39 protein-coding genes are annotated in these 49,319 nt (G+C 69.3%); 11 read left to right on the forward strand and 28 right to left on the reverse strand.

Annotated features, from left to right (window positions below; genetic code table 11):
- Positions 1 to 154 precede the first annotated feature (154 nt).
- Entirely contained in the window at positions 155 to 3,094 is a 2,940-nt protein-coding gene (locus WBA97_RS02960; protein ID WP_424229091.1) for a glycoside hydrolase family 48 protein, read from the forward strand.
- A gap of 149 nt (positions 3,095 to 3,243) precedes the next feature.
- Positions 3,244 to 4,548 (forward strand): cellulase family glycosylhydrolase, encoded by a 1,305-nt coding sequence (locus WBA97_RS02965; protein ID WP_424229092.1) that lies wholly within the window; start codon positions 3,244 to 3,246, stop codon positions 4,546 to 4,548.
- Between the two features lie 73 nt (positions 4,549 to 4,621).
- Here WBA97_RS02965 and WBA97_RS02970 read toward each other — a convergent pair whose 3' ends face one another.
- The 17 genes from WBA97_RS02970 to WBA97_RS03050 all read right to left on the reverse strand — a co-directional run bounded on the left by WBA97_RS02970 (position 4,622) and on the right by WBA97_RS03050 (position 26,908).
- The gene (locus tag WBA97_RS02970; protein WP_424229093.1) at positions 4,622 to 5,641 is read right to left on the reverse strand and encodes a LacI family DNA-binding transcriptional regulator; all 1,020 of its coding nucleotides are present in this window, start codon (positions 5,639 to 5,641) and stop codon (positions 4,622 to 4,624) included.
- Positions 5,638 to 6,546 carry an ABC transporter ATP-binding protein gene (locus WBA97_RS02975; RefSeq protein ID WP_424229094.1) on the reverse strand — a complete coding sequence of 303 codons (909 nt, stop codon included), beginning with the start codon at positions 6,544 to 6,546 and terminating at the stop codon, positions 5,638 to 5,640. Before WBA97_RS02975 ends, WBA97_RS02970 begins: the two co-directional genes overlap by 4 nt.
- Positions 6,546 to 7,496, reverse strand: a complete 951-nt coding sequence (locus tag WBA97_RS02980) for an ABC transporter ATP-binding protein (RefSeq protein WP_424229095.1) — start codon at positions 7,494 to 7,496, stop codon at positions 6,546 to 6,548. The genes WBA97_RS02975 and WBA97_RS02980 overlap by 1 nt, the downstream gene beginning before the upstream one ends.
- Positions 7,496 to 8,458 carry an ABC transporter permease gene (locus WBA97_RS02985; RefSeq protein WP_424229096.1) on the reverse strand — a complete coding sequence of 321 codons (963 nt, stop codon included), beginning with the start codon at positions 8,456 to 8,458 and terminating at the stop codon, positions 7,496 to 7,498. Before WBA97_RS02985 ends, WBA97_RS02980 begins: the two co-directional genes overlap by 1 nt.
- Positions 8,455 to 9,447, reverse strand: a complete 993-nt coding sequence (locus WBA97_RS02990) for an ABC transporter permease (RefSeq protein WP_424229097.1) — start codon at positions 9,445 to 9,447, stop codon at positions 8,455 to 8,457. Before WBA97_RS02990 ends, WBA97_RS02985 begins: the two co-directional genes overlap by 4 nt.
- A 9-nt stretch (positions 9,448 to 9,456) precedes the next feature.
- Positions 9,457 to 11,181, reverse strand: a complete 1,725-nt coding sequence (locus tag WBA97_RS02995; RefSeq protein WP_424229098.1) for an ABC transporter substrate-binding protein — start codon at positions 11,179 to 11,181, stop codon at positions 9,457 to 9,459.
- A 16-nt stretch (positions 11,182 to 11,197) separates the two neighbouring features.
- Positions 11,198 to 13,078, reverse strand: a complete 1,881-nt coding sequence (locus WBA97_RS03000; protein WP_424229099.1) for a glycoside hydrolase 5 family protein — start codon at positions 13,076 to 13,078, stop codon at positions 11,198 to 11,200.
- Between the two features lie 311 nt (positions 13,079 to 13,389).
- Positions 13,390 to 14,613, reverse strand: a complete 1,224-nt coding sequence (gene mmsB, locus WBA97_RS03005; RefSeq protein WP_424229126.1) for a multiple monosaccharide ABC transporter permease — start codon at positions 14,611 to 14,613, stop codon at positions 13,390 to 13,392.
- Between the two features lie 2 nt (positions 14,614 to 14,615).
- Entirely contained in the window at positions 14,616 to 16,169 is a 1,554-nt protein-coding gene (gene mmsA / locus WBA97_RS03010; protein WP_424229127.1) for a multiple monosaccharide ABC transporter ATP-binding protein, read from the reverse strand.
- 26 nt (positions 16,170 to 16,195) lie between these two features.
- Positions 16,196 to 17,317, reverse strand: coding sequence for a multiple monosaccharide ABC transporter substrate-binding protein (gene chvE, locus WBA97_RS03015; RefSeq protein WP_424229100.1), 1,122 nt, complete (start codon positions 17,315 to 17,317; stop codon positions 16,196 to 16,198).
- Positions 17,318 to 17,334: 17 nt separating this feature from the next.
- Positions 17,335 to 18,834: an L-arabinose isomerase gene (araA, locus tag WBA97_RS03020; RefSeq protein WP_424229101.1), complete on the reverse strand. Its 1,500-nt coding sequence runs from the start codon at positions 18,832 to 18,834 to the stop codon at positions 17,335 to 17,337.
- A gap of 22 nt (positions 18,835 to 18,856) precedes the next feature.
- Entirely contained in the window at positions 18,857 to 19,510 is a 654-nt protein-coding gene (locus tag WBA97_RS03025) for an L-ribulose-5-phosphate 4-epimerase (protein WP_424229102.1), read from the reverse strand.
- Complete coding sequence (gene araB / locus WBA97_RS03030) at positions 19,507 to 21,177, reverse strand: ribulokinase (protein ID WP_424229103.1); 1,671 nt, start codon at positions 21,175 to 21,177, stop codon at positions 19,507 to 19,509. Before araB ends, WBA97_RS03025 begins: the two co-directional genes overlap by 4 nt.
- A gap of 288 nt (positions 21,178 to 21,465) precedes the next feature.
- Positions 21,466 to 22,461: a LacI family DNA-binding transcriptional regulator gene (locus WBA97_RS03035; protein ID WP_424229128.1), complete on the reverse strand. Its 996-nt coding sequence runs from the start codon at positions 22,459 to 22,461 to the stop codon at positions 21,466 to 21,468.
- Positions 22,462 to 22,563: 102 nt separating this feature from the next.
- Positions 22,564 to 24,015, reverse strand: coding sequence for a family 43 glycosylhydrolase (locus WBA97_RS03040; protein ID WP_424229104.1), 1,452 nt, complete (start codon positions 24,013 to 24,015; stop codon positions 22,564 to 22,566).
- A complete protein-coding gene (locus WBA97_RS03045) occupies positions 24,015 to 26,504 on the reverse strand; it encodes an alpha-L-arabinofuranosidase C-terminal domain-containing protein (protein WP_424229105.1) in 2,490 nt (829 codons plus the stop codon). The genes WBA97_RS03040 and WBA97_RS03045 overlap by 1 nt, the downstream gene beginning before the upstream one ends.
- A 23-nt stretch (positions 26,505 to 26,527) precedes the next feature.
- Positions 26,528 to 26,908: a hypothetical protein gene (locus WBA97_RS03050; protein ID WP_424229106.1), complete on the reverse strand. Its 381-nt coding sequence runs from the start codon at positions 26,906 to 26,908 to the stop codon at positions 26,528 to 26,530.
- A gap of 176 nt (positions 26,909 to 27,084) precedes the next feature.
- Here WBA97_RS03050 and WBA97_RS03055 point away from each other — a divergent pair, with 176 nt between their 5' ends.
- From WBA97_RS03055 to WBA97_RS03075, 5 genes are all read left to right on the forward strand, one after another.
- Positions 27,085 to 28,056 carry an ABC transporter substrate-binding protein gene (locus tag WBA97_RS03055; RefSeq protein ID WP_424229107.1) on the forward strand — a complete coding sequence of 324 codons (972 nt, stop codon included), beginning with the start codon at positions 27,085 to 27,087 and terminating at the stop codon, positions 28,054 to 28,056.
- A gap of 9 nt (positions 28,057 to 28,065) precedes the next feature.
- Positions 28,066 to 29,583: a sugar ABC transporter ATP-binding protein gene (locus WBA97_RS03060; RefSeq protein WP_424229108.1), complete on the forward strand. Its 1,518-nt coding sequence runs from the start codon at positions 28,066 to 28,068 to the stop codon at positions 29,581 to 29,583.
- Between the two features lie 148 nt (positions 29,584 to 29,731).
- Entirely contained in the window at positions 29,732 to 30,730 is a 999-nt protein-coding gene (locus WBA97_RS03065; RefSeq protein ID WP_424229109.1) for an ABC transporter permease, read from the forward strand.
- Positions 30,727 to 31,746 carry a galactofuranose ABC transporter, permease protein YjfF gene (gene yjfF, locus WBA97_RS03070; protein ID WP_424229110.1) on the forward strand — a complete coding sequence of 340 codons (1,020 nt, stop codon included), beginning with the start codon at positions 30,727 to 30,729 and terminating at the stop codon, positions 31,744 to 31,746. The genes WBA97_RS03065 and yjfF overlap by 4 nt, the downstream gene beginning before the upstream one ends.
- Before the next feature lie 37 nt (positions 31,747 to 31,783).
- The gene (locus WBA97_RS03075; protein ID WP_424229111.1) at positions 31,784 to 32,011 is read left to right on the forward strand and encodes a hypothetical protein; all 228 of its coding nucleotides are present in this window, start codon (positions 31,784 to 31,786) and stop codon (positions 32,009 to 32,011) included.
- Here the strand turns inward: WBA97_RS03075 and WBA97_RS03080 are convergent.
- The 6 genes from WBA97_RS03080 to WBA97_RS03105 all read right to left on the reverse strand — a co-directional run bounded on the left by WBA97_RS03080 (position 32,003) and on the right by WBA97_RS03105 (position 37,455).
- Entirely contained in the window at positions 32,003 to 33,016 is a 1,014-nt protein-coding gene (locus tag WBA97_RS03080) for a branched-chain amino acid ABC transporter permease (protein WP_424229112.1), read from the reverse strand. The two genes, WBA97_RS03075 and WBA97_RS03080, sit on opposite strands and share 9 nt — an antisense overlap.
- Positions 33,013 to 33,885, reverse strand: a complete 873-nt coding sequence (locus tag WBA97_RS03085) for a branched-chain amino acid ABC transporter permease (protein WP_424229113.1) — start codon at positions 33,883 to 33,885, stop codon at positions 33,013 to 33,015. The genes WBA97_RS03080 and WBA97_RS03085 overlap by 4 nt, the downstream gene beginning before the upstream one ends.
- A 6-nt stretch (positions 33,886 to 33,891) precedes the next feature.
- Positions 33,892 to 35,133, reverse strand: coding sequence for an ABC transporter substrate-binding protein (locus WBA97_RS03090; RefSeq protein WP_424229114.1), 1,242 nt, complete (start codon positions 35,131 to 35,133; stop codon positions 33,892 to 33,894).
- 40 nt (positions 35,134 to 35,173) lie between these two features.
- A complete protein-coding gene (locus tag WBA97_RS03095) occupies positions 35,174 to 35,866 on the reverse strand; it encodes an ABC transporter ATP-binding protein (protein WP_424229115.1) in 693 nt (230 codons plus the stop codon).
- Entirely contained in the window at positions 35,859 to 36,599 is a 741-nt protein-coding gene (locus WBA97_RS03100; protein ID WP_424229129.1) for an ABC transporter ATP-binding protein, read from the reverse strand. Before WBA97_RS03100 ends, WBA97_RS03095 begins: the two co-directional genes overlap by 8 nt.
- A 109-nt stretch (positions 36,600 to 36,708) precedes the next feature.
- Positions 36,709 to 37,455 carry a 3-hydroxybutyrate dehydrogenase gene (locus WBA97_RS03105; protein WP_424229116.1) on the reverse strand — a complete coding sequence of 249 codons (747 nt, stop codon included), beginning with the start codon at positions 37,453 to 37,455 and terminating at the stop codon, positions 36,709 to 36,711.
- A 154-nt stretch (positions 37,456 to 37,609) separates the two neighbouring features.
- On the opposite strand from WBA97_RS03105, the gene WBA97_RS03110 reads away from it, so the two are divergent.
- Complete coding sequence (locus WBA97_RS03110) at positions 37,610 to 38,440, forward strand: alpha/beta fold hydrolase (RefSeq protein ID WP_424229117.1); 831 nt, start codon at positions 37,610 to 37,612, stop codon at positions 38,438 to 38,440.
- 151 nt (positions 38,441 to 38,591) lie between these two features.
- On the opposite strand, the gene ilvA is transcribed toward WBA97_RS03110, so the two are convergent.
- Positions 38,592 to 39,821 (reverse strand): threonine ammonia-lyase IlvA, encoded by a 1,230-nt coding sequence (gene ilvA / locus WBA97_RS03115; RefSeq protein ID WP_424229118.1) that lies wholly within the window; start codon positions 39,819 to 39,821, stop codon positions 38,592 to 38,594.
- A 101-nt stretch (positions 39,822 to 39,922) separates the two neighbouring features.
- Between ilvA and hrpB the strand changes: the two genes are divergently transcribed.
- Positions 39,923 to 42,328 (forward strand): ATP-dependent helicase HrpB, encoded by a 2,406-nt coding sequence (hrpB, locus tag WBA97_RS03120; RefSeq protein ID WP_424229119.1) that lies wholly within the window; start codon positions 39,923 to 39,925, stop codon positions 42,326 to 42,328.
- Positions 42,329 to 42,350: 22 nt separating this feature from the next.
- Here hrpB and WBA97_RS03125 read toward each other — a convergent pair whose 3' ends face one another.
- A complete protein-coding gene (locus WBA97_RS03125) occupies positions 42,351 to 43,007 on the reverse strand; it encodes a maleylpyruvate isomerase N-terminal domain-containing protein (RefSeq protein WP_424229120.1) in 657 nt (218 codons plus the stop codon).
- Positions 43,008 to 43,038: 31 nt separating this feature from the next.
- Entirely contained in the window at positions 43,039 to 43,665 is a 627-nt protein-coding gene (locus tag WBA97_RS03130; protein WP_424229121.1) for a nitroreductase family protein, read from the reverse strand.
- Between the two features lie 122 nt (positions 43,666 to 43,787).
- Here WBA97_RS03130 and WBA97_RS03135 point away from each other — a divergent pair, with 122 nt between their 5' ends.
- Positions 43,788 to 45,425 (forward strand): ABC-F family ATP-binding cassette domain-containing protein, encoded by a 1,638-nt coding sequence (locus WBA97_RS03135; protein ID WP_424229122.1) that lies wholly within the window; start codon positions 43,788 to 43,790, stop codon positions 45,423 to 45,425.
- Between the two features lie 37 nt (positions 45,426 to 45,462).
- Here the strand turns inward: WBA97_RS03135 and WBA97_RS03140 are convergent, their stop codons facing one another.
- A complete protein-coding gene (locus WBA97_RS03140) occupies positions 45,463 to 45,939 on the reverse strand; it encodes a hypothetical protein (protein WP_424229123.1) in 477 nt (158 codons plus the stop codon).
- A 227-nt stretch (positions 45,940 to 46,166) separates the two neighbouring features.
- Between WBA97_RS03140 and WBA97_RS03145 the strand changes: the two genes are divergently transcribed.
- Positions 46,167 to 46,964 (forward strand): IclR family transcriptional regulator, encoded by a 798-nt coding sequence (locus WBA97_RS03145; protein ID WP_424229124.1) that lies wholly within the window; start codon positions 46,167 to 46,169, stop codon positions 46,962 to 46,964.
- A gap of 139 nt (positions 46,965 to 47,103) precedes the next feature.
- On the opposite strand, the gene WBA97_RS03150 is transcribed toward WBA97_RS03145, so the two are convergent.
- On the reverse strand, positions 47,104 to 48,903 hold the full coding sequence (locus WBA97_RS03150) for an alkyl/aryl-sulfatase (RefSeq protein ID WP_424229125.1): 1,800 nt from the start codon (positions 48,901 to 48,903) through the stop codon (positions 47,104 to 47,106).
- Positions 48,904 to 49,319: the final 416 nt, after the last annotated feature.

Genomic DNA, 49,319 nt, shown 5'->3' on the forward strand with positions numbered 1-49,319 from the left:
CGGGCGGGTCGCCGGCAGGTGCCAACCGGCGACCCGCCCCCCAGCTTCGTCCCTTGACGAGGCCCAAGCCCCGGCTCGGGGCCGATGTGTGCCCGCGCGACCCCGAGCCGGTTCCACCTGTTCGCTGTTCAACCGCTCGCACGAGGAGGACCCTGTGAGATCACGACTATCGGTGCGCCCGAGCAGAGCGCGCCCCGTCACGGCGTTGGCCGCAGCCGTGGCACTCACGGCAGCGGTCACCAGCGGTGTCGAACCGGTGGCCGCCGTCGCGGACGTGTCCTGCACCGTGGCCTATTCGGTCACGAGCGACTGGACCACCGGTTTCGGCGCTTCTGTATCGATCCGCAACGAGGGCGCCGCCGCCATTCCCGACTGGAACCTGACCTGGACCTATCTCGACGGGCAGCAGATCACCAACCTGTGGAACGGTGCCTACACGCAGTCCGGTGGCGCGGTGAGCGTGCGGGGCGCGGAGTGGCAGCGGTCCATCAACCCCGGCGCGTCCGCCTCGTTCGGCTTCAACGCCAACAGGTCCGGCAGCGCCAACCGGGCGCCAGCCGACTTCAAGGTCAACGGTGTCGCCTGCGTCGGGCCGAACCGGGCACCAACGGTGCAGCTCGTCAAACCGGCCAACAACTCGGCGTTCACCGTCTCCTCGCCGATCGAGCTGGAGGCGACCGCCGCCGATAGCGACGGTTCTGTGGCGTCGGTGGAGTTCTACGCGGGCACCACCCGGCTCGGCGCCGACACCACCGCACCGTTCCAGTACACGTGGACCGGCGCGACGGCGGGCGAGTACTCGGTGACCGCACGGGCGGTCGACAACCTCGGCGCGGCCTCGGTGTCCAGTCCGGTCGCCGTGCGGGTGCTCTCCGCCGCCGCGGTGGTCGCGACCCCGTCGACGGTCCGTGTCCGGCAGGGCGACTCGGCGACCGTGGGCGTGAAGCTCGCGACCCAGCCGACCGGTTCTGTGACGCTCACCGTGGCACGCACGGCGGGCAGCACCGACCTGACCGCCACGCCAACGACGCTGACGTTCGACCAGAGCAGCTGGAACACCGCGAAGAACGTGACGATCGCGTCGGCGGCGAACGGCGGCGGACTCGCCTCCGCCACGTTCTCGATCACCGGCTCCGGGCTCACCTCGGCCACGCTCGACGTGGCGGAGATCGACGCGGCCGCTTCGGACTACCGGGCGGCGTTCCTCGAGCAGTACAACAAGATCAAGGACCCGTCCAGCGGCTACTTCCGCAACTTCGGCGGGGTCCTGGTGCCTTACCACTCGGTGGAGACACTGCTGGTGGAAGCGCCGGACCACGGTCACCAGACCACATCGGAGGCGTTCAGCTACTACCTGTGGCTGGAGGCCGCGTACGGGCAGCTCGAGGGTGACTGGGCGCCGTTCAACGCGGCGTGGGCGTCGATGGAGAAGTACATCATCCCGTCGCACGCCGACCAGCCGACCAACGACAAGTACAACGCCGCCGACCCGGCGACCTACGCGCCGGAGCACCCGAGAATGGACCAGTACCCCGCGGTGCTGGACGGCAACGTCCCGGTCGGGTCCGACCCGATCGCGGGTGAGCTGAAGAACGCGTACGGCACGTCGGACATCTACGGCATGCACTGGCTGCTGGACGTGGACAACACGTACGGCTTCGGCCGGTGTGGCGATGGCACCACCGCGCCCGCGTACATCAACACCTACCAGCGCGGCTCGAGCGAGTCGGTGTGGGAGACCATCCCGCAGCCGTCCTGCGACACGTTCGCGCACGGTGGGCCGAACGGCTACCTGGACCTGTTCACCAAGGACGCCAGCTACGCCAAGCAGTGGAAGTACACCAACGCGCCCGACGCCGACGCGCGTGCCGTCCAGGTGGCGTACCTCGCCAACCAGTGGGCGACCGCTCAGGGCAAGGGCTCGCAGGTGGCCGATGTCGTGAAGAAGGCGTCGAAGATGGGCGACTACCTGCGGTACGCCATGTTCGACAAGTACTTCAAGAAGGTCGGCAACTGCGTCGGCCCCAGCTCCTGCCCGGCAGGCAGCGGCAAGGACAGTTCGCACTACCTCATGTCGTGGTACTACGCGTGGGGTGGCGCGACCGACACATCCGCGGGCTGGGCGTGGCGCATCGGTGACGGTGCGGCACACCAGGGCTACCAGAACCCGCTCGCCGCGTACGCACTCGCCAACGACGCGGCGATGAAGCCGATCTCGGCGACCGGTTCGGCGGACTGGTCGAAGAGCCTGGACCGGCAGCTGGAGTTCCTGCAGTGGCTGCAGTCCGCCGACGGCGGCATCGCCGGTGGCGCGACGAACAGCTGGGAGGGCCAGTACGCCACTCCCCCGTCCGGTGCTTCGACGTTCTACGGCATGTACTACGACTACCAGCCGGTGTGGCACGACCCGCCGTCCAACCGGTGGTTCGGCTTCCAGACGTGGGGTCTGGAGCGGGTCGCCGCGCTGTACCAGCTGACCGGTGACGCGCGGGCCAAGAAGATCCTCGACAAGTGGGTGCCGTGGGCCATCGCGAACACGACCGTCGGCACCGGCGGGAGCTTCCAGATCCCGTCCGACATGGAGTGGACAGGGCAGCCGGACACGTGGAACGCGTCGGCTCCCGGCAGCAACTCGAACCTGCGGGTCCGGGTGCTGAACCACAGCCAGGACGTCGGCGTGGCGGCGTCGTACGCGAAGATCCTGCTCAACTACGCGGCCCGCTCCGGGAACGCGGCGGCGCGGACGACCGGCGAGGGCCTCCTCGACGCGATGCTCGCGCACACCGACTCGATCGGTATCGCGGTCCCGGAGACACGTACGGACTACAACCGGTTCGACGACGAGTACAACTCGTCCTCCGGTGAGGGTGTGTACGTGCCGCCGGGCTGGACGGGCGAGATGCCCAACGGCGACCCCATCGCCGCTGGTGCCGACTTCCTGTCCATCCGGTCGTTCTACGAGGACGACCCACAGTGGCCGAAGGTCGAGGCCTATCTCAACGGTGGGTCCGCGCCGACGTTCACCTACCACCGGTTCTGGGCACAGGCGGAGATCGCGACCGCGTTCTCGCTGCACGTGCAGCTGTTCGGCTAAGTGGCTGACATCGCGCTGAGCCCATGACACGCGGTGCGTGCACACCGTCGTGAGCGCATCGCAGGCCCGGTCCCGCCAGCCGCCGCTGGCGGGGCCGGGCCGCCCACATTGAAAGCGGGAGGATGGAGATGAGGAAAGCACTGGCACTCGTGGCAGTCTTGATAGCCGCGTTGTGCATACCGGTGACCGCGTCCGCGGCACCAGCAGGCTTCTACGTGTCGGGCGGCAAGCTCTACGAGTCGAACGGCAGTGAGTTTGTGATGCGCGGCGTGAACCACGCGCACACCTGGTACCAACAACAGACGAGCTCGTTCGCGAACATCAAGGCACTGGGCGCGAACACCGTCCGGGTGGTGCTGGCATCGGGCCAGCGCTGGACGAAGAACGACACGGCGGATGTGGCCAACGTGGTCTCGCTGTGCAAGCAGAACAAGCTGATCTGTGTACTGGAAGTCCACGACACCACCGGCTACGGCGAACAGTCCGGCGCGGCGACCCTCGCCCAGGCGGTCGACTACTGGCTGTCGGTGAAGAGCGCCCTTGCCGGGCAAGAGAAGTACGTGATCGTCAACATCGGGAACGAACCGTACGGCAACCAGGGCTACCAAACCTGGGCGTCGGACACCTCGACGGCGATCCAGCGCCTGCGCGCGGGCGGCTTCACCCACACGATCATGGTGGACGCCCCGAACTGGGGCCAGGACTGGACGTTCACGATGCGCGACAACGCGGCCTCGGTCTTCCAGGCCGACCCCGACCGCAACACGGTGTTCTCGATCCACATGTACGGCGTCTTCGACACCGCGGCCGAGATCAACGACTACCTGGGCAGGTTCCGCTCGGCAGGCCTGCCGATCGTGGTCGGCGAGTTCGGCCACAACCACTCGGACGGCGACCCCGACGAGGACACCATCCTGGCCACGTCGCAGTCCCAGGGAATCGGCTACCTTGGCTGGAGCTGGAGCGGCAACGGTGGCGGCGTCGAATACCTGGACATGGTGACGAACTTCGACCCGGCCCAGCTGACCTCGTGGGGCCAGCGCCTCTTCAACGGCACCAACGGAATCAAGGCAACCTCCCGCCAGGCAACGGTCTACGGCGGCGGCACCGACCCGGACCCGGACCCCGAGCCGGGCGCCTGCACCGCGGGTTACCGCGTGACAGGCCAGTGGCAGGACGGCTTCCAGGCCGAGATCACGGTGACGAACAACCAAACCACCGCGATCGACGGCTGGCAGGTGCGGTGGACGTTCCCGTCCGGACAGCGCGTCACGAACATGTGGCACGCCATCCCAACCCAGACGGGAGCGGAGGTCGCAGCGGCGAACGCGTCGTACAACGCACGAATCCCGGCGGGCGGCTCGGTGACCATCGGCTTCACCGGCTCCTGGTCAGGAGCCAACACGTCACCGGCAACCTTCGCACTGAACACGACAACCTGCACAACAGCCTGAGCAAACACTGAAGGTGTCCCTTTGGGCCGCTCCGCGACCCAAAGGGACACCTTCATTCATTGGGAACCGGGGCTCAAGCCACGGGCCGAGCGGTGCTCCCCCGGACCACCAGCCGAGGCGGCGTCTCCTCCACCTCGGTGACAACCTCGCCGTTCAACAAACCAAGAAGCTTCGCCGCCACCTGCGCCCCGTACGCGGTGCTGTCGCGACTGACGGCGGTCAACGCGGGATGCGTGATCTCACACAACACCGAGTCATCCCAAGCCATGATCGACACGTCGCGCGGTACCTGCACCCCCATCTCGTGCGCGACCGAAACCCCGGCAACCGCCATCACGTCGTTGTCGTAGACGATCGCGGTCGGCGGAGCGGAGGAACTCAGCAACCGCCGCGTGGCCTGCGCCCCCTGTTCGGGGCTGTAGTCGGTACTGATCGTCAACGACCACTCGAGCCCGAGCCGGGAAGCGACGGTGTCGAACGCCTCGGTGCGCAGTTCCGTGTGCAGCATCCCCGGTACCCCACCGATACGGGCGATCCGCCGATGCCGCAACGCGGCCAGGTACTCCATCACCATCACCATGGCACTGGTGTCGTCGATCCACACCCCGGGCAACGCCCCGTGGTGTCCCGGCCCGCCGACGACCATCGCGGGCAGCCGCAACTCCTCCAGTACCGGCACCCGCACGTCGTCGCGGCAGAGGTCGATCAGGAACACCCCGTCGACCCGCCGCTCGGCCCACCACCGCCGGTAGGTCGCGATCTCCGCCTCGTGGTCGGGTACGACCTGCAACAACAGGGCGGTCTGCGACGAGGCCATGGCGCTCTCCATGCCGGAGATCAGCTTCATGAAGAAAGGCTCGATCCCGAGCGTGCTCGCCGGCCGCGCCAGCACCAGGCCGAACGCGCCGGCCCGCGCGCCGGACAGCGCCTTGGCCGCACTGTTGGGGTGCCAGCCCATCTCCAGCGCGAGCCGCAGCACCCGCTGTCTCGTCGTCTCCGACACGCCCGGCTGGCCGTTGAGGGCGTAGGACACCGCGCCCTTCGACAGTCCCGCCTTCTTGGCGACATCGGCGATCGTCACTCGTCTAGTCACACTGATTCGCTCTTCCGTCCATGATGGACACGGTTCGTGTCGAAGCATGCCACGAAGTGGCCGTCCTCGACCTCTTCCGGGGGCGCATCGCACTCGTGTCCGCCGGACTCCGGCACCGGCAGGTCTTCCCACCGCGTGCCGAGGCGCGGCACGGACGCCAGCAGGGTCCGCGTGTACGGGTGGCGCGGGTCGCCGAACACCTTCTCGGTGTCGCCCCGCTCGACGACCGCGCCGCGGCGCAGGATCACCGTCTGGTCGGACAGGTAGTTGCCCAGGGACAGGTCGTGGGTGATGAACAGGACCGCGAGCCCGCGTTCCTTGAGGTCCGCCAGCAGGTTCAGCACGTCGATCCGCGTTGACGCGTCCAGCATGCTGATGATCTCGTCCGCCACCAGCAGCCTGATGTCCAGCAACAGCGCGCGGGCCACCAGCAGCCGCTGAAGCTGCCCGCCGGAGAGCTGGTGCGGATACTTGCCGAGCACCAGGTCCGGGTTGAGGTTGACCGACGCGATCACCTCCGCCACCCGCTCCCGCCACTCCTTGTCCCGCACCCGGGGGAAGTACGACTGGCGGATCATCGCGAACACCCGGTCCGCGCGGAAGATCGGGTTGTAGGTGCTGAACGGGTCCTGGAACACACCCTGCGCGTGCCGGTAGTACTCCTTGAGCCCAGCACCCCGGAGGCCGGCGACATCCCTGTCCTCGAACGTGATCGTGCCGTCCGTCGGCCGCGTGAGCCGCAGGATCATCCTGCCGATCGTCGACTTGCCGCTGCCGCTCTCACCGATCAGCGACGTCACCTCGCCCGGCCGCAGCTCGAAGCTCACGTCGCGGACCGCGGCCGTCGTGCCGCGGCCGAACGCGCCGGTCCGGTAGGTCTTGGAAACACCCGTCAACCTGAGCATCACACCGCCTTCCAGCAGGCCACGCGGTGGTTCTCCGCGATCTCGACGAACGGCGGCTGCTCGGCGCACCGGTCGAACGCGAGCGGGCAGCGGTCCCGGAACCGGCAGCCCGCGGGCGGGTCGAGCAGGGCGGGCGGGCTGCCCGCGATGCCCGTCAGGCGCTTGCCCGCGTACCGCACGCCCACCTCCGGCAGCGCCGAGATCAGCAGCTGCGTGTACGGGTGACGCGGCGCGGTGACCAGCATGTCCGTCGGCGCCGACTCGGCCAGCCTGCCCGCGTACATGACGGTGATCGTGTCGGCGATCTGGTACACCAGCGACACATCGTGGGTGATCACGACCATGCTGCGCACCAGGTCGTGGTCCCGGAACCCGGCCAGCGCCAGCGCCACCGCGCGCTGCGTGGACACGTCGAGCGCCGAGGTCACCTCGTCGGCGATCAACAGCGACGGGTTCAGCAGCGTGGAGATCACCATCACCATGCGCTGCTTCATCCCGCCGGACAGCTCGATCGGGTACCGGTCGAGCACGGCACGATCGAGCCCGACGAGGTCGAGGCGCCGGTCCAGCTCGTCCCGCACCGAGGAGAACCTGATCTTCCGCGACTCGACCAGCTCGCGGATCATCCTCCCGATCTTCCGCGTCGGGTTCATCGCGCTCATCGCGTACTGCGGCACGATCGAGATGTCGGAGAACCGGAACCTGTTCATCGCCCCGGTGTCGCCGATCGGCAGCTCGACGTCGTCGAGGGTGACCGTGCCGCCGACGTGCCGCATCCGGTTGTCCATGTGGATGAGGCTCTTGCCCAGCGTGGTCTTGCCGGACCCGGACTCGCCGACGAGGCCCATGATCTCCCCGTCTGCCACCGAGAACGTGACCCCGTCGATCGCGTGCACGTCGCCGCGCAGCGTGCGGTAGTAGACCTGGAGGTCCTCGACCCGGAGTGCCATCACGTCTCCCGGAGCTTCGGGTTGAAGACCTCGTCGAGGCCAACGTTCATGATGTACAGCGCACCGACGATCGTCGTGATGCCGAGGCCGGGCGGGATGAACCACCACCACAGGCCGAGGTTCATCGCGCTCCACTGCTTGGCCTGGTTGAGCATCAGGCCGAGCGAGGTCCCGTCGGTCGGGCCGAGGCCGATGAAGTCCAGCGTCGCGGCGAACAGCACCGCGCCGCCGAACAGCAGGATGAACACCATGAACAGGTAGGACGCCATGTTGGGCGCGATCTCGCGGAAGATGATCCTGCGCACTGGCGCGCCCGACAGCTTCGCGAGGTCGACGAACTCCCTCGCCCGCAGGGTGAGCGTCTGCGACCGCACCGCACGCGCCACCCACGGCCAGGAGAACAGGCCGATGATGACCGCCTGGCTCTGGACGTTGCGCACCTCGAGGTAGGCCGCGATGATCATCAGCACCGCGAGCACCGGCAGCACGAGCACGATGTTGGTGATCATGTTGAGGATCTCGTCGACGAGCCCGCCCCGGTAGCCGGACGTGAACCCGACGACCATGCCGAGCACGCCCGCGATGAGCGCCGCGACCACCCCGACGAAGAACGTGGACCGCAACCCGTGCAGGAACTGGGCGAACACGTCCTGCCCGAAGGTGGTCGTGCCGAACCAGTACTCCCCCGACGGCGCCGCGGCCTGCGGACCGACGTACGCGAGCGGGTCGTCGGTCTCGAAGAGCGGCCCGGCCAGCGCGGCGACGAGGAACACCAGCACGACGGCGAACCCGCCGACGAGCTTGCCGTTGCGCACCGCGAAGTGCAGCGCCTCCCGTCGCACGGCCGTGCCGCGCACCGTCGCCACCCCGGGCACGGTGGCCACGTCCTCGGCCGATGCGGCCACCGGCGCCACGGTCACGTCGGTGACCCCGGCGCCGGGACCGCGGTCCGGATGCGTCATGAGCTGCTCCCCATGCCGACTCGCGTGCGCGGATCCACCAGCACGTAGACGACGTCGATGAGAAAGTTCGCCACCAGGGTTCCGATCACGATGAACAGGAAGATGCCCTGCAGCAGGAACAGGTCGTTTGCCTTGATCGACTCCAGCACCAGGTAGCCAAGCCCGCGGTAGTCGAAGACGATCTCGGTGACGACCGCGCCGCCCACGATCACCCCTAGCTGGAGCGCGAGGCCGGTGACCTGCGGCAGCACCGCGTTGCGGAAGGCGTACCGGCGCACCAGCCGTTGCGGCGCGCCGAGCGCGCCGAGGTAGTGCGCGTAGTCCGCCTCCAGCTCGTAGATGACCATGTTGCGCATGCCGATGGCCCAGCCGCCGAACATCACCAGGAACAGTGACAGGAACGGCAGGAACCAGTGGCTGATCAGGTCGGAGATGAACAGCCACGAGAAGGACGGTTCCAGTGACGCGCTGAAGCTGCGGCCGACCGGGAAGAGGCCCGCCACCTTCCCGAACGCCCACGCGAGCAGGATCGCGAGCCACATGTACGGCGTCGCGGTCAGCACGTACCAGATCGGCAGGACCGTGTTGTCCAGTACCTTCTTGCGCGCCGCGTACGCGCCGAACTTGTTGCCCGCCCACCAGCTCAGCAGGATGGCGGGCAACAGCAGCCCGAGCGTGTACGGCACGGCCTCGAGGATGATCGAGCCGACGGACTTGGGGTAGGCCCACAGGCTCACCCCGAAGTTGCCGCGGAGCATCTCACCCCAGAAGTTGAGGTACTGCTGCCACACGGGTAGATCGAAGCCGAACAGGCTCGTGTAGTACTCGCGCATCGCCGCGATCCCGGCCGGGTCCTGCAACCCGGCACGCGCCACCATGGCGCGCACCGGGTCGCCCGGCATGAAACGCGGGATGAGCCAGTTGATCGTCACCGCGACCACGAAGGTCATGGCGTAGATCGCGAGCTTCCTGCCGAAGTACCGTCCCATCCCCGGCGGCTACTTCTCTTCCGGTGCTGGCTTCAGCTCAGCCAGCATCTTGATCGCGCCGCGCTGCAGGTAACCTCGCCACACGGACGGGAGGTACTTGGGTCCGTCACCATCGGCCGACGGCCAGTTGGTCCATACCGCGTTGCTGTACTGCGACCAGAGGCCGTTGTACCACAACGGGATCACCGGCATCTCGGTCAGCTGAAGCCGCTGCAGCCGCGAGGTGATCGCCTTCATCCCGGCCTGGTCGTCGATCTTGGTCGCGTCGAGCTGGTTGGTGAGGTCCCACGCCTGCTGGTTCTCGTACCGGCCGTAGTTGACCGTGGTCTGCGACTCGAGGACCGGCAGCCCGAAGACGTACTCGTAGTACCGGAACGGCGTGTTGTCCATCTGCCGCTGGTTGTCGAGGATGATGTCGAACTCGCCGGACTCGCGCATGTCCTGCACGACCGTGTCGGCCGGTGTCTCGGACGTGAGCTGGATGCCCGCTGCCTTGGCGCTGTCGACGATCACCCGCGCCGCCTCGTTCCAGTCGGTCCAGCCGGACGGGGTGGCGAGCTTCAACGTGAGCGGCGAGCCGTCCTTGTTCTCGACGAGCCCGTCACCGTCGGTGTCGCGGTACCCGGCCTGGCTGAGGATCTGCTTGGCGTCCGAGGTGCTGAACGTCGGGCCGACCTCGCTCACGACCGCCTGGTCGATGTACCTGTCCCAGATCGGCAGCAACCCGGTCGGGCTGGCCTTCTTCACGATCTGCCCGTACACCGAGTTCACGATCTTGTCGATGTCGATGGCGTTCGCCAGCGCACGGCGGAACGCCGCGTCGTTCAACGGTGCCTTCGTGGTGTTCGGCACCAGCCAGGTCGTGTTGGCGGACAGCATGTACGGCGCGTCCTTGTAGTAGGTCTGCAGCTGGTAGCCGCCCTTGACCAGCGATGCGATGCCGGGCAGGAAGTTGTTGGACAGGTCGATGTCACCCTGCAGCAGCTGACCGAGCGCGGCCTCGTTGCTGGAGTTGACGATGTCGACGACGTAGGTGGGTTTGACGTCGAGGTCGAGCTTGCCGCGGCCCCACCACTTGTCGTTCTTCTTCCAGACCATGCGGTCCTGGTCGTGCGTCTCGTACAGGTACGGCCCTGAGCCGACCGGCTTCTCGTTCGCGCCGGAGGTGACGTCCTTCTCGGACTTGTTGCCCCACAGGTGTTCCGGCACGATCGGGTTGAAGTAGATCCAGTTCGCCCACTGCTGGTAGCGGGGTTCCTTGAACGTCACCCTCGTGGTCCGGTCGTCCACGGCCTCGACGGAGGAGATCAGCTCGTACATGGGATGGTAGGGCACCGTCGCCATCTTGCCGAGCTCGATGGTGAACACCACGTCCTGCGCGGTGATCGGCTTGCCGTCCGTCCACTCCAGACCGTCCCGCAACGTCACCTCGTAGGTGTTGTCACTGGTCCAGTCGCCCTTCTCGGCGAGCCATGGCTCGAACTCGTCGGTGAGCGGGTCGTAGAGGAACAGGGTCTCGTAGACGTACCCGACCGTGCCGGTCGCGTACGCCCAGTTCATGACGGGGTTCCAGTTGGCGGGTGGTCCCCACTGCGTGCCGCTGGTGAACAGGGTCTTGTCGCGTGGATACGACCCGGGCGCGCCGCCCGAGTCACCGCCGTCCACCCCGGTGCAGGCGGCGGCGACTAATCCCGCCGTCGCGAGTATGGCCAGCAACCTCAACCGGTTTCGCATGGCGCCTTCTCCTCGTTCAGGAATCCTCGAGTACCAGCACCCGCACGCCGTACGGGCGCAACGTCACTTCATTGACGGGCTCCCCCGACGCGAGGTCGGCCAGCTTTCCCCCGGCCGGCTTGACCTCCAGTTCCCCGTCCGCCTGGCTGACCAGCCAGACGAACCTGCGACCGTCCCGGTGACGCAGCTCGGCCGCGTGCACGAGCGGGTCCGCGATGGTCACCGGCCGCGAAACGCCCGCGATGACGGCCAGCGCGTCGTAGATCCGGTGGGTTGGCTCGGGGTTGACGCCCGGCAGTGCCGCGGCCATCGCCTCGAGCGGATAGGTGCACAGCACGTGCCGGCCCTTTCTGACCAGGAAAGGGTTTCCGTGCTGGTCGACGGCGACGACCTCACCGTCGGTGGCGCGCACGGGCAGGAACACGCGCTCGTGCTCGTTGCCACCCGCGCGGAACGTGAGGGTGGTGCCCGCGCCCAGGGTGCCGAAGTCCGTCACGAACGTGGCGGCCACCTCGTCGTCGACGACCGGGTCGACCATCCCGTACCGGAGCTGGTGCTCGACCCCGAACATGCCGTTCACGTCGGCGTGCCACAGGCCACGCTGGGTGCTGTGGCCGCCAGCACTGTAGGAGACGTAGACGACGGCGCCGCTCTCGGCGAGCCGCCGCCAGGTCGGCGCGGTGAGCTGCTTGGCGGACGGCACGAGGTAGAGCTTCGCGTCGTCCGGGAGCCCGTCCAGTTCCCTGGCCGCCGTAATGGACAGGTCGGCCTCGCGTGCGGCAACGTAGGACTGCCGCAGCACGTCGAACAGGTGCGCGTTGTCCTCCGGTTCCGTGAACGGGTACCGGTGCTCAAGGTAGGACGGCACGACGAGCGCGACCTCTGGTTCCGGGCGCGTGCAGTTCGGAAAGTCCACCTCGGCCAGCACGTCCGCGAAGTCCCGCACCTCCTCGAGCTGCGGCTTGGGTGCGCCGGTCACGTCGGTGAGGCCGAACCGCATCTCGAACGGATGGTGCCGGTAGGGGTCCTGTGTGAACAGGTCGTCGAAGTCGGTGTTGTTCCAGGCGATCCAGCCGGTGGCGCCCGCGAGAAGCGAGTTGTGCAGGATCTGGCGGTAGTACTCGGCGGCGTGCGCGCGTGAGACGAAGCTGTCGGTGACGCCGAACTCCTCGAGCACCACGGGCTTGCCGTCGAACCGGGACAGCTCACAGATGAACGCGGCGGTCAGGTGCTGGCGCACCACGTCGTTCTCCATGCGGTACACGTGCGGGCCAACGAAGTCGGTCATGGCGGCCAGGTCCCGCACGGAGAACCCGTTGTCCCGCCCGGTGACCTCGATCCCCCATGCCCCGTCACCGATGGAGACGGGCTGTGTGCCACCGCCCGCCCGCACGGCCTGCACCATGAGCTGCGCCCAGGCCGTGACGGTCTCCCGGTCGGCTGGCTCCCCGTAGATGGGCATCTCGTTGGAGATCAGCCAGCCCGCCACCGCCGGGTGGGCGTGGAACCGCGCGGTCATCCGCTCGACGAACCACGCCTGGCGGCCGACCATCCACACGTCGCCGTACAGGTCACGACCCTGCCGCCACGCCGGGTCCCAGTTCTCCCCGGACATGTGCCCGACGATGAACGTCGGAATGGTCGCCATGCCCTCCGCCGTGTGCCGGTCGAGGAAGTCGGCGTACCTGGCGACCAGCTCGTCGTCGATCCGGCCGGGTTCGGGGTGGAAGTCGGGCCAGTAGAAGAACGACCGGGTGAGGTTCATGCCGTGCTCGCGCAGGACCCGCAGTTCCTGGGTGACCAGGTCCGGATCGTAGTTCCGCCACATCAGCGGCCCACCCGACCGTGACCAGAAGTTGGCCCCCAGCCACGGCCGCCCGTCGAACAGAAGCATCATCGCCTCCTCGCCTACTGAACCGCGTAAGTTTCGAGCCGCGTTCAGTTGGGGTACGAGGCCGAAGAGTACGGCAGATCCAACGCCCACCGCTAGACCTGAAATGAACCGGTTCAGCTCGCGCTCCCGAATCAGCTCCCGGTGACAGAAACGGGAAGGGCAACCGCGGGCGAGGTGGCGACCACCGAGATCGGGCGGCCGCCACCTCGCCGTGGCGGGCGGAGCCACCACCGCCCGCCGGGTACGGGAACCTGCCCGGGCAGGCGGCGCGGGCAAACCCGACGAATGCCCGCACCACCGGTCCGGTGGTCCCCCTAGCCAACAGTTCCCGCGCGCCGTTTGGTCCACACGTCGTAGGCGACGGCCGCGAGCAGGACCAGTCCCTTCACCAGCATCACGCGTTCAGAAGGCGCGCCGATCAGCGACATGCCGTTGTTGATCACACCCATGATCAGGCCGCCGGTGATGGCGCCGATGACCTTGCCGACGCCACCCTGCACGGCGGCGCCGCCGATGAACGCGGCCGCGATCGCGTCCAGTTCGAAGGCGTTGCCCGCGGTCGGGCCCGCCTGGTTCAGCCTGCCCGCGAAGATCACGCCCGCGAGCGCGGCCAGCACGCCCATGTTCACGAACACCCAGAACGTCACCGGCTTGACCCGCACGCCGGACAGCGTCGCCGCCGCCAGGTTGCCGCCCACCGCGTAGATGTGGCGCCCGAACACCGAGCGGCTCGCCATCAGCGAGTAGGCGAGCACCAGCACCGCGAGCAGCACCAGCACCCACGGCAGGTTGCGGAACCTGGCCAGCTGCACCACCACGAACAGCACGACGACCGCGGCGACGAGGATCTTGACCGCGAACAGCGGCAGCGGGTCGACGGTCTGGCCGTAGCCGAGCCGTGCGCGCCGGGTCCGCCACTGCACGAACGCGAAACCGGCCACGACCAGGACGCCCATCAGCAGTGACACGATGTCCGCGCCACCAAGCGGGCCGAGCCCGACGTTGCCGAGGTAGCCGCCGGTGAAACCGTTGGCCAGCGTGCGGATCTCCTCCGGGAACGGGCCGATGCCCTGGTTGCCGAGGACGGTGAGGGTGAGCGCGCGGAACACCAGCATGCCGCCGAGCGTCACGATGAACGCCGGGATGCCGAAGTACGCGATCCAGTAACCCTGCGCGGCACCGATCAGCGCGCCAGCACCGAGCGTGGCGAGCACCGCGAGCCACCACGGCAGTCCCCACTGGACGGTCAGCACCGCGCAGATGGCGCCCGTCACCGCGACCACCGAGCCGACGGACAGATCGATGTGCCCGCTGATGATCACGAGGATCATGCCGATCGCGAGGATCAGGACGTACGAGTTCTGTACGACGATGTTCGAGATGTTGCCCGGCGCCAGCAGCGCGCCGTCGGTCAGCACGGTGAACAGCAGCACGATCAACGCGAACGCGACGTAGATCCCGCTCTGCCGCAGGTTCAGCCGGAACCGCCGCCGCGGCCCGTCCGTCGGCGCGAGCGCCGACGGCACCTTGACATCCACCGTCACGTCCGCTCCTCCTGCGTCATGTACTCCATCAACAGCTCCTGTGTCGCTTCCTCGCGCGGCACCTCACCGGTGATCCGGCCTGCGGACAGCGTGTAGATCCGGTCGCACAGCCCGAGCAGCTCCGGCAGCTCCGACGAGATCACCAGCACCGCCTTCCCCTGGTCCGCCAACGAGTTCACGATCGTGTAGATCTCGTACTTCGCGCCGACGTCGACGCCGCGGGTCGGCTCGTCGAGGATCAGCACGTCCGGCTCGGTGAACATCCACTTCGCCAGCACGACCTTCTGCTGGTTGCCGCCGGACAGCGTCCGCGCGGGTGCCATCACGTCCGGCGTCTTGATCCGCAACGCGCCGCGGAACCGTTCCGCGACCCGGAACTCCTCGTGCTCGTCGACCCAGCCACGGGTGGACAGCAGCCCGAGCCCGGCCGAGGAGACGTTGCGCTTCACGTCCGTCACCAGGTTCAGTCCGTACCGCTTGCGGTCCTCGCTCACGTACGCGAGCCCGTTCCTGATCGCCGACCGCACGGTCCGCACGTCGATCTCGCGCCCGTCCTTGTACACCCGGCCCGAGATGTCCACGCCGTAGGACCGGCCGAACACCGACATCGCCAGCTCGGTGCGGCCCGCGCCCATCAGCCCCGCGAGGCCGACGATCTCCCCGCGCCGCAACGACAGCGTGGCATGGTCGACCACCACGCGGTCCGGGTTGGTGGCACTGTGGACGGTCCAGTCCTCGATCCGCAGCACCTCGTCGCCGATCTCTTGTTCGCGGAGCGAACCATCAGACTCGGGGCGACCGCGAGGGGTCGTCCGATGGCGGGGCGGGAACCGGTGCTCCAGGTCCCGTCCGACCATGCCCGCGATGATCCGCTCCTCCGTCACGTCGGTCGCGTCGAGCGTCTCGATGGTCCGGCCGTCGCGCAGGATCGTGATGGTGTCGGCGATCTCGGTGACCTCGCCGAGTTTGTGGGAGATCACCACGCACGTGATGCCGTCGTCGCGCAGGCCGCGCAACAGGTCGAGCAGGTGCGCCGAGTCGTCGTCGTTCAGCGCGGCGGTCGGCTCGTCGAGGATCAGCAGCCGGACCTCCTTGGACAGTGCCTTCGCGATCTCGACGAGCTGCTGCTTGCCGACCCCCAGCTCACCGGCGGCGGTGGTCGGGTTCTCGTGCAGGCCGACGCGGCGCAGGTGCCTTTCCGCCTCGTGGTTCGTGCGGTTCCAGTCGATGAGCCCTCGGTGCGCGATCTCGTTGCCGAGGAACAGGTTCTCCGCGATCGACAGCTGGCCGACCAGCGCCAGCTCCTGGTGGATGATCACGACGCCGCGGGCCTCGCTGTCGCGGATGCCCGCGAACCGGCACGCCTCGCCGTCGAAGACCACCTCCCCGGAGTACGACCCGTGCGGGTGCACCCCGGAGAGGATCTTCATCAGCGTGGACTTGCCCGCGCCGTTCTCGCCGCAGATCGCGTGGATCTCCCCGCGTCGCACCGAGAACGCGACGTCCCGCAGCGCGGTCACCCCCGGGAACGACTTGGTGATGCCGCTCATCAGCAGGATGTCATCCGACACGGGGACTACCTCAGCTGGTCTTCTGTGTAGTACCCGGTGCCGATCAGTTCCTTCTCGTAGTTCGTCTTGTCGACGATCACCGGGTCGAGCAGGTAGGCGGGCACGACCTTCTCGCCGTTCTCGTAGTCCTCGGTGTTGTTGACCTCCGGCTTGTCGCCCTTGGCCACCGCGTCGGCCATCGCGACGGCCACCTTCGCCAGCTCGCGGGTGTCCTTGTGGATGGTCGAGTACTGCTCGCCGGCGATGATGGACTTCACCGAGGCGACCTCGGCGTCCTGCCCGGTCACGACCGGATACGGCTGGCCAGGGGTGCCGTAGCCACCGCTCTTGAGCGCCGACAGGATGCCGATCGACAGGCCGTCATAGGGCGAGAGCACGCCGTCGACCCGTGCGCTGCCGTAGGTGGAGGTGATCAGGTCCTCCATGCGCCGCTGCGCGGTCGCCGGGTCCCAGCGCAGGATCGCGATCGTCTTGAAGTCGGTCTGGCCGCTCTTCACCACGAGCGTGCCCTTGTCGATGTGCTCCCGCAGCACCGACATGGCGCCGTCGAAGAAGAACGTGGCGTTGTTGTCGTCCGGCGAGCCCGCGAACAGCTCGATGTTCAACGGGCCCTTGGCGGTGCCGGGGCTGCCGTCCGCGCCCAGCACCTTCAGCCCGGTCAGCAGCGAGGTCGCCTGCTGCACGCCGACCTTGAAGTTGTCGAACGACGCGTAGTAGTCGACGTTCGGGCTGTTGCGGATCAGGCGGTCGTAGGAGATCACCGGGATCTGGCTGTCGGCAGCCAGCTGCAGCTGCGAGGTGAGCGCGGTGCCGTCGATGGACGCGATGATCAGCACCCGCGCGCCCTTGGTGATCTGGTTCTCGATCTGGTTGGCCTGCGTGGGGATGTCGTTCTCCGCGTACTGGAGGTCGACCTTGTACCCCTTGTCCTCCAGCGCCTTCTTGATGTTGTCACCGTCGTGGATCCAGCGTTCCGACGACCGGGTCGGCATGGTCACGCCGACGAGCGCGCCCTCGGCGGACTGGGGTTGCTGGTCGGCGGTCTTCTCGGACGAGCCGCACGCCGTGATGGTCATGGCCAGTACCGGCGCCAGCGCCAGGCCTACCGCGAGCCGTCGAAACCTCATTGTTTCTCCTATCGTGTCTAGCGCAGGCCGTGCGCGAGGCGGTGGTAGGCCTGGTTCCAGCGCAGCCGGTCGGCGAACGCGTCGGTCGTGGTGTCGTCGTCGATGAGGACCAGCTCGGTCTCGGCCATCCGCGCGAAGTCACGCAGCACGGCGGAACCGACCGCGCTGGTCAGCACGGTGTGGTGCGGGCCGCCCGCGGTGAGCCAGCACTCCGCGGAGGTCTGCAGCGACGGCGCGGGCTGCCACACGGCCCGCGCGACGGGCAGGTTCGGCAGCGGCTCGTCGGGCGGCACGACGTCGATCTCGTTGGCCACCAGGCGGAACCGGTCGCCGACGTCCGCGAGGCCGACCACGACGGCCGGGCCGGGGGCGGCGTCGAACACCAGCCGCACCGGGTCCTCGCGGTCACCGATGGACAGCGGGTGGATCTCGCACGACGGTGTGTCCCCGGCGATCGACGGGCACACCTCCAGCATGTGCGCGCCGAGGATCTTCGGGGTGCCGGGGCCGAAGTGGTAGGTGTAGTCCTCCATGAACGACGTGCCGCCCTCGCCCATGGCCTTGACCGCGGCGAGCAGCGCGGAGGTCTTCCAGTCGCCCTCGCCGCCGAAGCCGTAGCCGTCCGCCATCAGCCGCTGCACGGCGAGACCGGGCAGCTGCCGAAGCCCGCCGAGGTCCTGGAAGTTCGTGGTGAACGCGCCGAACCCGCCGTCGGTGAGGAACCGCCGCAGCCCGGCCTCGATGCGTGCGGCGTACCGCAGCGACTCGTGCCGTTCTCCCCCTCTTGCCAGCTCCTGCGCCAGGTGGTAGGCGTCGGCGTAGTCGGCGACGAGCAGGTCCACCTCGTCGTCGGCGACCGCGTCGACGACCGCCACGAGGTCGTTGACGCCGTAGGTGTTGACCGAAACGCCGAACCGCAGCTCGGCCTCCACCTTGTCACCCTCGGTCACGGCGACGTCGCGCATGTTGTCGCCGAACCTGGCCAGCCGCAACGATCTCAGGTGCGCGATGCCGGTGGCGGCGCGGGCCCAGTCGTCGATGCGCCCGACCAGCACGGGGTCGCTCGCGTGACCGGCGACGGTCTTGCGGGCCACGCCGATGCGGGTCTGGATGTAGCCGAACTCGCGGTCGCCGTGCGCGGCCTGGTTGAGGTTCATGAAGTCCATGTCGATGGACGCCCACGGCAGCGCCTCGTTGAGCTGGGTGTGCAGGTGCAGCAACGGTTTCCGCAGCACGTCCAGTCCGGTGATCCACATCTTGGCCGGCGAGAACGTGTGCATCCACGCGATCACGCCGACACAGGCGGGGTCGGTGTTGGCCGCCAGGAGGAGGTCACGGATCGCGACCGAGTCGGTGAGCACCGGTTGCCACACGATCTCGGCGCCGATGGCACCCGAGTCGGTGAGCATCCGCTGGATCTGCTGCGACTGGCCCGCGACCTGGTCGAGGGTCTCCGCGCCGTAGAGGTGCTGGCTGCCGGTGAGGAACCAGACCTGCGGCTTGGCGGCAGACGACATGTGGTGACTCCTTATGCCCGTGTTATTGCCCGTAGACGTTCTGGTACCGGGCGTAGAGCCGGTCCACGTGCTGCTGGTCGATCGAGTCCGGCTTGCCGAGCTGGTGTGCGAAGTGGACGGTTCGGGCGACGTCCTCGAGCATCACGGCGGCCTTCACGGCGGCACGCGCGTCGGCCCCGATGGTGAACGGGCCGTGGCCCTTCATCAGGACCGCGGGGGAACGGCTGTCCCGCAACGTGTCCACGATCCCTCGGCCGATCGAGTCGTCGCCGATCAACGCGAACGGCCCGACCGGGATGTCCCCGCCGAACTCGTCGGCGATCATCGTGAGCACGCACGGGATCGGCTCGCCCCGCGCGGCCCACGCGGTGGCGTACGACGAGTGCGTGTGCACGACACCGCCCACGTCGGGCCGGTGCCGGTACACGTAGGCGTGCGCTGCGGTGTCCGAGGACGGCGCGAGGTCGCCATCGACGAGGTTGCCGTGCAGGTCGGTGACGACCATCGCGTCCGGGCCGAGATCGTCGTAGGAGACCCCGGACGGCTTGATCACCATCAGGTCCTCGCCCGGCACGCGCGCGGACACGTTCCCCGCGGTCCAGATGACGAGCCCGTAGCGAACCAGCTCACGGTGCAGGTCCGCGACTTCCTCGCGCAGCGCGGCGATCGCGGTCATCGCGCGGCCACCGCCGCCCGGCGCAACGCCCGCAGCCGGTGCATGACGTCGTTGCCGCCCCGGCCGAAGTGGTCGTGCAGGTCGGCGTACTCCATGAACAGCTGCTCGTACACCGCCGCGTTCTCCGGGATGGGCCGGTACACCTCGCCGTCCGCCGACGCCATCGAGGCGGCGGCCGCACGGATGTCCTCGTATGCCGCCGCGGCGACGGCGGCGTGCATGGCCGACCCGAGCGCGGGGCCCTGCGCGGAGCCGATGGTCGACAGCGGCAGGTTGGTGACGTCGGCGTAGATCTGCATGAGCAGCGCGTTCCGCACGAGCCCGCCCGCGACGACCAGCTCGGTGACCGGCACCCCGGACTCGGCGAACGCCTCGACGATCATCCGCGTGCCGAACGCGGTGGCCTCCATGAGCGCGCGGTAGATGTCCTCCGGGCGGGTGGCGAGGGTCTGTCCGAGGACGACCCCGGACAGCTCGTGGTCGACGAGCACGGACCGGTTGCCGCTGTGCCAGTCGAGCGCGATGAGGCCGTGTTCCCCCGGTTTCTGCCGCGCCGCCATGGCGGTGAGGTGCTCGTGCAGCGAGACCCCCTGCGCGGCGGCGGCTTCGTGGTAGGCGGGCGGCACCTGGTTGTCCACGAACCACCCGAAGATGTCGCCGACCCCGCTCTGCCCCGCCTCGTACCCCCACAGTCCGGGGACGATGCCCCCGTCGACCACGCCGCACATGCCGGGCACCTCACGCAGTTCGGCACCGTTCATGACGTGGCAGGTGGAGGTGCCCATGATCGCGACGAGCCGCCCCGGCTCCACGGCCCGCGCGGCGGGCGCCGTGACGTGCGCGTCGACGTTCCCGACCGCGACCGCGATGCCAACGGGCAGGCCGGTCCAGTAGGCGGCGAGCTTGGACAGGGTGCCCGCCCTGTCGCCGAGACCGCCGATGGGATGGTCGAGCTTGTCCCGCACGAAGTTCGCGAAGCCGGGGTTCAGCTCACGCAGGTAGTCCTGCGAGGGGTAGGCGCCGTCCTGGTGGATGCCCTTGTACCCGGCGGTGCAGGCGTTGCGGACGTAGGTGCCGGTGAGCTGCCAGACGATCCAGTCGGCGGCCTCGACCCAGTGGTCCATGGCGGCGTAGACGTCGGGGGCTTCCTCGAGGAGCTGCAGGCCCTTGGCGAACTCCCACTCCGAGGAGATGAGCCCGCCGTACCGCGGCAGCCACTTCTCCTCCCGCGCGGCGGCGACCTCGTTGATCCGGTCGGCCTGTGGTTGTGCCGCGTGGTGCTTCCACAGCTTGACGTAGGCGTGCGGGTTGTCCGCGAACTCGGGCAGCTCGCACAGCGGCGTGCCGTCCCTGGTGGTCGGGATCATCGTGCACGCGGTGAAGTCGGTGCCGATCCCGATCACGTCCGCCGGGTCTGCGCCCGCGTCCCTGATCGCCGCCGGCACCGCGGTCCGCAGCACGTCGAGGTAGTCCCTCGGCACCTGGAGAGCCCAGTCCGGCGGGAGTTCCCTGCCGTCCGGCATGGTCCGGTCGAGGACCCCGTGCCGGAACTCGTGGACGGCCGTACCCAGCTCGGCACCGTCCCTGACCCGCACGACAACCGCACGCCCGGACAACGTGCCGAAGTCGACACCCACCACAAGCGCATCACCGCGGTCGCCAGTCATGTGGTGGATTGTTATCGTTAACATTCAGCACGTCAAGAGACTGGAGCGGCTTCTAACAGCAACTTGGTGAGCGTGCACACCTCACCCCCCACCTGGCCGTGGACAACCGTGCGCGGGTTGCGGTGCACCAGGACCGGGCCGGTCCCGGCGCACCCGCAGGTCAGCGGCCGCCCTACGCGACGCCCGTCACCGGCCGCGACGACACCGTGGTGACGCCCAGTGACTGGCCCCAAGATGAACCCAACACGCATGCGGTGGTTCACCTTGGCAGCTAGACATACCCGTCTTTCAAGACGGGCGGGTGGGGGGTGGGCCCACGCTGTTCCGGGACACGAGTGTCGGCGCGATGGTGCGCTGGACGTCTCCCATCTCGCCCTCCCCAACCTGTGCGAGCAGCAGATCCAGCGTTTCCCTTGCCACGGCGTCGAAGTCGGGGCGGACGGTGGTCAGGGGCGGGATGAAGTACGCCGCCTCCGGGACGTCGTCGAAGCCGACCACGCTGACGTCGTGGGGGATGCTCCTGCCGCGTTCGTGCATGGCGCGCAACAGGCCGAGGGCGAGGTGGTCGTTGGCCGCGAACACGGCCGTCACCTCGGGCATGCGGGCCAGCATCTGCCCGGCCCGGTACCCGGCGGCGGCACTCCAGTCGGCCGCCACCAGCGGCGGTACCTCCACGCCCGCCGACTCCAGTGCCTGTGTCCAGCCGCGCACGCGTCCCGCGCTGTCGAACCAGTCCGGCGGGCCCGACACGTGCCACACCGTCGAGTGCCCGGCGTCCAGGAGGTGCCGGGTCGCGGCGTAGGCGCCCGCGGTCTGGTCGACCGTGACCAGCGGCGTCATCCGTGCGGGGTCGCCGTCGATGGTCACCAGTGGCACCCCGGCAGGCACGTCCGCGAGGGCCTCGTTCGCCGACGCCGTTGGGGCGATGGCCACGATGCCCGCCACCCTGGAGTCGCGGTGGTGCTCGACGGCCGACGCGATCGAATCGCGGTCCAGGACCTTCACGCGGCGCAGGCTCACCGAGAAACCCGCCTCGGCCGCGGCCAGCTCGAACGCCGCGAGCAGCGACGCCGGGCCGTACAGCGACGAGTTCTGGGCGATCACGCCGATCAGCTGCGACCGCCCGGTCACCAGTGCCCGTGCCGCCTTGTTCGGCCGGTAGCCCAGCTGCGTGATCGCCGCGCGCACGCGCAGCCGGGTCTGCTCCCGGACGTTCGGGTGCCCGTTGAGCACCCTGGACACGGTCTGGTGCGAGACCCCGGCGAGGCGGGCCACGTCCGTCATCGCGGGATCGCGTGACACCTTCGCCGGATTGTCCACTCGCTACCTCATCTCACGTCGTTCCCTGTCCGCGCCTGGTCCGCGCCTGGTCACAGTGTCCCACCGTCACCCGATCGCGAACGTCGCACGCGCTCGTTCGGCGCGTCCCCCGCCCGGCCGGGCCACCACGAGCCGCCCGTTGTCGTGGGAAACGTAGGCGCCCGGGTCGTCGGAAAGGCGCAGCGACACGCCCGACCGGTCCGCCAGACCCGGCACCCGCACGAAGCTTGTCGCGCGTCCGTATTCGTCCGTGTCAGCGTATGGCTCGATCCGCAGCACGCCGTCGCCTGCCGCCACGTGTCGCTCCGGAAAGTTGACCGACCGGACCGCGACGGTGCCCGCGCCGAGGTGCCCGGGAGTGAACCGGAACCACGAGTCGGCCACCTCGCGCACGTTGCCGTCGACGCGAAGGCGGAACTCGGCGTGCCGGACCACCAGGTGCCGCGCGTCGTACGGCGACAGCCGCACCACCTGCCCGCCCTTGCCGACCGGCACACCGAACGCGGGCGTGCCGTCCTCGTTCCAGTACAGCTTCTGCACCCTGGTGTGCCGGTTCGGGTCGAACAGCGGGTCGCCGGTGATGTCGCGGTAGTCGCGGGCGTGGTAGACGAGCACGTCGTCCTCGCCCTGCACGGTGAACGAGTTGTGGCCGGGGCCGTACTGCCCGGTCTCCGCGCTGGTCACGAAGATCGGGTTCGGCGACTTGGTCCACGACCTCGCGTCGAGGAGGTTCGCGTTCTCGTCGGCGGTGAGCAGGCCCATGCAGTAGCGGGCGTCGGTGGCGGACGCGGAGAACGTGACGAACACGCGCCCGTTCCTGATCAGCACCGCGGCCCCCTCGTTGACCAGGAACCCCTGGATCTCCCAGCTGAGCGTGGGCACCGCGATCCGCACCGGCGCGGTCGCCAGCTCGGTCGGCGACGCCATCTCCGCGATGTAGAGGTTGCTGTTGGTCGCGATGCCCGGTTCGCTCTGCGCCCACAGGAAGTACCGCTTCCCCCGGTGCTCGAAGGTGGTCGCGTCGAGCGTGAACGACTCCCAGCCGGTCACCATCCGCTTCGGCGGCAGCCAGCCGGACGCGCGCGGGTCGGCGTTCGGCGACTCGAGCACGTAGGTGCGGATGCGGAACGGGTCGTCGCCGTCACCGGCCGCGAAGTAGACATACCAGCGGTCGCCGACGCGGTGCAGCTCCGGCGCCCAGATGTAGCCGGCCATCGGACCGGACGCGGGCCGCCGCCAGATGGTGCGTTCACGCGCGGTCGAGAGCCCGTCGATCGTGCTCGCGCCGCGCACCACCACCCGGTCGTACTCCGGCACCGACCCGGTCAGGTAGTACATACCGTCGACGGGACGGGTGACGAACGGGTCGGCACGCTGTTCGACCAGCGGGTTGCGGGTGGTGAGCGGTGCAGGCGACGCCGGGGCCGCGGTGGCCACACCGGGCGCCGCGGCGGGCAGGGCGCTCACCGCGGCCACCACGCCACCGGCCTTGAACAGAGTTCTCCTGTCGATGCCCATCAGCTGCTCCTGACCTTGATGCGGAGGAACGTCACCGAGTACGGCGGGAACGTGTGCGTGAACGTGCTCGCCACGTCCACCCGCGACTCGCGTGGCGCGATCGGGGTCGTGTACTGGGTGTTCACGTCGTTCGGGTCGCCCTGCAGCGTGGTCACCCTGGCGCTGCGCTCGACGCCTCCGCCATTCAGGTCGACGGTCGCGCGCGCCGCGTTCGCCTGCGCGTTGACGACCTTGACGATCAGCTCGCCGGTCCGCGCGTCGCGGGTGACGACCTGGCGGAACGGCTCCACCTTCTGGCTGTCGGTGAACTCGCCCCACTTCTGCCCGTCCAGGAACAGCGACACGGTCCGGCCGAGGACCGAGACACGCAGGTCGTAGGTCCGTCCGGTCTCGACGGTGGTGCCGTCGGTGATCAGCGTCGACTTGCCGCCACCCTCGGCCTTCTCGACGGCCGACTGCGTGTTGTTCCAGCCGCCCAGGTTCCACCAGTAGTAGTTGCCGGAGTCCTTGACGCCGAACCCGACCAGGAACCCCTCCCTGCCGGACTGCTTGGTGGCCTTCACGGTCACGTCGTAGTTCTGCCACGCCGGGTCGCCCGCCATGACCATCGTGTTCTCCGCCGCGGCGTCGGACTGGACATACGCGCCGCCGGTGACCGCCCACGTGCCGCGACCCGCGATGTTTGTCCAGTTCGCGTCGGTGCCGGAGAAGTCGTCGGCGAACAGCTGCGTGCCGTCCTGTGTGGTCACCCGGACGTCGTCGTAGGACGCGGCGGTGGCCCAGGTGGACAGCCCGACCGCGCCGGTGATCGGCTGGTCCTCCTGCGACGGGGTGCCGGTCGCGGTGCTCGGCACCACGCGGTCGCCCACGTTGTTCATGAACAGCCGCTGCGTCTCGTAGCTGGCCGAGCCCCACGACGCGCGGTTGTTGAACCAGATCATGTCCGGCCGCCACTGCACGTAGTCCTCGTTCGACAGCAGCGGCGCGTAGGACGCGAGCCGCACGACGTCGGCGTTGCGTTCCAGGCCGGTCATGTACGCGGCCTCGGACAACGCGTTGTAGAACCGGTTGTCCTGCGACGCGTACTCGCCGAGGAACACCTTCGGGCCCTGCCGGTCATAGCTGTCGTAGCGCTCGTTGTTCTGCAGGAACCAGGTCGGGCTGTTGTAGTAGTGCTCGTCGACCATCGCGACGCCCGCGTCCTTGTTGAGCTCCCAGAGACGGTCGAAGGTGCCGCCCGCGTCATCCGGGCCGGAGTTACCGACCACCGTGATGTCCGGGTGGGCCGCCTCGATCGCGGCGCGGAACTGGGTGAAGCGGGCGAAGTACGCGTCCGGCAGGTTCTCCTCGTTGCCGACCGCGAGGTGGGTGAGCCCGAACGGCGCCGGGTGCCCCATCCCGGCCCGCACCTTGCCCCACTCCGAGTCGGCGGGCCCGTTCGCGAACTCGATCAGGTCGAGCGTGTCCTGGATGTGCCGCGCCAGCAGGGCAGGGTCGTCGGTGGCCTGGTTCTGGCCGCAGCCGGTGACGAGCGCGGGCACGACCGGCAGCGCCATCGCGCCGATGTCCTCGGAGAACTGGAAGTACTCGTAGTAGCCGATGCCGTAGGACTGGTTGTAGCCCCAGAAGTTCGCGTTCGTGGCGCGTTGTTCGACCGGGCCGATCGTGTCCTTCCACTGGTAGGAGCGGCGGCGCTCCCAGTCCGGCGCCTCGTAGCCGTAGTGGCTGCCCGTGTTGACGAGGCAGCCGCCGGGGAACCGGACGAAGCCGGGGTGCAGTGCGGCGATCTTCTCGGCGAGGTCACGGCGCATGCCGTTCTGCCGGTTCTTGTACGTGTCTCGGGGGAACAGCGACACCATGTCGAGTGCGAGGGTGCCGGCTCCCCCGCCGGACACCAGCAGCCTGCCGGTGATGCTCGCCGTCTTCGCCGTGAACGTGCCGGTGTACCTGGTCCAGGTCGCGCCGAGGACGGCGAGCCGCAGCGGGTCGGCAAGAGCCGCGCCCGCCGGGTCGGTGAGCGACACGGTCAGCGGCGTGGTCGCCTGGTCGGTGCGGGCCCAGACGGAGAAGTCGTACCGCTTGCCATTCTCCACCCGGATGCCGGAGTTGTAGCCCGCGTTGATGACCTCGCCAGGCAGCGGCAGCTTCAGGTACCGGCGGTTGCGCTCGTTGAGGCGGCCCGCGTCGTCGACGACCTGCGGGTTGCCGCTCCTCGGCGCCCATCCGGTGAGCGGGGTGTAGGCCGCGTTGTCGGCCTGGTCGTACTCGAACGACCGGTTCTGCACCAGCTCGGCGTACAGCCCGCCGTCCGCCGCGCGGTTGATGTCCTCGAAGAAGACGCCGTACAACTGGTCGGAGATCTCCGGGCCCGTCGCGGACATGTCGACGGTGACGCGGTAGTCGGTGTCGGCCGCCTGACCGGAACCGGGCAGGGCGACGATCATGGACGTGGCGAGCACGGCCGCCAGCAGCGGCCGGATTCTGCGCATGGTGGTGCTCCCTCGCGTGGAAATCAGGGGTAGGCCGCGCGCACACCGTCCAGTTCGGACTGGGTCACGGGCAGGACCGTGCCGTGCCGGGGTCGCACGGGCAGCTCGTAGGAGGTCTCGAGCCGCCAGTCGCCGGAGGCGAGGTCGGCGGAGGTGAACGGCACGTAGCCGCGGCCGCCGAACTCCCCGAGGGACGACGTGAGCACCGGCCTTCCGCCGTTGCGCTCGTCCCACTTCAGCGGGTCGTTGCCGCGGCTGGCCGCGAGGGACACCTGCTCGCCTTCGGCGGTGCCCTCACCAGCGAAGCAGAGGAACACATGTCCGGCGTAGTGCGGCGCGGCCGCCGCCGGGGCTGGTGCGAAGAGACCCGCCGCGAGGACCGCGAGTACGAGGAGAGCCCGCATGGGAGTCCTCCGAAGACAGAGTCGACGCGGCAAAGTTAGCGCTAACATAGAACGCGTTCGGGAGGGTCGTCAACAAAAACAACTTCTTGGCGTCAGTCGCTTGACGTCCTGACTGTGAGCGTTCACTCTAGTGGCCCAGTGACACGGGTCACGCACGGTCCAACGGAGGAAGTGCAGTGCGGAAGACGATCACGACCGCCCTCGCCGCGGTCCTGCTGGCGGCACTGACCGCATGCGGCGGTGGCAGCGGCGGCAGCGGTGCGGGCAACGGCACCGACGACACGATCACCATGGGGTTCGCCCAGGTCGGCGCGGAGAGCGGCTGGCGGACGGCGAACACGAAGTCGGTCCAGGAGTCCGCGAAAGCGGCCGGGATCGAGTTGAAGTTCTCCGACGCGCAGCAGAAGCAGGAGAACCAGATCAAGGCGATCCGGTCCTACATCCAGCAGAAGGTGGACGTGATCGCCTTCAGCCCGGTGGTGGAGACCGGCTGGGACACCGTGCTGCTCGAGGCGCAGCGCGCCAAGATCCCGGTGATCCTCACCGACCGCGCCATCGACTCGGACGACACGTCGCTCTACGAGACCTTCCTCGGCTCGGACTTCATCGACGAGGGCAAGAAGGCAGGCAAGTGGCTGACGGAGAACACCGACGGCCCGGTGAACGTGGTCGAACTGCAGGGCACGACCGGCGCGGCGCCCGCGATCGACCGCAAGGAGGGCTTCGAGGCCGAGATCAAGTCCCGCTCGGACATCAAGATCGTCGCCTCGCAGACCGGTGACTTCACGCGGTCCGGCGGCAAGCAGGTGATGGAGGCGTTCCTGAAGTCCCAGCCGGACATCGACGTCGTGTACGCACACAACGACGACATGGGCCTCGGCGCCATCGAGGCGATCAAGGCGGCGGGCAAGAAGCCCGGCACCGACATCAAGATCATCACGGTGGACGCGGTGAAGGACGGCATGACCGCGCTGGCGAACGGCGAGATCAACTTCATCGTCGAGTGCAACCCGCTGCTCGGACCGCAGCTGATGGACCTGGCGAAGAAGGTCGTCGCAGGCGAGGAGGTACCGGAGCGCGTGGTCACCGAGGAGACGACGTTCGACCAGGAACAGGCCAAGACCGCGCTCCCGGACCGCAAGTACTGACAGATGGACATGGATCCACTCGTAGAACTGCAGGGCATCACCGTCACCTTTCCCGGGGTGAAGGCCCTCGACGACGTCGACTTCCGGCTCCTGCCCGGCGAGGTGCACGCGCTCCTCGGCGAGAACGGGGCCGGGAAGTCGACGCTCATCAAGGCGCTCACGGGGGTGCACGCCACCGACGCCGGCGAGATCCGTCTCGCCGGCGTCCCGGTGTCCTTCCACGGCCCCGCGCACGCGCAGGACGCCGGTATCAGCACCGTGTACCAGGAGGTGAACCTGTGCACGAACCTCTCGGTCGCGGAGAACATCCTGCTCGGCAGGGAGCCACGCAGGTTCGGCGCGATCGACGGCCGCGCCATGCGGGCACGCGCGGCGGAGTTGTTGTCCCGCATCGGGTTGCACATCGACCCGGGGTCCGCGCTCGGCAGGCACCCGATCGCGGTGCAGCAGCTCGTGGCGATCGCCCGCGCGGTCGCCGTGGACGCGCGGGTGCTGATCCTCGACGAGCCGACGTCCAGCCTGGACGCCGGTGAGGTCGCCGAGCTGTTCCGGATCGTGCGGGTGCTGCGGGACGAGGGTGTCGCGATCCTGTTCGTGTCGCACTTCCTCGACCAGGTCTACGAGATCGCGAACCGGATGACGGTGCTGCGCAACGGAAAGGTCGTCGGTGAGTACACGACGGCCGAGGTCGGCAGGCTCGAGCTGGTGCGTGCCATGATCGGCCGCGACCTGACCGTGCTCGACGAGGTGGAGCGGCGCACCGAGCGGCGCGTCCCGTCCGACACTCCCCTGCTGCGGGCCGAGCGCCTCGGCCGCGCGGGGTCGATCGCGCCGTTCGACCTGGAGCTGCACCCCGGCGAGGTCGTCGGGGTGGCCGGGCTGCTGGGCTCGGGCCGCACCGAGCTGGCGCGGCTGCTGTTCGGTGCCGACCGGGCCGACTCGGGTCACGTGTACTTCGACGGGAAACCGCTGAAGCTACGCACCCCGAGGTCGGCGATCGCGCACGGCATCGCCTTCACCTCCGAGGACCGCAAGGCCGAGGGGCTGGTCGAGGACCTGACCGTGCGCGACAACCTGATCCTCGCCGTACAGGCGGCCAGGGGGTGGGCGCGGCAGGTGTCCCGCCGCACCGCCGACGAGCTGGTCGCGAAGTACGTCGAGGCCCTGGACATCCGGCCCGCCGACCCGGACGCGGTGGTCGGCACGCTGTCCGGCGGCAACCAGCAGAAGGTGCTGCTGGCCCGGTGGCTCGTGACGCAACCGAAGCTGCTGATCCTCGACGAACCGACCCGCGGCATCGACGTCGGCGCGAAGGCCCAGATCCAGAAGGTGGTCGCCGACCTCGCGGCCGATGGCATGGCCGTGGTGTTCATCTCCGCCGAGCTGGAGGAGGTGGTCCGCGTGTCCGACCGGGTGGTCGTGCTGCGGGACCGGCAGAAGATCGGCGAGCTGACCGGCAGCGAGGTCAATGTGGACGACGTGCTGGCACTCATCGCCGCGGAGGCCGAGAAGGTGGTGCACACATGAGCGGAGCTTGCGGAGCCGTGAGCGGAGCTTGCGGAGCGAACCATCGAGCAGAGCGTCGATGGTCACGACCGCGGCGCGCTCGCGGAGGGCGCCGGTGGAGCGGAGCCTGCGGAGCGTTCCGGCGCCACGGAGCGTGCGAGGTGCGGTCATGAGGAACCGGTTGTGGTGGCCTCTGCTCGCGCTGGTGGCGCTGCTGGTGCTGAACCTCGTGTTCACGCCGTCGTTCTTCGCGTTGCGGATCCAGGACGGGCACCTGTTCGGCAGCCTCGTCGACATCCTCCGCAACGGCGCGCCCACGCTGCTGATCGCGCTCGGCATGACGCTCGTGATCGCCACCAGGGGCATCGACCTGTCGGTCGGCGCGGTCGCCGCCATCGCGGGCGCGGTGACCTGCACCCACATCGCGACCACCGGCGACGCGCTCGGTGGCATGGCGCTCGCGCTCGCACTGTGCGCGGTCCTTGGACTGTGGAACGGGTTCCTCGTCTCCGTCCTCGGCATCCAGCCCATCATCGCGACGCTCGTGCTGATGACCGCGGGCCGCGGCATGGCGATGCTCATCACCGAGGGCCAGATCGTCACCGTCAACAACGACATGTTCCGGCAGGTCGGCGCCGGTTTCCTGGTGCTGCCGATCGCGATCCTCATCAGCCTCGCCGCGCTCGCCGGGGTCGCGCTGCTGACCAGGCGGACCGCACTCGGCATGCTGATCGAGGCCGTCGGCGTGAACCCGGAGGCGAGCAGGCTCGCCGGGGTCCGCTCCCGCACGATCATCTGGACCGTCTACGTGTTCTCCGCGCTGTGCGCCTGCGTGGCCGGGCTGATGATCGCGTCGAACGTGAACGCGGCCGACGCCAACAACGCCGGGCTGTGGATCGAGATGGACGCGATCCTCGCCGTCGTCATCGGCGGCACGTCGCTCGCGGGCGGGCGGTACTCGCTGACCGGCACGCTCATCGGCGCGCTGGTGATCCAGACGCTGACCACGACCGTGTACACGATCGGTGTGCCGCCGGAGACCACGCTCGTGTTCAAGGCGGCGGTGGTGATCGTGGTGTGCCTGCTGCAGGCACCCAGGCTCACCCAGACACTCCGCAGACCACCGGCTGTTCCCGTGACGGTGCCGGAGAAGGCAGGTGCCCGATGACCGCGACCGCTCCCCCGCCGCTCGCGGCCAGGGAGAAGCCCCGCGCCTCCCTCGCCGCGCGGGTGCCGTCCCGGTTCCTTCCGGTGATCGCCACGTTCGTGGTGTTCGTGCTGACCTTCGGCGCGGGGTCGATCCGGTACGACGGGTTCGCCTCCGGCCAGGTCGTCGCGAACCTGTTCATCGACAACGCCTTTCTCATCGTCGTCGCGGTCGGCATGACGTTCGTGATCCTCACCGGCGGCATCGACCTGTCCGTCGGGTCGGTCGTCGCGCTGTCCACCATGATCGCGGCCGCCACGCTGCGGGCAGGGTGGCCAGCGTGGCTGGTGATCCTCGCCGTGCTCGCGACGGGCGCCGTCCTGGGGCTCGGCATGGGCGTGATGATCCACCGGTTCGGCGTGCAGCCGTTCATCGCGACGCTGGCCGGGATGTTCCTGGCGCGCGGGCTGTGCTTCGTGATCAGCGTGGAGTCGGTGTCCATCAAGAACGGCACCTTCCGCGACATCGCGGTCGCCTCGATCGAGCTGCCCGGCGAGGTCACGATCACCTACAGCGTGGTGATCGCGCTGATCGTGGTCGCGGTGGCGGCGTACGTGCTGCACCTGACCCGTTTCGGCCGGACCGTGTACGCGGTCGGCGGCAGCGAGTCGTCCGCCACGCTCATGGGGCTGCGCACCGGCCGGATCAAGATCGGCGTGTACGTGATCAGCGGGTTCTGCTCGGCACTGGGCGGGCTGCTGTTCAGCTTCTACATGCTGTCCGGCTACAGCCTGCACGCCGTCGGCATGGAGCTGGACGCCATCGCCGCGGTGGTCGTTGGCGGGACGCTGCTCGCGGGCGGCGTCGGTTACGTGGTCGGCTCGGTGTTCGGCGTGCTCGTGCTGGGCACGGTGCAGACCCTGATCTCGTTCGAGGGCACCCTGTCATCGTGGTGGACGAAGATCGTGATCGGCGTGCTGTTGCTGGCGTTCATCGCGCTGCAGCGGCTCATCGTTCGCCGTCAACCGCTGAAGTAGGCATACTGGAGGGCCCGAAGGAGACTGGGAGCCTCACATGAGTGATTCGTGGTCTGAAGCTCGTGTCGCCGCGGTCCTTGGCACGCTGACCGCCACCTACGCCGTCGTCCTCATCGGACTCATGGTCCTGTTGAACGAGGAGCAGCTGGCCGCGATCACGCTGTCCGTTCCGTTGTGTGCCGTCGGGAGCATCTCGCTGCTGGGGATCAGCGCGCTGATGGCGGAGCGGGTCTTCGCGGCCCGCAGGACGGATGACTCATCGTGAGCTCGCGCGTGCCGCGGGTTCCGCTCGCTCCCCGGGTTCCGGCGATGGTTGCCTGACCCGGCTTCTCAGCAGGTGTTTCGCCGTGCCCCAGATGCCGCGGCGGAACACCAGCACGGTTATCACGAAGATGGCGCCGGTGATCACGCCGATCGCGTCGATGCCCGCCGTCGCCAGGTAGTCCTCCAGCACCACGATGATGCCCGCGCCGAGGACCGGGCCCCACAGCGTGCCGATGCCGCCGAGGATGGTCATCACGACGACCTTGCCGGAGGTCGTCCAGTAGACCTCCTGCAGCGACGCGAACCCGTGGCCGATCGCGTACACGCCGCCCGCGATGCCCGCCAGGAACGCGGAGATCACGAACACCTGCACCTTGTACCGGTTCACCGGGTAGCCGAGCGCGCGGGCACGGGCCGGGTTCTCCCGGATCGCCACCATGACCCGGCCGAACGGTGAGTACACGACGCGCCACGCGACGAACAGGCCGACCAGGATCAGCGGCAGTGCCGCGTAGTAGAAGTAGAAGGAGTCCGCGAGGTCCCAGCCGAACGCCTCACGTGGGATGCCCTGCAGGCCGTTCTCGCCGCCGGTGACCGAGCGCCACTGGTTCGCGACGAAGTAGATCAGCTGCGCGAACGCCAGCGTCACCATCGCGAAGTAGATTCCCGTGCGCCGCACGGAGAGCAACGCGATCGGCACCGCGATCAGGGCCGCCACCACCGCCCCGCCGAGGACCGCGACGTAGAACGGCAGGCCGGTCTCGATCGCGATGATCCCGGTCGCGTACGCCGACGAACCCCAGAAAGCCGCGTGGCCGAAGGAAAGCAGTCCCGTGTAGCCCAGCAGGAGGTCCAGCGCGACGGCGAACAGGGCCCACGCCGCGATGTCCAGCGCCACCGGCGGGTAGATCATCCACGGCAGCCCGAACGCCAGCACCAGCCCGACTGCGAGCATCGCGAGGCGCACGAGCGGTGAGCGCCCGGCGACCAGCCTGGAGATGATCACGTGCGCACTCCTTCTTCCCGGCCGAACAGGCCCGCCGGGCGCAGCAGCAGCACCAGCGCCATGAGCACGAACACGAGGCTCTGCGAGAACGCCGGGATGTAGAGGTTCCCGACGGCGGACAGCATGCCGACCAGGTACCCGGCGGCCACGGACCCGAACACCGACCCGAGGCCGCCGATCACCACCACCGCGAAGATCACGATGATCAGGTCGCCGCCCATGCTCGAGTTCACCGCGCGCATCGGCGCCGCGAGCACCCCGGCGAGCCCGGCCAGCGCGATGCCGAACCCGAACACCGGGGTCACCCAGCGGCGCACGTCGATGCCGAGCGCCGTGGTCAGCTCCGGCCGCTCGGTCGACGCCCGCACGATCACGCCGACCCTGGTCTTCGTCAGCACCAGCCACACCAGCACCGACACGACGATCGAGAACAGCAGCACGAACACCTGGTACTTCGGGTAGTCGAACAACCCGAGGTTCACGGTCCCGTCCAGCAGCTCCGGCCGCGAGTACGGCTGCGACTGCACGCCGTACCGCAACCGCACCACGTCCTGCAGGATCAGCGCGATGCCGAACGTGAGCAGGAAGTTGTACAGCGGGTCGAGCCGCACGAGTCTCGCGACCAGCAGCCGTTCGAGGACCATGCCGAAGATCCCCAGGATCACCGGCACCACGATCAGCGCGAGCCACCACGACAGCCCCACGGTGTCCAGCAGCACGAACGCACCCATCGCGCCGAGCATGTAGAACGCGCCGTGGGCGAAGTTGACCACACCGAGCATCCCGAAGATCACCGACAGCCCCAGCGCGAGCAGCGCGTAGAAGCTTCCGCTGACCAACCCGTTGAAGAGCTGCTGGACCAGTTCCATGTGTTATCAGCCCATGTCGCAGCCGGTCGGCTCCCGGAACGCCTCGGCGGCCGGGATCGTCTCGACCATCTCGGTGAAGTCGAAGTCCTCCTTGACCTGGCCCGGCTCCTTGACCTTCACGAGGTAGGAGTCGTGGACGACGCTGTGGTCCTCGGCGCGGATCTTGGCGTTGCGGGCGAAGAAGTCCTCGAACTCGTTGCCGTCGAGCTCCTCGCGCACGGCGTCCGCGTCATCGGTGCCCGCGCGCTGCACGGCCTCCAGGTACTGCGTCGCCGCCGAGTAGTTCGCGGCGTGGTCGAACGTCGGCCGCGCGCCGGTGCGCTCCTTGAACTTGTCCGCCCACGCACGGCTCTTCTCGTCCATGTTCCAGAACCAGGCCGTCGTGTACAGCGTGCCCGCGAGGGACTCCACGCCGATCGACGCGATGTCGGTGTCGAACATCAGGCCGACCGCCAGGCCGACGCCCTTGTCCTTGAGCCCGAACTCGTTGTACTGCTTGACGACGTTGACGAGGTCACCGCCCGCCTGCATGACGCCGAGCACGTCCGGCTTCGGGTTGAGGTTGGGCGCCTTCGTCATGAACGTCGAGAAGTTGTCGTTCGGGAACGGGGTCGGGTCCGCGACGCCGACCTTGCCACCCGCACTCTCGATGGCCTCGGTGAAGCTCTTGTTCATGTCCTGCCCGAACGCGTAGTCCGGGTAGATGATGTACCAGTTCTTCGCGCCCTGTTCGGTCACCGTGGTGCCGGTGCCGTGCGCCAGCATGTAGGTGTCGTAGGCGTAGTGGTAGGTGTAGGGGTTGCACTGCGCGCCGGTCAGCTCCGTGGTGGCGGCGCCGATGTTGAAGTACATCTTCTTCTGCTGCCCGGCGACGGTGGCGATCGCGAGCGCCGCCGACGAGGTGGGCACGTCGAAGATCGAGTCGACCCCGTCGCGGTCGTACATCTCCCGTGCCGCGGTGTTCGCGATCTCCGGCTTGTTCTGGTGGTCGGCCTGGGTGACCTCGATGTTCTGGGTCACGCCGTCGTCCTTGTGGCGTGCCTTGAAGTCGTCGACGGCCATCTTCACCGCCTCGACGGCGTTCTCGCCCGCGAGCTCGGAGTAGACGCCGGACAGGTCGGTGATGACGCCGAGCTTGATCGCGTCCCCGCTGATCTTGCCGCCACCGCCCTGGGGACCACCGCCGCAACCGGCGAGGAGCGCGCCGACCGCGACGACCGCCGACGCCGCCTTGAGCCTGGTTGCCATGAGTTCTCCCTAGTGTTCCTGCGCGGTTTTCTGACGCTGTTCAGATGCCGAGGTACTCGAGCAGCTCGTGCTCGCGCCGCGCCACCTCCGCGTTGTCGAGTGACTCGACGACGCGGCCCTGCGCGATGAGGTGGTGCCGGTCGGCCACGGTGGCCGCGAAGTGGATGTTCTGCTCGATCAGCAGCACGGTGACACCGTGCTCCTTGACCGTGCGGATGATCTCGCCGATCTGTTGCACGAGAAGGGGTGCGAGCCCTTCGGTCGGCTCGTCGGCGAGCAGCAGCCGGGCGCCCATGCGCAGCACCCGCGCGACGGACAGCATCTGCTGCTCACCGCCCGACAGGTGGGTGCCCGCCTGCTTCCTGCGTTCGGCGAGCACCGGGAACGCCTCGTAGACCTGCTCAAGCGACCAGGCGTCCGAGCCGGTCCTGGGTGGCAGCGTGAGGTTCTCCTCGACGGTGAGGGTCGAGTAGATCCCTCGGTCGTCGGGCACGTACCCGAGACCGAGCCCGCACCGCTTGTGCGGCGCCAGCTTCGTGATGTCCCGCCCGTCCAGCTCGATGCGGCCGGACGTGGGGCGGTGCAGTCCCATGAGACAGCGCAGCAGCGTGGTCTTGCCCGCGCCGTTGCGACCGACGAGGGTGACGACCTCACCCGCGCCGACGTCGAGCGAGACCCCTTGCAGGACCTGGGCTTCGCCGTACCCGGCGACGAGGTCGTGGACGCTAAGCAACGGTCTCCCCCAGGTACGCGGTGATCACACGGGGGTCGTTGCGGACCTCCGCGTACGGACCCTCGGCGAGGATCTTGCCGAACTGGAGCACGGTCACCCGGTCGGTGAGATCACCGACGACCTTCATGTTGTGTTCCACCAGCACGATCGTGCGGTCCGCGCGCACCCGCCTGATCAGCTCGACGGTGCGGGCCACGTCCTCGACGCCCATGCCCGCGGTCGGCTCGTCGAGCAGCAGCAGCCGCGGCGACAGCGCGAGCGCCAGCGCCAGTTCGAGCGCCCGCTTCTGGCCGTACGCGAGGCTGCCCGCCGGTTTGTACGCGTGCGCGGTCAGCCCGACCTCCTCGAGGAGGTCGTCGGTCTCCGCGCGGTAGCTCCGCAGTGCCTTGTCGGAACGCCAGAAGCGGTAGCCGCGGCCGTCGCGGCCCTGCAGCGCCAGCTCGACGTGCTCGACGAGCGTCAGCTCCTCGAACAGGCTGGTGATCTGGAACGACCTGGCGACCCCGCGCTGCGCGATCTGCTCTGGCCGCAGGCCCGTGACGTCCTCTCCGTCCAGCTCGATCCGCCCGCCCGACGGCTTGAGGAAGCCCGTGAGCAGGTTGAACAGGGTGGTCTTGCCCGCGCCGTTCGGTCCGACGAGCGCGTGCACGGTCCCCGCGGCGACCTCCAGGTCGACGCCGTTCACGGCGACGAACCCGCTGAACTCCCTCAGAAGTCCACGAGTACGCAACATCGGTGTGGCGTCCGTCACCCGGAAGACCCTAGAGAGTAGTCCCGCCGCCGCGACATGGCCCGAACGTCCACAAGGCGATGGCCGGTTGTGTTCATATCCGCCATAGCGCTCAATGCGCGGTCCATCCGCCGTCGATCTTCATCGATGCACCCGTGATGGCGGACGCGGCATCCGAGCAGAGGTAGGCCACCAGTTCGGCGACCTCCTCCGGCTCGATGAGCCGCCGCACCGCGGCCGGCTCGAGCATGACCTCCTCGATCACCCGCTCCTCCGGGATGCCGAGGTTCTTCGCCTGCGCGGCGACCTGGTTCGTCACCAGCGGGGTGCGGACGTAGGCCGGGTTCACGCAGTTCGAGGTGACGCCGTGCGCGGCGCCCTCCATCGCGATCACCTTCGACAGCCCCTCGACACCGTGCTTGGCCGCCACGTACGCGGACTTGTACGGCGACGCGACCAGCCCGTGCACGCTGGAGATCGTGACGACCCGGCCCCAGTTCCCGTCGTACATGTGCGGCAGCGCGCCACGCACCAGCCGGAACGGCGCCTCCAGCATCACGCGCAGCAGATAGGAGAACCGCTCCGGCGGGAACTCTTCGATCGGCGCGACGTGCTGCAAGCCCGCGTTGTTGATCACGATGTCGACCGCGAGGTCGAGCCCGTCGATCGCGTCGAGGTCGGCGAGGTCGACGACCACCGGCTCGACGTCCAGGTCGAGCGCGGCCAGCGCGTCGGCGTCCCGGTCGGCGGCCACCACCTTCGCACCCGCCGCCACCAGCCGTGCCGCGCACGCCCGCCCGATCCCGCTGGCCGCGCCGGTCACCAGCGCCCGCCGTCCTGACAGATCCCCAGCACTCATGGTTGCTGAACCTACGACGCCCGCCGGAGCGGGTTCCACGGCTGGCACATCCATACTCGGCCGGTCAGCCGTGTGGGGCGGCCACATGTGGGTTCACCACGGGATGGCGACCCGCCACGTTGACCGGCGGGTGCGCGACGGAGAGGGTACTGCCATGACGATGGCGTCCAGGCTGTCCCAGGTGCCCGTGCCAGGTGGCGAGCTGACGGTCGGCCAGTGGGGTGCGCTCGGTGACGGGCCACCCGTGCTCGCGATCCACGGCATCACGGCCAACCACGTCGCGTGGGGCATGGTCGCGCCGCTGGTGCCCGGCCCGGTCGTGGCGCCGGACCTGCGTGGCCGCGGCGGCAGCGGAGCGCTGCCGGGGCCGTACGGGATGGCCGCGCACGCGGCCGACTGCGTCGCCGTGCTGGACGCGCTCGGCATCGAGCGGGCCGTGGTGGTCGGGCACTCGATGGGCGGGTTCGTCGCGTCGGTCCTGGCACACCGGTACCCGTCGCGGGTGGCGCGGCTCGTGCTGGTCGACGGCGGCGCGCCCCTGTCGCTGCCCGACGGCGTCGGCATCGAGACCGCGCTCGGACCCGCGGTGGCACGCCTGTCGATGCGGTTCGCCTCGCGCGCGGAGTACCACGACTTCTGGCGGCAGCACCCGTCGTTCGCGGTGTGGCACCCCGCCATCGAGTCCTATGTGGACTACGACCTGATCGGCACGGCACCCGAGCTGCGCAGCGGCGTGAACGGCGACGCGGTCCGCGCCGACTTCGTCGACCTGCACAAGGGCGCCGAGCCACTGACCGCATACGAGGCGCTGCCGAGGGACACCGTTTTCCTGCGTGCCGCGCGAGGCATGTTCGACGAGCCGACGGCCCTGTACCCCGACCCGGCCGCGGTCGGTCTGGCGGTCACGACGGTGCCGGACACCAACCACTACACGATCCTGCTTGGCGAGAACGGCGCCGGCGCCGTGGCCGCCGCACTGTCCTGAGGAGCAACGATGTTGGACGGGATAACGGCGTCTCGGGTGACCACCCCGAGACTCACCGCGCAGGTGCTGACGGTCGAGTCCCCCGCAGAGTTCGCGGCCGTCCTCCACAAAGGACTGGCCAGGGCATAGAAACCCGAGAAAACATCCAGCGTCAAACCAGGAAGGCGAACAACGGGCTGTCCGGCGGAACCTGTTCGATGCGGTGCGGCGCCGCCTCCATGCGCTTCAGCATCCCGGCGAGGTTCTCCGGCGCACCGAGTTCGATACCCACCACCGCGGGCCCGGTCTCCCGGTTGTTGCGCTTCACGTACTCGAACAACGTGATGTCGTCGTCCGGCCCGAGCACATCGTCCAGGAAGCGACGCAGAGCACCCGGTTCCTGAGGAAACTCGACCAGGAAGTAGTGCTTACGCCCCTCGTACACGAGCGCACGCTCGACGATCTCCGCGTACCGGCTGACGTCGTTGTTGCCACCGGACAGCACACACACGACCGTCGACCCGGGCGGCAGGTCCAGCGAGGCCAGCGCGGCAGAAGCCAGGGCACCCGCTGGCTCGCTGATGATCCCGTCCGACTGGTACAGGTCCAGCATCTCCACGCAGATCTGCCCTTCCGGCACCGCGACCAGGCGCGGACGGTGCGCGGCGGCAAGGGCATACGTGTGGGAGCCGACCTGCCGGACAGCGGCGCCGTCGACGAACGGGTCCAGGTCCGTGAGGGGCGCGGGCCCGCCCTCGGCCAACGCGAACGCCATGCTCGCCGCGCCCGCTGGTTCCGCGCCGATCACCCGCTCGCCGGTGCCGAGCCACGCGAGGGTGCCCGCGAGCAGGCCACCGCCGCCGACGGGGACGACCAGCGCGTCCGGCATGCTGCCGAGCTGCGCCACGACCTCGGCGACGACCGTGCCCTGGCCCGCGATGGTGCGCGGGTCGTCGAACGCCGGGATGAGGGTCGTGCCGGTCGCGGCCGCGTACGCCGACGCGGCGGCCGACGCATCGTCGTAGGTCTCGCCCTCGACCACCACCGTGACGTGCCTGCCGCCGAGCGCCGCGACGCGGTCGCGCTTCTGCCGTGGTGTGGTGCGCGGCAGGTACACCGTGGCCCGCACCCCGAGCGACGCGCACGCGAACGCCACGCCCTGTGCGTGGTTGCCCGCGCTCGCGCACGCGACGCCGCGCTCCCGCGCGTCCCGGTCGAGCATGCTCACGAAGTTGAACGCCCCGCGTCCCTTGTAGGACCGGACCGCGTTCAGGTCCTCCCGTTTGAGCCACACATCGAGGTCGTACCGCGCGGAGAGCCGCCCGTTGCGCTGCAGCGGGCTCGGCGGGATCACCCCCGCGAACCGCTCCGCCGCCGACGCGACGTCCACCTTCGATACCACCCGCGTGACCTTACCGACCACCCCGTCGGCCCACGTCGGAGCGTCACGACCGGCTTGCCCGGGTGGTTCCGACGCGGCCGTGCCTGCCTAGGCTCATGGTCGTGTTCCCCCTACCCGACCTGCCCGTGCGCGCGGTGCTCGGCGACGTCGTCTCGGCGCTCGACGGGCACGGGGCGGCGGTGCTCGTCGCGCCGCCAGGCACCGGCAAGACCACGGTCGTGCCGCTGGCGCTGGCCGGTGGCAGCGGTATCGGGAAGATCGTGGTCGCCGAGCCGCGCAGGCTCGCGGCACGCGCGGCGGCCACCCGGATGGCGCAGCTGATCGGCGAGCCCGTCGGCCGGACCGTCGGGTACGCGGTGCGCGGGGACCGGAAGATCTCGAAGGACACGAGGGTCGAGGTCGTCACCACCGGGCTGCTGGTCCGGCGGCTCCAGCACGACCCGAGCCTGCCCGGGGTCGGCACGGTGCTGCTCGACGAGATCCACGAGCGCCACCTGGACGCCGACCTGCTGCTCACGCTCCTGCTCGACGCCCGCGCCGGGCTGCGGCCCGACCTGCGGCTGCTCGCCACGTCCGCGACCGTCGCCACCGACCGGGTCGCCGCGCTGCTGGGCGACGGCACGCCGGTGATCGAGGCGCATGTCCGCACCTATCCGGTCACGGTCACCTACACGCCGCCGGTGCGGGGCGAGCGGGTCGAGCAGCGGGTGGCCCGCACCGTCCGCACCGCACTGTCCGAACAGGATGGTGACGTGCTGGTGTTCCTGCCGGGCGCCGCGGAGATCAACCGGGTCATGGGGCTCCTGTCCGGCGTGCACACGATGCCGCTGCACGGCAGGCTGCCCGCCGCCAAGCAGGACGCCGCGCTGGCCAAGGGCACCGAGCGCCGCGTCGTGCTCGCCACCGCGGTCGCCGAGTCCAGCCTGACGGTGCCGGGGGTGCGGGCCGTCGTCGACTCCGGGCTGGCGCGCGTACCCAGGATGGACCACCGGCGCGGGCTCGCGGGGCTGGTCACCACGCGGGTGTCGCTGTCGGTGGCCGAGCAGCGGGCCGGGCGCGCGGGCCGCGAGGCGCCCGGGCGCGTGTACCGCTGCTGGGCCGAGCACGAGCACGCGACGCTGCCTGCCCAGCCGGAACCGGAGATCCGCACCGCCGACCTCACCCGGCTCGCGCTGGAGCTGGCCTGCTGGGGCACCCCGGACGGCTCGGCACTCGACTGGTGGGACCCGCCACCCCCTGGCGCGCTGGCCGCGGGCCGGGCCGTGCTCACGGCACTGGGCGCACTGGACGACACTGGCGCGGTGACCGACCGCGGCAGGCGGATCTCCGACGTCGGCCTGCACCCTCGCCTCGCGCGGGCACTGCTCGACGGCGCCGCCGCGGTGGGCGCGACCGCGGCCGCCGAAGTGGTCGCACTCCTCGACGACGACACGCTCGCCACCGGCACGTCCGTCGAGGACACGCTGCGCGGGCTGCGCCGCGACGGCGACAAGCGGTGGGCACGCGAGGTGCGCAGGCTCGCCGCACTCGTGCCGCACGGTCCACACGGGACACCCGATCCGGCGCTGGTCGTCGCACTCGCGCACCCGGAGCGGCTGGCGCGCCGCCGGGCGCCCGGCTCGCACGTGTACCTCATGGCGGGCGGCACCGCCGCGGAACTCGACGGCAGCACCGACGCCGAGTGGCTCGCGGTCGCGAGCGCCGACCGGCAACCCGGCCGCACGCAGGGGAAGATCCGGCTCGCCGCCCGCGCGGACCAGGTGCTGGCCGAACGCGCCGCCCCCGCCCTGCTGTCGGCGGTGGACGAGATCGGCTGGACGGACGGCGACGTGGTGGCCCGGCACGTCCGCCGCCTTGGCGCGATCGTCCTGCGGGCACGGCCACTGCCGAACCCGGACCCGGCGCGCGTGCTGGCAGCGCTCGTCGACGGGCTGCGTGCCGAGGGCCTGGACCTGGTGCGGTGGCCCGAGTCCGCGACCCGCCTGCGGCAGCGGCTCGCGTTGCTGCACCGCGTGCTCGGCGACCCGTGGCCATCGGTGGACGACGACGCACTGCTCGCGGCCGCACCGGTCTGGCTCGGCCCGGAGCTGGCGACCGCCCGCCGCCGGGCCGACCTCGCGAAGATCGACACACATGGCGCGCTGTCCCGGCTGCTGCCCTGGCCCGCCGCGGGCCGCCTCGACGAACTGGCGCCCGACCGCATCCAGGTGCCATCCGGTGCCCGCATCCGGGTCGACTACGGCGCGGACGACCCGGTGCTGCCGGTGAAGCTGCAGGAGACGTTCGGCTGGCTCGACACCCCGACGGTGGCGGACGGCCGGGTGCCGGTGCTGCTGCACCTGCTCTCCCCCGCGGGCCGCCCGGTCGCGATCACCAGGGACCTGGCGACGTTCTGGCAGGAGGGCTACCGGCAGGTGCGTGCCGAACTACGGGGCCGCTACCCCAAGCACCCATGGCCGGAGGACCCGGCCACCGCCACCCCGACGGCCCGAACAAACCGGCGCTAAGCCCGTCCCATGGATCTTTCAACTAGCCGAGGAATAGTGGGAGTCTCGTGGCGAGTTTGCCCAAGCCGGCGGTCTCCTCATCGGTCGGTGTGCGCCGTCCGGTGCCGACCAGCAGCGCGTCCGTGTCGGAGAACGTCGCGGGGAACGGGTGCCCGGCGATCTTCTCCAGCAACGTGCGGGCGGCCGCGAGGGTCTCGGCCGGTGGCTCCTCGGCTGAGGGCAGGTGCGCGATCAGGTCGAGGTGGTGCAGGGTCCACTCGATCACGTACGCGGACAGGTAGTCGCCCGCGGTGAGGACCTTGTCCTGGGTGCTGACGCGGGCGGCGGGGTCGGCGAGCCGGGCGGCGCGGCCCGCGGCGGAACCGACGTCGTCGAGATGGAACTTGAGCAGCCGCGGCTCGCCGTACGCCGCGGCGAGGCGGGGGATCAGCGCGTCGAGCGGGTCGTCGCCGGTCGGGGGTGTGCCGGTGACCTCCCAGTAGGTGGCCGCGTCGGCGGTCGGTTCGGTGCCGGCGGGCGTGACCAGGGTGATCAGGACGTCCTGGGCGTCGATGACAAGGTGGCACACCAGGTCACGTACGAGCCAGCCCGCGCACCCGGAGGGCTGGTCGAAGTCCTCGTCCCGCGTATCCGCGACCGCGGTGAGCAACGCCGTCCACGAGCGTGAGAAGTGATCCACCTCGGCACGGTACCGGCCAGTCCGGCGACGCCTACCAGCCGTCGACGTGCAGGACCTCGTCCAGGGGCCGGCGTGGGGCGGGCTTGAAGGTTTCGCCCGTGTAGTAGGCGGTCGGGATCAGGGCGGCCTGGTGGACGTCGTCTGGCAGGCCGAGGATGTCCGCGACCTCGCGTTCGTGGGTCAGGTGCAGCGTGGTCCACGCGGTGCCGAGGCCGTAGGACCGCGCGGCCAGCATGTAGCTCCACGCGGCGGGCAGCACCGAACCCCACAGCCCGGCCTGGTTCCCGCTCGGGAGCTTGGCGCGCAGGCACGGCAGCACCAGCACCGGCACGTCGCCCATCCGCTCGGCAAGGTACGCGACGGAGTCGTGCACCCGTTTCTGCACGGCCGACCGCGATGGGTCGTCCGCGAACAGCCTGCCGGCCGCCCCGGACGACGCCAGATACGCGGCACACGCCTTCGCGTACACGGCGCCGACGCGGGCCCGCTGCGTGGCGTCGGTCACCACGAGCCATTCCCACGTCTGCCGGTTCGAGCCGCTGGGGGCCTGCAGCGCCACCGTCAACGCGCGCTTGACCAGGTCCAATGGCACAGGGCGGGTCAGGTCCAGCCGTTTGCGGACGGTGCGGGTGGTGGTCAGCAACTCCTCCGGCGTCATGGATTCAAACTAGTTGGTAACACACGGACGGGCAGCGGCGATTCCATCAGTGACCCCACGGTGCTGGCGGACCCCCGACCTGGCAGCACCGCGGGGTTTTCTTATGCCTAGGCTCATTGGCGATGAGCGCAACATTGGTCGCCAAGGGGCTGGCGGCGGGCCACGGGGACCGCGTCCTGTTCACCGATCTCGAACTCGTGGTCGCCCCCGGCGACGTCGTGGGCCTGGTCGGGGTCAACGGCGCTGGCAAGTCGACGCTGCTGCGAGTGCTCGGCGGCGTGCGCCCGCCCGACGAGGGCACGGTCCGGCTGAGCCCGCCGACCGCGACCGTCGGCTACCTGCCGCAGGAACCGGACCGCATTCCGGGCGAGACCGTGCACGGGTTCCTCGGCCGCCGCACCGGCGTCACCACGGCACAGGCCGAACTCGACGCCGCCACCGCCGCACTGACCGAGGGCGAGCCCGGCGCCGACGAGGACTACGCGACCGCGCTGGAGCGCTGGCTCGCGCTCGGCGGTGCCGACCTCGACGAGCGGGTGAACGAGGTGGTCGCCGACCTCGGGCTGACCGTCGGCCTGGACGCCACGATGACGTCGCTGTCCGGTGGGCAGGCGGCGCGGGCGAGCATGGCGTCGCTGCTGCTGTCCCGGTACGACGTGTTCCTGCTCGACGAGCCGACCAACGACCTGGACCTCGACGGGCTCGCCCGCCTGGAGACGTTCGTGACCGGGCTGCGCTCGGCGACCGTGCTGGTCAGCCACGACCGCGAGTTCCTCGCGCGGACGGTGACCTCGGTGGTCGAGCTGGACCTGCACCAGCAGCAGGTCAACACCTACGGCGGCGGCTACGAGGCCTACCTTGCCGAGCGCGAGGTGGCGCGGCGGCACGCGCGGGAGCGGTACGAGGAGTACGCCGACACGAAGTCGTCACTGGAGCTGCGGGCGCGCACGCAGCGCTCGTGGATGGACAAGGGTGTCCGCAACGCCCGCCGCAAGATGCCGGACAACGACAAGATCGGCAGGAACAAGCGGGTCGAGGCCACGGAGAAGCAGGCCGCGAAGGCACGGCAGACCGACCGTCTGATCGAGCGGATGGAGGTGGTCGAGGAGCCGCGCAAGGAGTGGGAGCTGCGGATGGAGATCGCCGCCGCGCCCCGCTCCGGCACGATCGTCGCCGCCTTGAGCGGTGCCGTGGTGCGGCGCGGGTCGTTCACGCTCGGCCCGGTGAACCTGCAGATCGAATGGGCGGACAAGGTCGCGATCACCGGCGCGAACGGGGCGGGCAAGTCGACGCTGCTCGCCGCGCTGCTTGGCCGGGTGCCGCTCGACGACGGCACGGCCACGCTCGGCTCCGGGGTGCGGATCGGCGAGATCGACCAGGCCCGCGCGCTGTTCACCGACGACCGGACGCTGCTCGCCGCGTTCGAGGCGCAGCTGCCGGACACCGCGCCGCAGGAGCTGCGCACGCTGCTCGCCAAGTTCGGCCTGACCGCGACGCACGTGGCGCGGCCAGCTGACAGCCTGTCGCCGGGCGAGCGCACCCGTGCCGCGCTGGCGCTGCTGCAGGCCCGCGGCGTGAACCTGCTGGTGCTCGACGAGCCGACGAACCATCTCGACCTGCCCGCGATCGAGCAGCTGGAGTCGGCGCTGGCGAACTACGCCGGCACGCTGCTGCTGGTCACCCACGACCGGCGCATGCTGGCCGCGGTCCACACCAACCGCCACGTCCGCGTGAGCGAGGGCGTCGTGACGGACGAATGACCCCCGGGCGTGCGCCCGGGGGTCATTCCGTGCTGTGTCAGCACATGGTCGTGGCCATCACGTCCGTCGGGCTCGCCCAGGAGGCGCAGCCGTTGAAGGAATGCCCGTACCAGTTGTGCCCGAATTCGTGCGCGGCGAGCAGCGCGGCATCGTTCACCGCACCCGGGTACAATTTGATCAACTGTCCCGCACCGTAGTTGCAGCCGACCACGATGAGATTCCCGTGGACGTCCGTGACTTCGATTCCCTCGGCGAAGAATCCGCAGTCGGTGATCGCGGAGTTCTGGCACTGCACTGGTGTGCCGCCGCCCTCCGTCACATCACCCCAGTAGTTCGCGCCCTGGCGGATCGACCCTTCCCAGCCGCCACACGACGGGTCGATCGTGTATGACCAGGCCAGCGCACCGACATCCGCGGACTGCGCGGGCGTCTCGTCGACCGCGGCAGGCGCCGCCGACGCGAGTGGCACTCCGAAGAAGAGGAACCCGATGGCGGCAGCCGCCACCGTCAACATTTTTACAGCAAACCTCGACATCGCGTATTCCTATTCAATAGCAGGGGAAAGAAACAATGCGATGGATATTGTTCCGAGGTCGAATACCCCGACGGATTTGAACGTACGACCAGACCGATTTGTGCCACAACCTACGAAGGTAGGGTCCTGCCGGTGCGTAATTCCGGAGAGCGGCTCACGGCGCCCGGGATCCGGTACCGGATCCGCGGCTGTGCGAGGATGCCGACGTGACCGACGAGTCCCCCAGCCAGCCGCGATCCGGCGCGCAGGCCGTCGAACGCGCACTGGCCGTTCTGCGCTGCGTGGAGGCCGATGACCGCGGTGCGGGCATCACGGATCTCGCCCAGCGAGCGGGGCTTACCGTGAGCACGACCCACCGCCTCGCCCGCACGCTCGCGGAGGCCGGTCTGCTCATCCAGGACCCGGGCACCGAGCGGTACCAGCTCGGCCCCGCGCTCGTCGTGCTGGGCAGAAAGGCGGAACGGCGGCTGGGCTACCAGCAGGCACTGCCGCTGCTCCAAGAGCTCTCGGCCGCGACCGGGGAGTCGATCAATCTGGGCATCCGGGCAGGCAACGAGGTCCGCGTCGTGCTCGACGTCGAGTCACGGCAGCCGCTGCGGTTCAACCAGGAGTCCGGCAGCCGGGTCCCGATGCACGTCTCGGCGATGGGCAAGTGCCTGCTGGCGGCCGGCGACGACATCGACGCGCAGATCGCCGGGCTCGGCGACCTCGTCCAGGCCACCCACCGCACCATCACCGACCGCGACGAGCTCCGCGCCGAGCTGGAGCTGGTCCGCGAACGCGGGTGGGCGCTCAACGACGAGGAACGCAACCCCGGCGTCCGCGCCATTGCCGCACCGGTCCCCCAGCCGGGCGGCGGAGTGTCGGGCGCGATCTCGATCCAGGGCCCCACCGTCCGCATCACCGACGAGCGACTCCCCGAACTGGCCGCGCTGCTCGACAAGACCGCGGCCCGCGTCGCCCCCCTGCTCACGACGCCACCGGATCACCCAGCCCAGCGCTGACCGCCAACTCGGCAGTCCCGAACCGCAGACTCGCGGGTCCCGAACCGCAGACTCGCGGGTCCCGAACGGCGGACTCGCGGGTTCTGAACCGTGGACTCGCGGGTGGGGCTTGGACGGCGTGCTGGTGGTGATGGCCTGGTCAGGGGGTGACGATGGCGAAGCTCGGGTTCGGCTCGTCGGTGAGGCTGGTGATCTCGGCGAACGTCTTCGCGTCGCCGTCGAATTGCACGCCGTCGGTTCCGGCACCGGCGAGCATGGCGAGCAGCTGCCGCTTGGTCAGTGTGATGACAAGGTCGGCGGGCTGTGTACGCGTCGTCGGGTGGTGGGTGAGCACGCCGTTGGACAGCTCCATCCGGTAGGTGTCGTTGGAGTCGGTGAAGTGCCAGCGGATCGAGGCGGTGGTGTCCCAGGCGCGTTTTCCGTCGATGCGGATGGCGAGGCTGTCGAACAGCTGGGTGATGGTGAGTGCTGACGCCATCCCGGCCGCGCTGACCATCGCCGCGACGAGTGGGCCGTGGAGTTCCTGGGCGCCGGTCAGGTAGTTGTTGCGCCAGGTGCCACACTCCGAGCCGTACCCCAGGCGGGTGAACACGTCGGCGAGCAGGACCTTGGCCGCCTCGTGAGAGGGATCGGCGAACACGGCATGGCTGGCGAGTTCGGCGGCGAATCGCAGGTCCCCGGCATCGGCGAAGTCCTGTGCCCTGGCGACGGTGGCGTCGATGCCGCCGATGATGTCGACGTAGCGACTGGCCGCGGCCTCGGGCGGGTGCTGCCAGAGGTGGGCCGGGTTGCCGTCGTACCAGCCGAGGTAGCGTTGGTAGATCGCCTTGACGTTGTGGCTGACCGAGCCGTAGTAGCCGTGCGTGTGCCAGGCGGCGTCCAGGGCAGGCGGCAGCTCGATCACCTCGGCGATCTCGCTGCCGATGTGCCCCTGGTTCATCAGGCGCAACGTCTGGTCGTGGAGGAACGCGTAGAGGTCGCGCTGCTCGGTCATCAGCTTCACGATGTTGTCCGCGCCCCAGGTCGGCCAGTGGTGCGAGGCGAACGCGATGTCGGTCTCGTCGGCGAACAGTTCGATCGCTTCGTTGATGTAGCGCGACCAGGCGCGTGCGTCGCGAACCTCGGCGCCGCGCAGAGTCAGCAGATTGTGCAGGTTGTGGGTGACGTTCTCCGCCAGACACAACGCACGCGCGTCGGGGAAGTGGAAGTTCATCTCGGCAGGGGCCTCGGTGCCAGGCGTGATCTGGAAGACGATCCGGACCCCATCCAGCGTCTCCTGCTGGCCGGTGTGGGTGATGTCCACGGTGGGCGCCATCAGTCCCACCGTTCCCGTGGACGTGCCAGGTCCCAGCCCTACCCCGATCGTGCCGACAGCACTGACCGGCAAGCCCATGCCGGTGTGGTACATCCCGCGTCGCAACATCGCCACGCCGGCGTAGACGTTCTCCGACACCGCATGATCCAGAAAACCGGCGGGGGCGACGATCGGGACATCGGTGTCGGCGTCGACCACTCCGAGCACGCCACCGAAATGGTCGATATGGGAATGAGTGAAGATCACCGCGGTCACCGGCCGCTCACCCCGATGGGCCCGGTACAACGCCAGCCCGGCGGCCGACACCTCGGCCGACACCGCCGGATCGATCACGATCACCCCCGTGCGCCCCTCGACCAGCGTCATGTTCGACAACTCGATGCCACGAAGCTGATAGATGCCCTCGGTCACCTCGAACAGCCCCTGGACGGCCGTGAGCTGACTCTGCCGCCACAGGCTCGGATGGACCGTGTCAGGACACTCGCCTGCCATGGTCCGGGTGTAGACGTCGGCGTCGTACACCACCGAGCCGTCCTCGGCCTTGATCACCCCGGGTTCCAGACGCGCGACCAGGCCCCGGTTCGCATTCTCGAAATCGGTCCGATCGGTCAGGTTCGCAGGCATCCGGTCTCCTCGTCATGGCTTCGGCACCGCTTCCACCATCGACGCCGTGGCCAACCGGCACCTCACCCGAAACGCATGAACTGAAGACGGCCACGTCCACCGCCCGGACGTCCTGCGACCCCCCTCACCGGTTGAACTCGCGAGACCCGAACCGCAGACTCGCGAGTCCCCAACCGTGGACTCGCAGGTCCCGAACCCCAGACTCGCGAGTCCCCAACCGTGGACTCGCGGGTCCCCAACCGCGGACTCGCGGGTTCCCAACCGTGGACTCGCGGGTCCCCAACCGCGGACTCGCGGGTCCCCAACCGAAGACTCGCGGGTTCCGAACCCCAGACTCGCGGGTTCCCAACCGTGGACTCGCGGGTTCCCAACCGTGGACTCGCGGGTTCCCAACCGTGGACTCGCGGGTTCCCAAC

Source organism: Actinophytocola sp. (genome assembly GCF_049647105.1).
Classification (GTDB): domain Bacteria; phylum Actinomycetota; class Actinomycetes; order Mycobacteriales; family Pseudonocardiaceae; genus Actinophytocola.

Coding starts and splice junctions, on each gene's coding strand:
- WBA97_RS02975 (WP_424229094.1), bottom strand. CDS start 6,546: ATGCTCAGGTTGACGGGTGTTTCCAAGACCTACCGGACCGGCGCGTTC.
- WBA97_RS02980 (WP_424229095.1), bottom strand. CDS start 7,496: ATGGCACTCCGGGTCGAGGACCTCCAGGTCTACTACCGCACGCTGCGC.
- WBA97_RS02985 (WP_424229096.1), bottom strand. CDS start 8,458: ATGACGCATCCGGACCGCGGTCCCGGCGCCGGGGTCACCGACGTGACC.
- WBA97_RS02990 (WP_424229097.1), bottom strand. CDS start 9,447: ATGGGACGGTACTTCGGCAGGAAGCTCGCGATCTACGCCATGACCTTC.
- WBA97_RS02995 (WP_424229098.1), bottom strand. CDS start 11,181: ATGCGAAACCGGTTGAGGTTGCTGGCCATACTCGCGACGGCGGGATTA.
- WBA97_RS03000 (WP_424229099.1), bottom strand. CDS start 13,078: ATGATGCTTCTGTTCGACGGGCGGCCGTGGCTGGGGGCCAACTTCTGG.
- mmsA (WP_424229127.1), bottom strand. CDS start 16,169: ATGAGCGGCATCACCAAGTCGTTCCCGGGGGTGACCGCGCTGCGGGAC.
- chvE (WP_424229100.1), bottom strand. CDS start 17,317: ATGAGGTTTCGACGGCTCGCGGTAGGCCTGGCGCTGGCGCCGGTACTG.
- araA (WP_424229101.1), bottom strand. CDS start 18,834: ATGTCGTCTGCCGCCAAGCCGCAGGTCTGGTTCCTCACCGGCAGCCAG.
- WBA97_RS03025 (WP_424229102.1), bottom strand. CDS start 19,510: ATGACCGCGATCGCCGCGCTGCGCGAGGAAGTCGCGGACCTGCACCGT.
- araB (WP_424229103.1), bottom strand. CDS start 21,177: ATGACTGGCGACCGCGGTGATGCGCTTGTGGTGGGTGTCGACTTCGGC.
- WBA97_RS03035 (WP_424229128.1), bottom strand. CDS start 22,461: ATGACGGACGTGGCCCGCCTCGCCGGGGTCTCGCACCAGACCGTGTCC.
- WBA97_RS03040 (WP_424229104.1), bottom strand. CDS start 24,015: ATGGGCATCGACAGGAGAACTCTGTTCAAGGCCGGTGGCGTGGTGGCC.
- WBA97_RS03045 (WP_424229105.1), bottom strand. CDS start 26,504: ATGCGCAGAATCCGGCCGCTGCTGGCGGCCGTGCTCGCCACGTCCATG.
- WBA97_RS03050 (WP_424229106.1), bottom strand. CDS start 26,908: ATGCGGGCTCTCCTCGTACTCGCGGTCCTCGCGGCGGGTCTCTTCGCA.
- WBA97_RS03060 (WP_424229108.1), top strand. CDS start 28,066: ATGGATCCACTCGTAGAACTGCAGGGCATCACCGTCACCTTTCCCGGG.
- WBA97_RS03065 (WP_424229109.1), top strand. CDS start 29,732: ATGAGGAACCGGTTGTGGTGGCCTCTGCTCGCGCTGGTGGCGCTGCTG.
- yjfF (WP_424229110.1), top strand. CDS start 30,727: ATGACCGCGACCGCTCCCCCGCCGCTCGCGGCCAGGGAGAAGCCCCGC.
- WBA97_RS03075 (WP_424229111.1), top strand. CDS start 31,784: ATGAGTGATTCGTGGTCTGAAGCTCGTGTCGCCGCGGTCCTTGGCACG.
- WBA97_RS03085 (WP_424229113.1), bottom strand. CDS start 33,885: ATGGAACTGGTCCAGCAGCTCTTCAACGGGTTGGTCAGCGGAAGCTTC.
- WBA97_RS03090 (WP_424229114.1), bottom strand. CDS start 35,133: ATGGCAACCAGGCTCAAGGCGGCGTCGGCGGTCGTCGCGGTCGGCGCG.
- WBA97_RS03100 (WP_424229129.1), bottom strand. CDS start 36,599: ATGTTGCGTACTCGTGGACTTCTGAGGGAGTTCAGCGGGTTCGTCGCC.
- WBA97_RS03105 (WP_424229116.1), bottom strand. CDS start 37,455: ATGAGTGCTGGGGATCTGTCAGGACGGCGGGCGCTGGTGACCGGCGCG.
- WBA97_RS03110 (WP_424229117.1), top strand. CDS start 37,610: ATGACGATGGCGTCCAGGCTGTCCCAGGTGCCCGTGCCAGGTGGCGAG.
- WBA97_RS03130 (WP_424229121.1), bottom strand. CDS start 43,665: ATGACGCCGGAGGAGTTGCTGACCACCACCCGCACCGTCCGCAAACGG.
- WBA97_RS03135 (WP_424229122.1), top strand. CDS start 43,788: ATGAGCGCAACATTGGTCGCCAAGGGGCTGGCGGCGGGCCACGGGGAC.
- WBA97_RS03140 (WP_424229123.1), bottom strand. CDS start 45,939: ATGTTGACGGTGGCGGCTGCCGCCATCGGGTTCCTCTTCTTCGGAGTG.
- WBA97_RS03150 (WP_424229125.1), bottom strand. CDS start 48,903: ATGCCTGCGAACCTGACCGATCGGACCGATTTCGAGAATGCGAACCGG.